Annotated in this window: 60 protein-coding genes and 2 tRNA genes (2 of these 62 cut by a window edge); 28 read left to right on the top strand and 34 right to left on the bottom strand. The window is 35.8% G+C overall.

Going from position 1 to position 57,671, the window contains the following annotated elements; genetic code table 11:
- Positions 1-65: the 3' portion of a hypothetical protein gene (locus ACMAYS_RS02350; RefSeq protein WP_392991764.1), read on the top strand. The gene continues 346 nt to the left of window position 1, outside the view; 65 of the gene's 411 nt are visible here — the last part of the coding sequence; the start codon falls outside the window, past its left edge; its stop codon occupies positions 63-65.
- A 37-nt stretch (positions 66-102) separates the two neighbouring features.
- Here the strand turns inward: ACMAYS_RS02350 and ACMAYS_RS02355 are convergent, their stop codons facing one another.
- The gene (locus tag ACMAYS_RS02355; protein WP_412462663.1) at positions 103-1,155 is read right to left on the bottom strand and encodes an NAD(P)-dependent alcohol dehydrogenase; all 1,053 of its coding nucleotides are present in this window, start codon (positions 1,153-1,155) and stop codon (positions 103-105) included.
- A 99-nt stretch (positions 1,156-1,254) separates the two neighbouring features.
- Here ACMAYS_RS02355 and ACMAYS_RS02360 point away from each other — a divergent pair, with 99 nt between their 5' ends.
- Positions 1,255-2,088, top strand: coding sequence for an ion channel (locus ACMAYS_RS02360; RefSeq protein ID WP_412462664.1), 834 nt, complete (start codon positions 1,255-1,257; stop codon positions 2,086-2,088).
- Here the strand turns inward: ACMAYS_RS02360 and ACMAYS_RS02365 are convergent.
- Positions 2,085-2,918 (bottom strand): hypothetical protein, encoded by an 834-nt coding sequence (locus tag ACMAYS_RS02365; RefSeq protein ID WP_392991758.1) that lies wholly within the window; start codon positions 2,916-2,918, stop codon positions 2,085-2,087. The two genes, ACMAYS_RS02360 and ACMAYS_RS02365, sit on opposite strands and share 4 nt — an antisense overlap.
- A 21-nt stretch (positions 2,919-2,939) precedes the next feature.
- Positions 2,940-3,848: a hypothetical protein gene (locus tag ACMAYS_RS02370; protein WP_412462665.1), complete on the bottom strand. Its 909-nt coding sequence runs from the start codon at positions 3,846-3,848 to the stop codon at positions 2,940-2,942.
- A gap of 174 nt (positions 3,849-4,022) precedes the next feature.
- Between ACMAYS_RS02370 and ACMAYS_RS02375 the strand changes: the two genes are divergently transcribed.
- The 3 genes from ACMAYS_RS02375 to ACMAYS_RS02385 are packed head-to-tail and all read left to right on the top strand — an operon-like array spanning position 4,023 to position 7,530.
- Positions 4,023-5,939, top strand: coding sequence for a hypothetical protein (locus tag ACMAYS_RS02375; protein WP_412462666.1), 1,917 nt, complete (start codon positions 4,023-4,025; stop codon positions 5,937-5,939).
- The gene (locus tag ACMAYS_RS02380) at positions 5,939-7,039 is read left to right on the top strand and encodes a hypothetical protein (RefSeq protein WP_412462667.1); all 1,101 of its coding nucleotides are present in this window, start codon (positions 5,939-5,941) and stop codon (positions 7,037-7,039) included. The genes ACMAYS_RS02375 and ACMAYS_RS02380 overlap by 1 nt, the downstream gene beginning before the upstream one ends.
- Positions 7,036-7,530: a hypothetical protein gene (locus ACMAYS_RS02385; RefSeq protein WP_392991751.1), complete on the top strand. Its 495-nt coding sequence runs from the start codon at positions 7,036-7,038 to the stop codon at positions 7,528-7,530. The genes ACMAYS_RS02380 and ACMAYS_RS02385 overlap by 4 nt, the downstream gene beginning before the upstream one ends.
- A 19-nt stretch (positions 7,531-7,549) precedes the next feature.
- On the opposite strand, the gene ACMAYS_RS02390 is transcribed toward ACMAYS_RS02385, so the two are convergent.
- The gene (locus ACMAYS_RS02390; RefSeq protein WP_412462668.1) at positions 7,550-8,914 is read right to left on the bottom strand and encodes a sensor histidine kinase; all 1,365 of its coding nucleotides are present in this window, start codon (positions 8,912-8,914) and stop codon (positions 7,550-7,552) included.
- A 227-nt stretch (positions 8,915-9,141) separates the two neighbouring features.
- Here ACMAYS_RS02390 and ACMAYS_RS02395 point away from each other — a divergent pair, with 227 nt between their 5' ends.
- On the top strand, positions 9,142-9,642 hold the full coding sequence (locus ACMAYS_RS02395) for a TlpA disulfide reductase family protein (RefSeq protein ID WP_103217390.1): 501 nt from the start codon (positions 9,142-9,144) through the stop codon (positions 9,640-9,642).
- Here the strand turns inward: ACMAYS_RS02395 and ACMAYS_RS02400 are convergent.
- Entirely contained in the window at positions 9,635-11,047 is a 1,413-nt protein-coding gene (locus ACMAYS_RS02400; protein ID WP_412463090.1) for a serine hydrolase domain-containing protein, read from the bottom strand. The genes ACMAYS_RS02395 and ACMAYS_RS02400 overlap by 8 nt on opposite strands.
- Before the next feature lie 119 nt (positions 11,048-11,166).
- On the opposite strand from ACMAYS_RS02400, the gene ACMAYS_RS02405 reads away from it, so the two are divergent.
- From ACMAYS_RS02405 to ACMAYS_RS02415, 3 genes are all read left to right on the top strand, one after another.
- Positions 11,167-11,730 (top strand): hypothetical protein, encoded by a 564-nt coding sequence (locus ACMAYS_RS02405; RefSeq protein WP_412462669.1) that lies wholly within the window; start codon positions 11,167-11,169, stop codon positions 11,728-11,730.
- An 8-nt stretch (positions 11,731-11,738) separates the two neighbouring features.
- Positions 11,739-12,845 carry a hypothetical protein gene (locus ACMAYS_RS02410; protein ID WP_412462670.1) on the top strand — a complete coding sequence of 369 codons (1,107 nt, stop codon included), beginning with the start codon at positions 11,739-11,741 and terminating at the stop codon, positions 12,843-12,845.
- 163 nt (positions 12,846-13,008) lie between these two features.
- Positions 13,009-13,803 (top strand): hypothetical protein, encoded by a 795-nt coding sequence (locus ACMAYS_RS02415; RefSeq protein WP_103217394.1) that lies wholly within the window; start codon positions 13,009-13,011, stop codon positions 13,801-13,803.
- Positions 13,804-13,844: 41 nt separating this feature from the next.
- Here ACMAYS_RS02415 and ACMAYS_RS02420 read toward each other — a convergent pair whose 3' ends face one another.
- The 9 genes from ACMAYS_RS02420 to ACMAYS_RS02460 all read right to left on the bottom strand — a co-directional run bounded on the left by ACMAYS_RS02420 (position 13,845) and on the right by ACMAYS_RS02460 (position 22,431).
- Positions 13,845-14,246, bottom strand: coding sequence for a cytochrome c (locus ACMAYS_RS02420; protein WP_412462671.1), 402 nt, complete (start codon positions 14,244-14,246; stop codon positions 13,845-13,847).
- Between the two features lie 9 nt (positions 14,247-14,255).
- The gene (locus ACMAYS_RS02425; protein ID WP_412462672.1) at positions 14,256-14,705 is read right to left on the bottom strand and encodes a universal stress protein; all 450 of its coding nucleotides are present in this window, start codon (positions 14,703-14,705) and stop codon (positions 14,256-14,258) included.
- A gap of 206 nt (positions 14,706-14,911) precedes the next feature.
- Positions 14,912-17,551: a hypothetical protein gene (locus tag ACMAYS_RS02430; protein WP_412462673.1), complete on the bottom strand. Its 2,640-nt coding sequence runs from the start codon at positions 17,549-17,551 to the stop codon at positions 14,912-14,914.
- Between the two features lie 11 nt (positions 17,552-17,562).
- Entirely contained in the window at positions 17,563-18,216 is a 654-nt protein-coding gene (locus tag ACMAYS_RS02435) for a hypothetical protein (RefSeq protein ID WP_392991738.1), read from the bottom strand.
- Between the two features lie 335 nt (positions 18,217-18,551).
- Positions 18,552-18,926 carry a hypothetical protein gene (locus ACMAYS_RS02440; protein WP_412462674.1) on the bottom strand — a complete coding sequence of 125 codons (375 nt, stop codon included), beginning with the start codon at positions 18,924-18,926 and terminating at the stop codon, positions 18,552-18,554.
- 86 nt (positions 18,927-19,012) lie between these two features.
- Positions 19,013-19,375: a hypothetical protein gene (locus ACMAYS_RS02445; RefSeq protein WP_392860957.1), complete on the bottom strand. Its 363-nt coding sequence runs from the start codon at positions 19,373-19,375 to the stop codon at positions 19,013-19,015.
- A gap of 680 nt (positions 19,376-20,055) precedes the next feature.
- Positions 20,056-21,249: a hypothetical protein gene (locus tag ACMAYS_RS02450; protein WP_412462675.1), complete on the bottom strand. Its 1,194-nt coding sequence runs from the start codon at positions 21,247-21,249 to the stop codon at positions 20,056-20,058.
- 669 nt (positions 21,250-21,918) lie between these two features.
- Positions 21,919-21,995, bottom strand: a tRNA-Cys gene (locus ACMAYS_RS02455).
- A 130-nt stretch (positions 21,996-22,125) separates the two neighbouring features.
- A complete protein-coding gene (locus ACMAYS_RS02460) occupies positions 22,126-22,431 on the bottom strand; it encodes an HU family DNA-binding protein (RefSeq protein ID WP_021266755.1) in 306 nt (101 codons plus the stop codon).
- A 283-nt stretch (positions 22,432-22,714) separates the two neighbouring features.
- Here ACMAYS_RS02460 and ACMAYS_RS02465 point away from each other — a divergent pair, with 283 nt between their 5' ends.
- Positions 22,715-24,424, top strand: coding sequence for a hypothetical protein (locus tag ACMAYS_RS02465; protein ID WP_412462676.1), 1,710 nt, complete (start codon positions 22,715-22,717; stop codon positions 24,422-24,424).
- Between the two features lie 3 nt (positions 24,425-24,427).
- On the opposite strand, the gene ACMAYS_RS02470 is transcribed toward ACMAYS_RS02465, so the two are convergent.
- The 7 genes from ACMAYS_RS02470 to queA all read right to left on the bottom strand — a co-directional run bounded on the left by ACMAYS_RS02470 (position 24,428) and on the right by queA (position 30,762).
- Positions 24,428-25,117, bottom strand: a complete 690-nt coding sequence (locus tag ACMAYS_RS02470) for a hypothetical protein (RefSeq protein WP_103217402.1) — start codon at positions 25,115-25,117, stop codon at positions 24,428-24,430.
- Entirely contained in the window at positions 25,104-26,030 is a 927-nt protein-coding gene (gene secF, locus ACMAYS_RS02475) for a protein translocase subunit SecF (RefSeq protein ID WP_103217403.1), read from the bottom strand. The genes ACMAYS_RS02470 and secF overlap by 14 nt, the downstream gene beginning before the upstream one ends.
- Before the next feature lie 15 nt (positions 26,031-26,045).
- The gene (gene secD, locus ACMAYS_RS02480) at positions 26,046-27,755 is read right to left on the bottom strand and encodes a protein translocase subunit SecD (RefSeq protein WP_103217404.1); all 1,710 of its coding nucleotides are present in this window, start codon (positions 27,753-27,755) and stop codon (positions 26,046-26,048) included.
- A 122-nt stretch (positions 27,756-27,877) separates the two neighbouring features.
- The gene (locus ACMAYS_RS02485) at positions 27,878-28,201 is read right to left on the bottom strand and encodes a twin-arginine translocase TatA/TatE family subunit (RefSeq protein WP_103217405.1); all 324 of its coding nucleotides are present in this window, start codon (positions 28,199-28,201) and stop codon (positions 27,878-27,880) included.
- Positions 28,202-28,203: 2 nt separating this feature from the next.
- Positions 28,204-28,545, bottom strand: coding sequence for a preprotein translocase subunit YajC (gene yajC, locus ACMAYS_RS02490; protein ID WP_103217406.1), 342 nt, complete (start codon positions 28,543-28,545; stop codon positions 28,204-28,206).
- Between the two features lie 27 nt (positions 28,546-28,572).
- Positions 28,573-29,691, bottom strand: a complete 1,119-nt coding sequence (gene tgt, locus ACMAYS_RS02495) for a tRNA guanosine(34) transglycosylase Tgt (RefSeq protein ID WP_103217407.1) — start codon at positions 29,689-29,691, stop codon at positions 28,573-28,575.
- A 6-nt stretch (positions 29,692-29,697) separates the two neighbouring features.
- The gene (queA, locus tag ACMAYS_RS02500) at positions 29,698-30,762 is read right to left on the bottom strand and encodes a tRNA preQ1(34) S-adenosylmethionine ribosyltransferase-isomerase QueA (RefSeq protein WP_392991726.1); all 1,065 of its coding nucleotides are present in this window, start codon (positions 30,760-30,762) and stop codon (positions 29,698-29,700) included.
- 123 nt (positions 30,763-30,885) lie between these two features.
- On the opposite strand from queA, the gene ACMAYS_RS02505 reads away from it, so the two are divergent.
- The 6 genes from ACMAYS_RS02505 (at position 30,886) to ACMAYS_RS02530 (ending at position 37,020) form a co-directional block, all read left to right on the top strand.
- On the top strand, positions 30,886-31,920 hold the full coding sequence (locus ACMAYS_RS02505) for a trypsin-like serine peptidase (protein ID WP_103217408.1): 1,035 nt from the start codon (positions 30,886-30,888) through the stop codon (positions 31,918-31,920).
- Complete coding sequence (locus ACMAYS_RS02510) at positions 31,892-32,506, top strand: 3'-5' exonuclease (protein WP_412462677.1); 615 nt, start codon at positions 31,892-31,894, stop codon at positions 32,504-32,506. The genes ACMAYS_RS02505 and ACMAYS_RS02510 overlap by 29 nt, the downstream gene beginning before the upstream one ends.
- 85 nt (positions 32,507-32,591) lie before the next feature.
- Positions 32,592-32,849, top strand: coding sequence for a hypothetical protein (locus ACMAYS_RS02515; RefSeq protein WP_412462678.1), 258 nt, complete (start codon positions 32,592-32,594; stop codon positions 32,847-32,849).
- 72 nt (positions 32,850-32,921) lie between these two features.
- Complete coding sequence (locus ACMAYS_RS02520) at positions 32,922-34,436, top strand: hypothetical protein (RefSeq protein WP_412462679.1); 1,515 nt, start codon at positions 32,922-32,924, stop codon at positions 34,434-34,436.
- 37 nt (positions 34,437-34,473) lie between these two features.
- A complete protein-coding gene (locus tag ACMAYS_RS02525) occupies positions 34,474-35,868 on the top strand; it encodes an L-serine ammonia-lyase (protein ID WP_392991718.1) in 1,395 nt (464 codons plus the stop codon).
- 111 nt (positions 35,869-35,979) lie between these two features.
- Positions 35,980-37,020, top strand: coding sequence for a hypothetical protein (locus ACMAYS_RS02530; protein WP_103217413.1), 1,041 nt, complete (start codon positions 35,980-35,982; stop codon positions 37,018-37,020).
- Positions 37,021-37,056: 36 nt separating this feature from the next.
- Here the strand turns inward: ACMAYS_RS02530 and ACMAYS_RS02535 are convergent, their stop codons facing one another.
- The 5 genes from ACMAYS_RS02535 to ACMAYS_RS02555 form a co-directional block, all read right to left on the bottom strand.
- Positions 37,057-38,424 (bottom strand): hypothetical protein, encoded by a 1,368-nt coding sequence (locus ACMAYS_RS02535; RefSeq protein WP_392991716.1) that lies wholly within the window; start codon positions 38,422-38,424, stop codon positions 37,057-37,059.
- A complete protein-coding gene (locus tag ACMAYS_RS02540; RefSeq protein ID WP_392991714.1) occupies positions 38,411-39,073 on the bottom strand; it encodes an ATP-binding cassette domain-containing protein in 663 nt (220 codons plus the stop codon). The genes ACMAYS_RS02535 and ACMAYS_RS02540 overlap by 14 nt, the downstream gene beginning before the upstream one ends.
- A gap of 101 nt (positions 39,074-39,174) precedes the next feature.
- Positions 39,175-39,597, bottom strand: a complete 423-nt coding sequence (locus ACMAYS_RS02545; protein ID WP_392991712.1) for a thioesterase family protein — start codon at positions 39,595-39,597, stop codon at positions 39,175-39,177.
- 49 nt (positions 39,598-39,646) lie between these two features.
- Positions 39,647-40,252, bottom strand: a complete 606-nt coding sequence (locus tag ACMAYS_RS02550) for a hypothetical protein (RefSeq protein WP_103217415.1) — start codon at positions 40,250-40,252, stop codon at positions 39,647-39,649.
- A gap of 153 nt (positions 40,253-40,405) precedes the next feature.
- Positions 40,406-41,323, bottom strand: coding sequence for an alpha/beta hydrolase fold domain-containing protein (locus tag ACMAYS_RS02555; protein WP_412462680.1), 918 nt, complete (start codon positions 41,321-41,323; stop codon positions 40,406-40,408).
- A 123-nt stretch (positions 41,324-41,446) separates the two neighbouring features.
- On the opposite strand from ACMAYS_RS02555, the gene ACMAYS_RS02560 reads away from it, so the two are divergent.
- The 6 genes from ACMAYS_RS02560 (at position 41,447) to ACMAYS_RS02585 (ending at position 44,033) form a co-directional block, all read left to right on the top strand.
- Positions 41,447-41,716, top strand: a complete 270-nt coding sequence (locus tag ACMAYS_RS02560) for a hypothetical protein (protein WP_146037814.1) — start codon at positions 41,447-41,449, stop codon at positions 41,714-41,716.
- 107 nt (positions 41,717-41,823) lie between these two features.
- Positions 41,824-42,054: a hypothetical protein gene (locus ACMAYS_RS02565; RefSeq protein ID WP_412462681.1), complete on the top strand. Its 231-nt coding sequence runs from the start codon at positions 41,824-41,826 to the stop codon at positions 42,052-42,054.
- Between the two features lie 36 nt (positions 42,055-42,090).
- A complete protein-coding gene (locus ACMAYS_RS02570; protein ID WP_103217419.1) occupies positions 42,091-42,384 on the top strand; it encodes a hypothetical protein in 294 nt (97 codons plus the stop codon).
- Between the two features lie 101 nt (positions 42,385-42,485).
- A complete protein-coding gene (locus tag ACMAYS_RS02575) occupies positions 42,486-42,962 on the top strand; it encodes a glutathione peroxidase (RefSeq protein WP_103217420.1) in 477 nt (158 codons plus the stop codon).
- The gene (locus ACMAYS_RS02580) at positions 42,962-43,402 is read left to right on the top strand and encodes a MarR family winged helix-turn-helix transcriptional regulator (protein ID WP_412462682.1); all 441 of its coding nucleotides are present in this window, start codon (positions 42,962-42,964) and stop codon (positions 43,400-43,402) included. The genes ACMAYS_RS02575 and ACMAYS_RS02580 overlap by 1 nt, the downstream gene beginning before the upstream one ends.
- Positions 43,392-44,033, top strand: coding sequence for an NAD(P)H-dependent oxidoreductase (locus tag ACMAYS_RS02585; protein ID WP_392991706.1), 642 nt, complete (start codon positions 43,392-43,394; stop codon positions 44,031-44,033). The genes ACMAYS_RS02580 and ACMAYS_RS02585 overlap by 11 nt, the downstream gene beginning before the upstream one ends.
- Here the strand turns inward: ACMAYS_RS02585 and ACMAYS_RS02590 are convergent, their stop codons facing one another.
- Positions 44,034-44,681 carry a hypothetical protein gene (locus ACMAYS_RS02590; protein ID WP_103217423.1) on the bottom strand — a complete coding sequence of 216 codons (648 nt, stop codon included), beginning with the start codon at positions 44,679-44,681 and terminating at the stop codon, positions 44,034-44,036. It lies immediately after the preceding gene.
- A 133-nt stretch (positions 44,682-44,814) separates the two neighbouring features.
- On the opposite strand from ACMAYS_RS02590, the gene ACMAYS_RS02595 reads away from it, so the two are divergent.
- Positions 44,815-44,899: transfer RNA gene (locus tag ACMAYS_RS02595), tRNA-Leu, on the top strand.
- Between the two features lie 245 nt (positions 44,900-45,144).
- Here the strand turns inward: ACMAYS_RS02595 and ACMAYS_RS02600 are convergent.
- Entirely contained in the window at positions 45,145-45,477 is a 333-nt protein-coding gene (locus ACMAYS_RS02600) for a hypothetical protein (protein ID WP_103217424.1), read from the bottom strand.
- A gap of 245 nt (positions 45,478-45,722) precedes the next feature.
- Between ACMAYS_RS02600 and ACMAYS_RS02605 the strand changes: the two genes are divergently transcribed.
- The 3 genes from ACMAYS_RS02605 to ACMAYS_RS02615 all read left to right on the top strand — a co-directional run bounded on the left by ACMAYS_RS02605 (position 45,723) and on the right by ACMAYS_RS02615 (position 47,277).
- Positions 45,723-45,941: a hypothetical protein gene (locus ACMAYS_RS02605; RefSeq protein ID WP_199177525.1), complete on the top strand. Its 219-nt coding sequence runs from the start codon at positions 45,723-45,725 to the stop codon at positions 45,939-45,941.
- A 104-nt stretch (positions 45,942-46,045) separates the two neighbouring features.
- The gene (locus ACMAYS_RS02610) at positions 46,046-46,585 is read left to right on the top strand and encodes a hypothetical protein (protein ID WP_103217426.1); all 540 of its coding nucleotides are present in this window, start codon (positions 46,046-46,048) and stop codon (positions 46,583-46,585) included.
- Between the two features lie 14 nt (positions 46,586-46,599).
- Positions 46,600-47,277 (top strand): Fic family protein, encoded by a 678-nt coding sequence (locus ACMAYS_RS02615; RefSeq protein WP_412462683.1) that lies wholly within the window; start codon positions 46,600-46,602, stop codon positions 47,275-47,277.
- Here ACMAYS_RS02615 and mnmA read toward each other — a convergent pair.
- Genes mnmA through ACMAYS_RS02630 form a run of 3 tightly spaced genes read right to left on the bottom strand, consistent with a single transcriptional unit; the run spans position 47,266 to position 50,959 of the window.
- Positions 47,266-48,411 carry a tRNA 2-thiouridine(34) synthase MnmA gene (gene mnmA / locus ACMAYS_RS02620; protein WP_103217428.1) on the bottom strand — a complete coding sequence of 382 codons (1,146 nt, stop codon included), beginning with the start codon at positions 48,409-48,411 and terminating at the stop codon, positions 47,266-47,268. The two genes, ACMAYS_RS02615 and mnmA, sit on opposite strands and share 12 nt — an antisense overlap.
- A 25-nt stretch (positions 48,412-48,436) precedes the next feature.
- Positions 48,437-49,585 carry a M28 family metallopeptidase gene (locus ACMAYS_RS02625; RefSeq protein WP_103217429.1) on the bottom strand — a complete coding sequence of 383 codons (1,149 nt, stop codon included), beginning with the start codon at positions 49,583-49,585 and terminating at the stop codon, positions 48,437-48,439.
- On the bottom strand, positions 49,586-50,959 hold the full coding sequence (locus ACMAYS_RS02630) for a hypothetical protein (protein ID WP_412462684.1): 1,374 nt from the start codon (positions 50,957-50,959) through the stop codon (positions 49,586-49,588).
- 161 nt (positions 50,960-51,120) lie between these two features.
- On the opposite strand from ACMAYS_RS02630, the gene ACMAYS_RS02635 reads away from it, so the two are divergent.
- Positions 51,121-52,296, top strand: coding sequence for a DNA cytosine methyltransferase (locus tag ACMAYS_RS02635; protein ID WP_103217431.1), 1,176 nt, complete (start codon positions 51,121-51,123; stop codon positions 52,294-52,296).
- On the top strand, positions 52,283-53,320 hold the full coding sequence (locus tag ACMAYS_RS02640; RefSeq protein WP_158246829.1) for a Ppx/GppA phosphatase family protein: 1,038 nt from the start codon (positions 52,283-52,285) through the stop codon (positions 53,318-53,320). Before ACMAYS_RS02635 ends, ACMAYS_RS02640 begins: the two co-directional genes overlap by 14 nt.
- Before the next feature lie 2 nt (positions 53,321-53,322).
- Here ACMAYS_RS02640 and ACMAYS_RS02645 read toward each other — a convergent pair whose 3' ends face one another.
- The 3 genes from ACMAYS_RS02645 to ACMAYS_RS02655 all read right to left on the bottom strand — a co-directional run.
- A complete protein-coding gene (locus tag ACMAYS_RS02645) occupies positions 53,323-54,381 on the bottom strand; it encodes a methyltransferase domain-containing protein (protein WP_392991700.1) in 1,059 nt (352 codons plus the stop codon).
- Between the two features lie 96 nt (positions 54,382-54,477).
- Entirely contained in the window at positions 54,478-56,283 is a 1,806-nt protein-coding gene (locus tag ACMAYS_RS02650; RefSeq protein ID WP_412462685.1) for an ABC transporter ATP-binding protein, read from the bottom strand.
- On the bottom strand, positions 56,283-57,671 hold the 3' portion of the coding sequence (locus tag ACMAYS_RS02655) for an ABC transporter ATP-binding protein (protein ID WP_392991696.1). The gene runs 288 nt beyond the window's last position; the window shows 1,389 of its 1,677 coding nt (coding positions 289-1,677); its start codon lies off the right edge, out of view — the gene reads right to left on this strand; the stop codon is at positions 56,283-56,285. The genes ACMAYS_RS02650 and ACMAYS_RS02655 overlap by 1 nt, the downstream gene beginning before the upstream one ends.

Consider the following 57,671-nt stretch of genomic DNA (forward strand, 5'->3'; position numbering starts at 1 on the left):
GTGAAGAAAAATCAAAGTTAGTATTTAAATCATATAAATGCCATTTAAGTGACTTAAGAAAATAGTTTAAATAAAGGGATCCTTAGGATCCCTTTTTTTTTACTAACCAAGCTTACTCATATCAATGACAAAGCGATAACGGACATCGCTTTTAAGTACCCTTTCATAAGCTTCATTAACTTGTTTAGGCTCAATCATTTCTATCTCAGGGGAAATATTATGCTTCCCACAGAAATCTAACATTTCCTGTGTCTCTTTGATTCCTCCAATAACAGAACCTGCATAACTTCTACGTTTCATAATAAGTGGAAATGGATGTATTGCTAAAGGTTCTTCAGGAACTCCAACAGAGACCAATGTTCCATCTAGTTTTAAGAGATTAAAATAATTTCCCATATCTATTTTATTACTAGAAACAGTATTAATAATAAGGTCAAACTTTTCGGCGTTCTCTTCAAAAACTTTCTCATCTCCCGTATAGAGGAATTTATGCGCTCCTAATTTTGAAGCATCCTCTTGCTTATTCTTTGTATGACTAAGAACTGTAACTTCAGCACCTTTTGCGGCCGCTATCTTAACTCCCATGTGCCCTAGTCCCCCAAGCCCCATAATAGCAACTTTTTTGCCAGGGCCAGCTTTCCAATGAGTTAAAGGAGAATACAGCGTTATACCTGCACACATAAGCGGGCCAGCTTTTTGTAAATTAATATTGTCAGGAATCTTTAAAACGAAGTCTTGGTCAACTACGATAACATCAGAATAGCCACCTTGAGTATGGCCAGTACCATCATCAACTTCCGAACCATATGTCTGTGTTGCCCCTTGCTCACAATATTGTTCAAGATGATTTTCACAAGGAGAACAACTACGACAAGAATCGACAAGACATCCAACTCCAACACGATCCCCTATTTTATATTTTTTTACATTTGCACCAACCTCTCGAACAACACCAGCAATCTCGTGCCCAGGAACAAGAGGAAAAGGTGTACCTAGTCCCCACTCATCTCTTACCATATGAATATCAGAGTGGCAGATACCACAATACTTAATATCGATCACAACATCATTAGGTCTAGCTTCTCTTCTTTCAAAATTATATGGTTCAAGTGGCGCTTTAGGACTCTTTGCCGCGATTCCTTTTGATCTAATCATTACAGTCTCCTTGTTTAAGATGATGGCATTTTACAAGGTAAGTGCTACCTAATAGATTAATAATTTTCTTAAATTTTATTCTTCGGATATAATTTAAACATGGCAAAGCTAAATGTATCAATTGAGGGTGTTAGGTATAATCTGTTTAATGATTTATACTATCGAATGATCAGAACATCCTGGTCTCGTTTTTTTCTAACTGCGAGTTTAATATACTTGATCATTAACTTTCTTTTTGCGTTACTTTACTTTTACTCTCCAGCAGAAATTTCAAATACTAATAGTAACTCGCTTTGGGATGCATTTGTCTTCAGTTTTCAAACAAGCTCAACTATCGGCTATGGTTACTATCTTCCTAAAAATGACCCTGCCCACTTCTTAGTGATAATCGATGCCATGACTGGTATCTTCTACGCTGCAATTATAACAGGTATGGCCTTTGCTAAATTTGCAAAACCTTCCGCTAAGATTATTTTTACAAATAATATTATCATCGCTACGTTTGATTCAGTACCGACTCTAATGTTTAGAATTGCCAATAGTAGGGATACACATATTATCGATGCATCAGTTAAGGTTGGGGCCTTAATTCCCTATGTTTCTAAGGAAGGCCACCATATAAGACGTACATGTAACTTAAAATTGATGAACACAGAAAACCCGACATTTCTTCTAACATGGACAGTTATGCATCCCATCGATACAGAAAGTCCACTCTATGGCCTAACGTTAGATGAAATAAAAGAGAAAAGAATATCATTTTCAACTTCATTTACTGGAATAGACAAAGTACTTACTCAAACTGTTCACTCTAACCACATCTACCTTGCAAAGGACTTACTTAAAGCAAAGAAGTTCAAGGACGTCCTCAAGCATGATCAAGAGGACTCCTATCAATTAAATTTAGATAATTTTCATTCGATAGAAGATTAGAATCTAATCCCAGCTCCAATGTAAAAATTGAATCCACTTTGATCAATTTGTTGTGAAACACCACTTTCATGTGCCATTGGTGCAAGCACGTAATCTCTTTGCTCTACTCCTACTTGTACAAAGAAATTATCCCAAAAAATGGCCTTCGCCTCAAGCGAGACACCGTAAGAATAGCCACCAATATCGTTAAAGTGATTTTCTTCATACTCTTTACCATTGTAGTAAGTTTTAGTATCAGATTGGACATGAACTAAACCTGCACTTATACCTGGACTTAACTCAAATCTAAAACGGGGAGTATCAACAAGTCTAATGGCATATTTCATACCAATTTGGATATCATTCAATATCGTAACATTTTTAGCTTCATAGACATCATATTGATCATCCTCTAGAAAGCCTCCTTCAGTTACACCAACATGTCGACCAGACATATTATAGCGACGATACGTATCGGCCAATTCAATACTAAAAGTTTGAGTAACAAGATACTCAATTGTTACTTTATGACCTTCTTTAAATTTTAAATTTTCATCTAATATTCGATCGAATTCTTCATCATATAAATCGTAAAGAGAATCTCCATCATTTGAAACATTATAAGAGGTATCCATATCTGAACGATTTATCTTAGAATATGTTATAACAAATCTTTTTCTAATTCCGTCAAGGAGCGATTCCTCCTCTACTTCGAGCTCCTTTATCGCAATAGGCTCAAAGACAGCTTCGTTATCACCAGTTAATTCATTTAAGTGAGCGTGATTGATATTTAAGTTCTCACCAAAAACCTGAGGAATAAATAATAGAAATGATAAAAATATTTTTTTCATCTAATGCCTTGTTTTAAAATATTAATAGAATTCTGGTAGATCTAACTCTTCCTCAACGTATTCGTCATATTCTTTATCACCTTTTTTTGTATCAACTTCATATGACTTACCAAAGAAGAACTCTTCCATATCAAAACGATATTGATAAGTGAGCATAAACTGTGTTTCATCGAAGCTCTTTTGACCACGACCGAAATTCTCATTGAATTCGTTACGCTTTACTTTTAGACCAAAAGTATGCTTCGACTTTTCACTTGGCCGATATTCAATACCTGCTCCATATTCGTTTCTCTGATAAGAGTAATTAAATTTTTTATCTTCAGTTTCAAAATTTCTTTCATCACCTTGTTTGTAGTAGGCATAAGCTCGGGCATTACCATCACCAATTTTGAAATGGATTTCACCAGTTGCTTCGATATCTAAATTGACCGAGTCTTGATTATAGATTCTCTTATAGGAGCGACCGAGATTACGACTATCTTCTTCATTAAACTGATGAACACTCCAAGTATCACTTGCTTTTGCAACACCTGATAGAATTAATGTCGCACCATCATCTAAGACAAATGCTTTTCTAATTACTAAGTGCGCATATTGAATACTACCGTGCTGCCCGATAGAGTCATGGATCTTTTCATATTTTGCGCCAAGGGCCCTTAGAGCGATCTCAACACCACCAAATTCTTCTCTTTGATACCTTTTTTCAAATTGCATCCAGTCCAACTCTGCAAGCTCCAAATTACCGTTACTATCGGCCCTAAAAGTGAGTGTAACTGGCCCTTCATCAAGGCTTGAGTCTTTATACCAATTGCCAAGATTAGTCTTAACACCGGCCTCGGCCCCATATAAATTATCGGCCGCAAAAGACGTTGAACTAGAACAAATTAAGAACGTACTTATAATAGATAAGCTTTTAAGTGATTTAATCATATGATTGATAAAGCAAGTAAAATGCCAATAAATCGCACAATAAATGTAGTATTATAGCTTAGAATTGATCAAAAAATAGACGGCCGTCTGTTAATCTAAACAAAATACGAGCAGATGATACGTAATTACTTCGAAAAAATGGCACCTTCTTTGCTGTGTATATGACATATGCATATGAAATATAAAATTCTATTTATCTATACTCTTGGCCTATCATTTTTTGTCAATGCAGATCCATATACAGATATATTGCTTGGTAAGAATGTCGATAGCTACAAGATAAACGAGTATTATAAGAAGCATTATATTGAAGATAAAGAATCTCTTGTCGTGATAGGTTCTCATTATAAAGAGAGTGAAATGCCGATTGCCGGAACAGGTTTCACCATAGAAAGTGATAATAGGAAGTTTATTATCACAAATTCACACCTGGTCGACGGTGATAATAAATTCTATGTCTATCGTGGAGAGCTTTTTCCTGTACAAGAAGATAATACACTCTCATGTGCAAACGATGATGTTGCGGTCGTTGAAGTTAATAATAATATAAAAGAGATATTTGGAAGATATGATCGACATAAGAATTCTCTTTATACTCATGGAAAAAATAATTCGCCAAGAGGTCAACAAAAGTCTGAGTTTCATTTTGGAGAAAATAGAGAAATAAATTACAATAATAGACCACTCTTTGAAAATTCACTATCAGGAGAAACTCTCTCTTACGTACAGATCGGTAATATGTATGATCTTTCATGTAACTTCTATCCAAGCTCGCCTGAACACTACAAGGGCAATGCACTCTTTGTTCCTATTTCAGAAGCAATCAAGTCGATAACGACTGAAGCGATCCCATATAAGCAAAATCATCACAATCAAATTGGAATGATGAATTCAATTATGGATCTGGTAACACATAATGAATGTCGAATAAATTTAGATTCAAAAGTAAAAGAGCATGAAAAAAGCCGTCAATCATTTTTAAGTAAAGCAATAATCACTCCCTCAAGCATTGTTCCAGGAATGAGTGGGTCACCACTATTACAAAATAACAACTTAACTCAAAGTAAGTATCAAATTGCAGGCATTGCCACTTCTTATGATCGAATCATGCAAAGATCGATCTTTACTTCGCATTCTAATATTAAAAGTTGTATCAAAAACTATTTAAATGGGAAAAGAGGACACTTAGATTCGGTAAGATTTAAGTATTCGACAAAGTATCAATCAACTTATCGTCAAAAGAATCAGGATAGACTAATTGAAGAAATCCCAAACACGCATGGTAAGGCCAATGGAGATCTAACTGATACAAAAATAAAAGAACTTTACGACCTATACCTAGAGAAAAAAAAGAAGGATTTAAATATTGATCAAGATAATAGGTCAAATATACAAACAATTGAAATGTTAAAAGAATTTAAAGGTAAATTCAAAGACAATACAATTATAAGAGGTGGTAATGGTTACGGAAATGGTGGCGGGCCACTTGTATACAATTCAATAGAGTTTAGAGAGAGAATAATTATTCCAACGGGATTATCAATTGCAGGAAATTTAGTAATTGGCTTCAGGTGCAAAAATTCACATGAAAAAAGTGATGACAATTATATCTTCGCAAATTGGGAAGGCCTTGCATACAGTGAAATAGCAAAGTGTAAGGAAATTTACAGTAATGATAAAGTCGACTTAATAAAAATATTGAGAAAAAAGATTAGGAACTTTAAAAGTAATAAGGATCAAAACACAGAAGAAACCTTCTCAATTAGATCAGTCATTAAGCTTAAGAATGATAAGATAATACTAACGATATCTGGAAAGAATCATAACAAGAACTTTAAAGAATCAGTTGTCATTGATAATGATATTGAAAAATTTGTCCCAAGAATTGAAATCATATTAGATGAAGACAATACAATTATAGCTGATATAAAAGAGCTCTTCTTTACGGATATGCTAAACGTCTCTAGGACAAGCAAGAATCAGAGCATTGAAGATGCTCTACTTAGGGATAACAAAGCTAGAGTTTTTTATAGCGTAAAAAAGAAAAACAGCAACAAAGGTAGTATACCTCTAATTAATAGCTGGAACTAATGAGTATAACTATTCACCCCTCACATTTAATCGATGCTGATATAGCACAATTAACGAAACTTTTTTTTGAACTAGAATATAAATCTGAGGATTCTTTATATACTCAAATCATGATGGCCTATTATCTAAACGATAAAACTAAGCTTCAGCGCTTACAAAACGAAGTAAAACCAAATTCTTTTTTACATGTTTTTTGCCTTTGCCGTATCGCTATTTTAGAAAATAAGTCTTATGAAATCGAGAATATTGAAATATATAAAAACTCTCCCTATATCGGTGATCTCTATTTTGCCATGGCCTTAATAGCAGCTCAACAAGACAATCATATTCAAGTAAAGAACAACTTTCTAAATGCCTATAACTGCTACACAAAAATCGGAGCAAATAAAAAAGCACTAACGGCCCAGATGAATACAATAACAGCAGAAGGTAATATTGATCTAAGAAAAAGATTACTAGCAAATTATATCGAATCAGTTGATAAACTAATTGAACATGAATCCATAACAAGTGCAGCAAATATTTGTGTTAATATCGCTGATGAGTTTCATAAGATTGGTGCCCAACGTTCGGCCTATCGCTACAATGAAAAAGCATTAATGATTTTAACTGATCAAAAGAACACTCTTCAATATGCACAAGCATTAACTCATCTTTGTGAATCGATGTTTTGTCTTGGGCAAAATATTAATGCGAACAAGGTTCTTGATGAGCTACAATGTTACGACTTTATTGAAATCAAAGAAGCAATAAAGGCCATTGAAAATGTATATCTCAACAAGAATAATACAATTAACAAAGCTCAACTCACAATGGCGTGGAGAATCAGACTAGAGAAAAAGACTTCTCCTTACCTACTTGGAGAAATAAGTGACCAGTTAATTCACCTTTTAGCTTACGGCCCATGTGACTTTAAAGAGATTATAGAGGAAATTTATCCGAATACAGATGAGATTGATGCAAGAAATCGCTTAACGACCTTAGTGTCTAGAATAAATAAAAAAATAGAAGGACTTATCATTTTCGATCAAAAGAATCAGCTGTTTTCTTTATCAAATAATGAGAAGATCATATTTGCTACACAGGAGTCTTTATCATGATCGATGCACTTCTTAGCAAAATTGATAAAGAAATATTAAATATTATCGATATAAAGTCTCTATCACATAAACAATTAGCTAATCTTCATTCGATAATTCGAAGCAAAGATAATAATTTATTAAACCGTACATTATTTTATCTTTTATCTGCTAAACTACATGGAGAAGATTTTTCAAAAGAAATTGAAGTCGATATAAACTCTTCATCAGATGATCCCAACCATGGACTAATCTCAAGTCTATTATTAAAAAACAAAGTCCCGCATGAAATTGAGATTAATGGAAAATTAAGTAAGAAAGAGAATGTTCTTTTAGACGCTTTAAAAGAAGCTAAGTCCAATAGACAGCAGCTAATAATAAAAATCTATGGACAAGATTGTGATTACCTTAAGGCCGAAACAAGCTTTAAATCATTATTATATCGTTTTAAAAAGAAACTCAATGGCGAGATCATCATATCAATAGATGGAACATACTCGATATCTATATAAGTACACTGAATATATAATATTAATGTATCATTGTACTTGTATTGTCTTGAGCAATGTATTCATTATTTGTCGTTGCCACCAAAGAAGTCGGAATAATTACCTTAAAAGTAGTACCTTGATCAGAAGAAGTAAAATCAATAGTTCCACTTAAGTAATCAACAGATTTTTTAACAATATACATTCCTATACCAGTACCTATTGACTTATCCTCATTGAAACGAACAAATTGCTCATAGACTTGAGACTTACTTTCACATGGTATTCCAACCCCATTGTCTGCGACAGTGATATAGAGATTATCAATATCATCATGAATTTCAACATTTACAAATGGAACATCTTTTTTAACATCATAATACTTAACTGCATTGATAATGATATTACTTAAAATTTGAAATACTCTAACTCTTTGGGAAGAGTGCCCACGAGATAGGTCGACATCAGTTGAAAAACGAATATTATTCTTCTCTATTAAGTATTCATTTGAAATTACGATATCAGAAATCATTGTCTCAAAATCAAGTTCTTCATTAGGATGTGTTGATACGTCTAGGCGTGCCAGTTCTAAAAGACTTGATATCAGCTCGGCCAAATGATTAACACGACTTCTAATCTTTTCAACCTTAAGTTTAACGTCTTTTTCGTTAAACCTGTTAGTTTCAATACTTCTTATAATCAAATCTGATAAAATACTTATTGTTGTCAAAGGTGATCTCAGGTCATGAGATGTACGGTAAGAGAACTGAAGAAGCTCTTCATTTGTTTGAGTAAGTTTCTTATTTGTTCGATCCAGTGCCAATAAATCGAAATAGTACATCGACGCCATTGCAAAAATAAGAAGTACAATCGCAATAACACTAAATCGAGAGATATCCTGTGAAATATTATTAAGCTGAACCTCTTTACTCTCCAATATGCGAATAACTTCCTTGGCCGCTAAATCGGCCTGTGTGTCATCAACACGTACCAGATAATCCCTTTCTTCGGCAGAAAGGTTCTTGTCACTATTTTTTAAAATTTCAAGATTGTTACGATATTCTTGTGCTGTTGAAAATAAATTTTCGAGAGACTCTCTTTCTGTATCGGATAGTTTATAATCTTTTGAACGAAGATAAGCTTCTTCGATTTCATTAAATTTTATGACAGCTTTTTTGTAATATGCTTCATTAGATCGATTTACATAGTTTTTAAAATTATGAATAAGGCCATTATATCCAAAATTGCCGACGACAGAAACGAAGAGGTCAATTCTCTGATTTAACTCAACTACGGCCTTACGGTTTTTACTAGAGAAGTAATAAGCACAGCTAATACCAAGAAGAATAAACATCAGAACTGACGCTAGAAACAACTTCTTTTTAAATATATTAGCGTTAACTAACAAATCCACTACCTTTATAAATTAATCATCTAAATGATAGATTAAGAATCAATCCATGTAAAATAATTCACTTAGATTTGAATCATCAAACAAATGGTTACTGCACAGAATTTTTGTTGCTAATAAAGGCATATTATTTATCGCTCTATCACTTACCTACTTGTGCAGTATTGTATGACTGAGCGCTTAAATGATACAATAGATGGAATCTAGAGTTAGGAATGATTTGAATGAAGAAGTACTTTTCCCTCCAAAATATCGCACTTGTCATTGCTTTGGGAGTGTTTATCGTAAAGCAGGCCCCGATAATTGCGAATAGTTTTAAAATTAAAGAAAGAAAGATCCAAACAAGAACTGTAAAGACAATTGAGCTTAATTCGAAGGCTTTAGAATTTCCTCCACAGAGTAAAGTAGTAGCGTTTTATTGGATGACAACATGTGCTCCATGTAAGCTTGAAATGCTACGATTAAAAAAATCTGTCGAAAATGGTAAAATTGCAAAGGATTCGATCTATGCTATCAACCCATTTGAAAGTACTGAAAAAATAAGAAAATACCTAAAGAAAAGTCCATATCCTTTCACTTTTATTGAAGATAATGATCTAGGTTATGATTTAGGAATACAGGTTACACCAACAACAGTTTTCTTAGATAAAGGAATAGTTAAGTCCTTCTCAACAGGTATAAGCTTTCTTGGAATCTATGAAGCAGAAAAATTTCTAACTAATTAAGCTTCTTTAAAGTGAATTCCTCTCCTTGTGTAAAGATAAGGATCTCTCCATTATCTTTGAATTCAAGTTTGATATGAGCACGCTGAAACTTAAATATCGTATTAGAAAATGCTTCAAAAGGGATCTCATTTTGAGCATCACTTGATGCTTCCCCTAGAAGAACTCCATCTTCATTTCTAAAAGTAAGCTTAATTGGAAAATCATTACTTCCGTATGTTCCATTATACAGATCAAGTATTTCTTTCTTAACTAAGATTGACTCTTGAATGACAGGAATATCAAAATCGTCGCCATAAAATCCGGCCAAAAGAGTAAGAGAAATATCGTTAAAGTTAAATGCCAGAGCGTTTGTAAGGCTTACCATAGCAATATCATCTTCAATATTATAGGCGGCGATAGATGCATAACCATCGACTCCACCTGTATGTCCAAAGAAGTATTTGTCAGCATATGGAAACTTCATTAAACCTAATCCATACTCTCCCTCGCCGATAAATTCTTTCATTTTCTTAAGAGAGCTTGAATTGATTATTTTTTCTCTAAATAATCCTCTAAGAAATGTTGCAACTTCTAGTGGTGTGGAAGCAATGGCACCAGCACCAAGAGGAACACTCTGATGAGTATTGGTTGCTTCTTCCCAGTTAGTTCTTTTGAAGTAACTAGTGACTTCATTAGATCGACAACTTTTAGCATCATAGACAAAGGTCTCCTGCAAAGAAAGAGGCTTAACAATATAACTAGTTAGTAAGTTTGCATAAGTATCATTTCCCGCCTTTTGAGCAATATAGCTTAAGATGACATAACCAGTATTTGAATACTCATACTTTTCACCAGGCATAAACTCCAACTGATAGCGATAGAAACGCTCCATCATCTGACTTTCAGATTGGGGAGTTTGAGAGTATTCCTTGTAATCAGCAAGATCTGTCATATTTGGAATACCGCTACGATGGCGAAGCAAGTCCTCAATAGTGATCTTATCTGCCTTATCTATCTTTGGATAATAGAGAGAAAGCTTATCTGAAAGCTTTAATTTCCCCTCTTCTTCTAACTTTAGAATAATTGCAGCAGTATATATTTTCGAAACAGAACCTATGCGATAAATAGGATTCTTATTATTTTTATCAAAATTATAATTTTTATTATAAATGGACTTACCATCTTTTACTAATATAGCACTTCCTGAAACTACTTTCTTATTTTCTAAAACAGCAAAAAACTTATCTAATTTTTCAGTATTAATATTAGACTCCTGACCAAATTGACATGATAGACAAAAAATAAAAGTGACAAAAAGAATTACTTTTATGATGACCTCTATTGAAATTAAAATTGAAATTGTAATGCAAACACTATATCGGTCTAAAATTATTGATCTATAAATATTAAATTCTAATCTAAATATTTATAATTATATAAAACGAAGATAATAAATAGTTTTCTTTCTCATTTTAAATTTGACAGACTGCTTAGAAATCCGTACTAAATAGTTCTCCAAGCAAAACTTTTTTCTTGGAGAACCTAATGAAGAATTCCCTACTTCTACTTATTTCACTTGTATTTACTTCTAACACTTCATTCGCATCTTATGACGGATACGATGATTACTATGGCGAAGACATTAACACAGTTGTCGAAACGATAACTTCTTGTCACGACAGAAATTTCAACAAAAAACTTATCGTTAAAAAAGTGTACTCAGATGTATCTGGAGAAGCTCTATTTAACGAAATTACAATTGATGGTAAAGCACTTGAAAAAATTGACTACAAATTCGAAAGTAAGAACTTTGTCGATCCATTAACTAATCTAACAAAAACAGGATATCTTCTAGAACTAAGACATCAGTCGGTCGACAATTCTTCGACACTGAGTCTAATTGCTTCAAGCTTAGATGCTCACCTCTACAACCCAACTTGGGAAAACTATGACCTAAGAGGAACGCTAAAAATTGCTTCAGTATACAATAACGAAACAAGCTACGATGTTCGTTGTAGTATTAAATCTGAAGTTCGTTACGGGACACCAGAAGAAATTGACGTACTTTTTGAAAACTTTGATTACGATTCTTACAATGACAGAAGATAGTAGTCACAATGCTTAAATATATCATTCTAACGATATTTATCACATCAATGTCGAGGGCCACGGTCCTCGACAAAGATGCTTTTCTCAACTGGGTCAAAGCAAATGACTTCCAAACACTTACACAAGTTATTGAAAGTATCCCGGAGGAAGACTATCAAAATATGACATTGGCCTATAAGTCAGGGGCGCTTCTACCAGCAGCACCAAATAAGCTAAGGCCTGTGATTTGGAATGAGAAAAATTCATTTGTTATTACCTTTTCAACATTTGAAGCAGATCAACACGAAGAAGATTCAATTGAGGCCATCGCTTGGAATCAAGAAGAGCTTCGCTATGAGCTTCTCGTCCTTGATCTAGAGAATAAGAAATGGCTTATCAATCAAGCGAAGTGTCTAGAGTGTCACGGACAGCGCCCAAAGCCACTATGGGGAGAATATCCAACATGGAACGGTTTTGTTGGCCAACGAAATGACTTAATGAATATCAGAGATCGTAAATATCTGAGTAACTTTTTAAAGAGCTCAGAGCCTCGCGGCGAGGCAGTAAGAAGAAAGATAAAGCGTGAAGGTGCACCATTTCCATATAGAGTTGCCACAAAAGAATACTTTGACCACAGAGAACACTCGCAGGCCGATCACAGGCCAAATATGCGCCTTGGACAATTATTTGCCAGACATCATGCCTTTTCTCTTTTTAATGATCTAAAAAAGGCCCTAACACAAGAAGAGCTTAAGAAGCTCTTTTCAATAATCCAATCCAAGAAATACTGGCTCAAAGACAAAAAGCTAGAGTTCTACTTTAATAAAGCAGGCCTTACTCTATCTGACCTGGACATTGCTCAAGTTGCCAATCAAGAAATAAAGACGACATGGGAGCATATCTATTTTGATGGAGATGCAGAGATTCTAGAGTACCTTACATGGCAATATTTAAATGATTCAAAAATGACCCTAGGAAATGAAGTTTCATTAGAGAAAAAATATCCTTTTCACTTCCCAAATAATCTGGATGTAAAAGAGACAATCAGCCTATTCGATACAATTACTAAATGGATACAGCTTGATTTTGAAATGACAGACAGAAACAAGAAGAGAAAGCGCCATCGTGTTGAATGAGTTTATTGTAACAAATGTATTTCTAATAACTTAGCTCTTACCACCACCATTAAGTAAGAAATAAATTCATGATTTTTAAAAACGTCACCTCATGTAAATGAGATAAATTCTGATATCCATTACCTTGCCTCCATAACAAAAAAAATAAAAATGGAGACGAGAAATGAAAAAATTAGCACTTACTTTATCACTACTACTGGCAACTCAAACTTTTGCCTTTAACTGTAAAAATGAACTCGCAAGAGATATTCAAATTAGAACAAAGTCTACAAGTTATCTCCCATCAAAAATACCTGGAGAGATGATTAAAGAGTGCTTCTCAAAGCAGAAGAACTTAAAAGAGAATCTTATTTATTGTGGATTTGCTGCCTATATCCCGGGTTCAATTATTGGTGTAGCAATAGGTGCAGGATTACCAATTCTTGCTCCAATATTTGCGGGAATTGTACTCGTGATGGAAAATGGAAATAAAGATAAGAATGGGATTTCAGGTATTGATCACAAGCGCCAACTTAAATTAAGTAGTCGTCTCTACAGTGTACTTTCAGGTAACACAAGAGATCTATGGTTAATTAAGAATTATCTTCCGGCCTATAAGCATGTTTCAAATGAAGACTTAATGTCTATTCTAACTAAGATGGATGAAGATGGAAGTCTTTGTAATGAGCAAGGCTTTAGAGATAGAGTTCACAAAATATCAGAAGCAGGACTTAGAGAGCTTGAAAGAAAAAGTGTCGAAGTAGGAGTTAAGCTTAATTGGATGGATCTTCTAACAATTGATGGTGTTGATTCAGTTTTAACACAAGAATACAAAGAATGGTTTTTATACCGTTACACTTACTTTGATTATACGACTTTTGGACAAGTAATCGATAAGAAGAAACTAAAAAAAGCATTAAAAGAAGAATTTAAGGACCTAGGTTATCGTCCTAGACACCAAGGTCACTCAAATAGATAATTAAACTAATATATTGGCCCCTGTTTAAACTGGGGCCTTTCTTATTTCTTAGCAAGCGAATAGATATAATTCTCAAGATCTTTAATTTCTTTTTCAGTTAAGACATTCTTCCAACCAGGCATCTTCTGTTTATAACTAGAAACCAATAAGTAGAAATTAAAGTTAGGGATTTCTTTAGATAATTCTTGAAGATCAACCTTATCAACACCCCTTCCATTTTCACCATGACACTGAGAACACTTATTCATATAAATACGCCTGCCCCTAAGAACTGATTCGGCACTATAAATACGAGTCACAGGTGTTTTATTTTCACTCTCTGCCACTGGAACAACTCCATGCCTCATGCTCTTATCTTCATAATACTGACGTGATTCAGTGTTAACGCTTGAGCATGATGAGTAAGCTAAAAATAGAATAAAAAGTAATATAAAATTCCTCACAATCACCTCTTATTTAACTTCACGTAAAATCATGAGACGACAAGGGGCATGGCCTACCATGTATTCCGCAAACGAGCTGGAAAATAGTGCTGAGATTCCGTGCTTCCCTCTAGTTTCAATGATCATTTCATCAATTTTATTATCTTCAGCATATTCCTTTAGTGCAACCTTTGCAGAACTAGCAAAGAGACATTTACCAAAGACCTTTCCCTTATAATCTTCAGTAACAATTTGATTAGAAAGACCCAGTAAGAGATCTGAAACAGACTTTTCAATATCACCCATCTGTCCTTCAAGCGGATAAGAAGCAAAATAGAAAGTATCTGCATAGACTAGTGTTTCAAAACCGTGCACTAGATGAACTTCATCCCAGCGATTCCAGTCGAAATCCTTTAATTGATTCTTATAGGCATTGATAGACTCATCAGTTATATCAACACAAATCATTAGCTTACTCATGGAACCTCCCTTTGTTCTGATATCGATATTATCTCTTTATACAATAGTACTCGAATATGACATACGTCACATTATAGATAAGAAGATCTTAATCTTTATTAATAAAACATAAACCTGAGTATTTAACTGATATTAATGCCCAAGTATCTTCTCTTCATTAGTAAATGAAGAAAAAATACCTAGACAATTAGATATCTAACATTTGTCTATCGAGATAGTGTATTTAGCACTTCTTTATAGACATAAGGATTAGACTTGAGCTCAGAAATAACTTTCTGTCTAAGATTTAATAGTTCACGACTCTGATTTGACCAGAAGAATTTATTATTAGAGACTTCATCAATTTCTGCAAGAGGTAGACGAATTTCTTGTTTATCTACACTCATGAATACAATTTCTCTTCCATCAATAATAAATGGGAAATCAAAATTTTTGATAAACTTAGACTTACAACTTGTTGGATATTTTTTCTCTTTGAAATCGTAAAGACAACTTTGAAATTCTTCTGAAATATATTCATTATAAACTTGGAGGTTCTCATTCAAAGTTTCACTATAACCAATTTCCTGTGAATCACCTCGCTTATACTTAAGTATTTCATGAAGGATATACACTGAAAGATTCTTAGAGGCATGTCCATTACTTGAAATGAACTTATCTATTGCAAGCCATGTTTCATCATTAGACACGTTATTACCATAAAGATAGTTCTTGATATAAGGGAGTAACTGAGTACCAGATAACAATGCCTGCTGTCTTAAGGCCGTATCAATAACCTCTAAAACATTTAGAAATATTGACTTCACATAATTATTTTCACGCTTCTTACTGCTCGTTAGAAATTCCATAACCTTTTGCTTAGGATATGGTTTTTCATTGATTTGATCATAAATGTAGTAGTAATAATAAGTCTCTAAAAAGTAAGAGATATACTGATTGAGAGCTTTAGTATGATAGAGATTTAAAAGTTTTTCATTTAAAAAATTTCGACTCTTTGAAAAATCAAACTTTTTGTTTGTATCAAAAATGTTAATTTGTTTTGTTGGTAATGCGTTCTTAGCACCCACATCAGTTACATCTAATGAGTAGTATAGAGAACTAAATGCTCTATCCTCATCTTTTCCGTTCGTTGATGCCGAGCTAAAGAACTTATTATACAGTTGTAACAAAGGAATATACTCACTATTAATTACGGAATCATAAGCAGTTTTAAAGTCATCATTTCTATCAACATTTGTTTTAGAAAGAATGTATTTATTATTTGGAACGAGGATACTTCTTAGCCCAGCTAGACAAGGTGCTAGTTCTTCCTTTGCTCCACCATAGTAGAGGTTTTCAACAATCCCCTCATAACTGTCATAACTACCACCAATTACAACATCAAAGCTACCTACATCATTTGGCTTAAATGCTTCTTCATTTCTTCTAATATCATCAACACAGTTTTGAAGATTACTATGACGGTAGCGAAAATCATCAGCAAGACAAGAGCTTAGCCTTGAATTTAGAAAGTTTTGACATGAGATCATTTTTTGAACTTGAGGATTATTATCCCTAAGAATATCTAACGCTACGGCCTGATTTCCTAAAACCTTATCAAGCTTTGTATCAAAATTTTGATACCAACTCTCATGTTTCTTATAATACTTTGCCAAGTCATCTCGTATAGCAATAACTTGTTTGAATATTTTCTCTTGGTTTTCAATCATTAGTTTTTGGTTTTGAAATACTTTTCCAAATGCTTCCATCATCTCGGCATGTCTTTGAGCATCAGGATCCATTCCTCCCCCACCAAGTAGTCCAGTGATTGCAGCAGTAGCATTCATAATAGACATTGGATCACCTGAGAAGGCAGCAATAACACTGACTGTCGCTTGAGAATATTTTAAAACATTATTTGCTCTTTCGAGATCTTTTCCCTTAAGACCAAGGTTTGTAGCAATTGTTAATGATACCTCAGCATATTGATAAGCCTCTACTGCAATATTTTTCCATTTCTCAACTGACGCCTGATATGAAGATTGAGAAACAACGACAACAGCGCCACTATTATCACCATTAGATGATGACTTAAGATCCTCTTCAACGGAGGCGATTGATCTCGATTTTGTTTTACTTGCTAAATCAGATAGAGACTCAACTAATTCATCAATTTTCTTGTCTCTTTTATGTAGGGCCTTTGCAAAGCTTTTAAGATTACTTTCAATTTTTCCTACACGACCTTCCAAATTATTGTATTTGTCTTTAAGATCGCCAATATCTGCTGCATTATTATTAATTTCAGAAGCAAGCTCAACTGTATAATCATGTAGCTTAACAATAGCTGGCTGTGCAATTTTTATGAATACTTCAGGCTCTAGATCCTGTTTTAAGGAGCTAAAAAGGTCATCATTTTTAATTAAATTCCAAAGCTCCTTTGTTCTCTTTTCATCATTTTCAATTAGAAAAACTTTACTTAAGCGCTCTTCATTAACAACAGCAAGTTTAGATAAAGACAACTCAATTGCTTCAAACATCGTTTCAGAGTCGAGCCCCTTAATATGGTTATTTAATTTTCTAAGTTGGTTTGCACCATCGACAGCAAAACTCAAACCCGTCGCCGCTAAAGACAACGGTACAACTTGAACGAGGCCAAAGAAAGCACCTGCCTTAGATAAACCGCCACTAACTGTCTTAAAACCATTTTCAGCTTTACTATTTACTGAAATCTGATGATTAAATTTACCAATTAGATCTTTGAAAGATACAGTATCTTCACTTGCAACAACCTGCATAAGCTTTTGAGAAGCATGGATCTGTTGAAAGAATAATGCATAAGAAATGATAAATATAAGAGACTTCTTCATTTAGACTCCTCTTATTTGCAATTTTCTACATTATCGAAAGCATTACAACCAATAACTTTTACATAGAAATTAACTGCAATATTCTTAGGTCTAGTTTCAGTAGAAGTTCTTGCCACCAATGATGCATCAAACTTATAGTTTTGTGCTCTACCACCACCTTGTGCATTTCCTCGGTTTCCTTGACCAATATGTTGAAATACACCTGAACCAGAACTACCTACATCTCTACCGTGCGCAATCTGTATTAGAGTACCTGTAATATTTTGAAAAGCATCTTCTTGATATGAGCCAAGAACACGCCCCTCTTGAGCATCAAAAGAGCAAGCTTCATTTTCTTCAGTACACTTTGCTCCGTTATTATGCATTCTTAAAAATTTTCCTCTAGCATCAGGGATTCCATGTCCCAATAATTGATTTAGAGATAATTCCGGAAATGATTCTCTTAATCTTTGAAAGTCTTTTCCGCCGTCCATAAGTACCCATGCTGGCCCATGTATCGATCGGAATTCTTCTGGAGAAAAAATACTTGTTTTAATATCGCCGACAGAAAAAACTTCGACATTATTAGAAACTGAACTTAGAGAACGTCCATTAATAGAACTTCCGTTACATGAGATAAGTAAAGCACACAGACTTGTAATAGTTAACAGCGAATTAAACTTCATTAAGACCTCCTTAGTTTATAGCCACTTATCGACAAGTAACCAATAAACTTTATTAACAATTAAATTAATAGATGAGATAAAATTGATGAGCCTGTTACAATTTCATAGAAAAATAAAATGATCTTAATAAAATACTGAGACTTGATTGATATGCCTCTGAAATCACACTAGAAAGAAAATGGCACATAACTAATAATCTTTACAAAAGTTTTATAGCAGAGTGTTTGAACGAAAAAAATACAACGTTGGACAAGAAGGAAGTTTATTGAATATTTATATAGAATCAACGCGGTAAAATACTCTTCTTTATAAAATTCCTACTCCATCATTTCCTCTCACACATATTGATATAAAGAATCTAGCAATTTCTTTTCATCACAACTATCAATATGGCCCAATGGAAAATCATATTTTCGATTTGTATAAGTTTGAAATACTAAGACTTTATTACCATAAATACTTTTGATAAAAAAAGAGTCTAGATCCTCTAGTAAGAAAGTGTGTTTTTTTAAAAATGTTCCATTAAAAAATGTAATACGAAGATCATCCACTTCGATATAAATTTCTTTTTTTCCATATAAAAAGATATGAAAAGCTATTCCTAGCATTGTAGTTAAAGAAAGAAGCGCTAAGGCAATGACAGCAGTTTGTTGAATTCTACTTAAGCTCTCATCATCTACAATTAGAAAACAAAAGAGTAGCAATGTCATGCACATCGGTAACACAAAGACGAAGTATATGAGCCACTTTAACATTATAGATTTTTTATAATTAATTCTCATATAAAAACCTTCATCTATAGTTTTAAAGTGTCATCCGCACTACCTGTCCTTGCGAAACGAACCTTATCTCCTTCCTTTGAATCAATAAACCGATAACCAACATGTTTTTTCACATAAAAAATATCAGAATCGAACTTTAAACGATAACCACTATCAAGGAGCTTTCTAATCCTGATATTGTTGCCATTCTTTATCAAATAATAAGCATATCCTCCTAAAGTAAGGATAGTGAATAACACAAAAAGAAATCGCTCCGTGTTGCTTTTAAAATAATTTGCAAACGGACCTTTTTGTAAAATTTGACGATTATGGCCAGTTGGACACTCTATTTCCCTTTCAAATCTTGGAGAGATTAGAATAATCAACTTTTTATTCATATATTCATCTCATATATACTAAAAAATTCACTCACGACTGATATTATAGGTATTATTACAAACCATAAAAGCCCCCAGTTATTGATGTTCACAAAAAGACGTTTTATCGTTTTATAAAAAAAGTAAGTTTCAATAATTCCAAAAACTATAAACAACCAGAAAAGTAGATTCAAGCTTTCTAAAGCACTTTTTGGTTCACTATAGATGAATACATAAAATGGAATAGTAATAATTATTGGTATAGTAAAATATGTACTGAACAAAATTAGAATGTATCTAATCTTATCTGAGCGAGCTTCCTTGACCCCAGACCAATGAAGATTCTTTTTGAACCACCAAGTTACGGGGTACCACAGAAGAAAGTATGAAATAAAACTGAAAAGTAGCGTGTATGTAAATAAATCAGTCCAACTTGGATTATGGTAATACGTATAAAAAAAGCTCTCTTTATTAAAAGCAAATGGTATTTCAAGCGTTTTAAAGTCAAGCATTCTATTATAATAAAGAATTGCAAAACAATTCATAAAATTGAAGAAATATAATATGAAGCGATTTGGGCCATTGCTATTTTCTTCAAAATAAGAAACTGGGTTAAAATATAGTTTCAGTATTGAATTCGAGTTATTTAACACTTACTTACTCCTACTCACTAAGATGAAAAATAAGAAAATAATCAATTACTAATTTTTAAAATACCAATAAGAAATAAACACATCACTACCTTTTTCAACGATAGTATTTACTTCGAGTCCAGTATCAGAAGCATCTGCATATATCTTACTTAAGTCATATGGATGGACCTTCACTTCTTTATTTGATTTCACAACAACGAAGAGCAACGTTTTCTCTATCGTCTGATTAAGCTCTAACGGTATTGATATACCACGAGAGTCACCAGAGTTTATTTTTTCATAGATGACCTTAGTACCCGACTTATAAGTAAAAGAACCTCCTTGGATAGCAGGAGCCGAATCCAAGGTGTAATACTTCAACGTTTCGCTGTAATCGTTATTCTTAAATGTTAGCTTATGCAAATCAACAGCTTTGCCATTTTTGATCTGTACAAACTTCCCTTGCTGATCCTCACCATCGATAAATATAAAATAGGTTCCATCAAATAAGTTTCGAAGCTCACCATCACTAATTTTCTGAGAAACAGTTTTCCATCGTTCAATTTCTTCTTCAACAAAGCTAATGTAGGCATTCTTTCCTTCAAACTTTTTTGGCAGTTTGACTACTCCATCTCCCCTTATATAAGTCATATAAAGCTCAGACTTATAATCTCCTTCGCGGTAAACAAGCTTCACATTAGCTTTATCATAAAGATGATTTAGCTTTAAATTAATCTGATTACTTTGAATGCTAAAACCAGCATCACCTAGTATTTTTTCTTCTAGGTATACTTCTATCTTAGCTTTTGAGGTATCAAGCGGATATTTTAGCTCTATGCTTTCTTGAAATGACTGGTTATTAAAGTAAACTATATTTGGAATTTCTTTAAAACCATTTTTAAGATTTAAACCAACATGTTTTTTATAGAAAACATAAGTTTTGCTTAAAATTACTTTATCACCTGTTTGCTTGAATAGCTCTACAACATTTTTCTCTTTTAAGGTGCTGACATCAAAGCTAGGCCTCTCGACTCTTTTTTTGTTTATCTTCCAAATGGCAGTTGCACCATCAAAAAAGCCGTCACCAATATACTCACATGTAACAACATCAACCGTGTCTTCTTCATTACACACGATATTAACAAGTTGGAAGTCACTTAGTTTAACGGCATCAATATCTTTATGATTTGACTTAAGGTCACTTGCTCTAAGCGAAGCACACAAGAATATAAGAAATAGATATAGTTTCATACGTGTACTCATCGTCATATTATGACATAGAAATGAATATATTCAGGAACTTATGAATAAATCAAGTTATGAAGTACAACTAACTGAAATGAATACTAAGCTTCTAACTACTGCAAAATTACGACAAGATGATTTATTCTTTCCAAGCAGCATTCTGAATAACAACGTGATAACCATCTGGGTCGACAAATGTTTTCCCTAGTACCTTCAGTTTCAGGTGTCTTTACGCATGACCATGCGTAAAGAAAAAGCATCTGGAAAGATTACTCATATGGTACGTCGATACTTTTCGACAAATTAGCATCTTACACTAAGAAACGTATGTAACGAGGTCATATTCGCGGAGTAAGATGACTTTCTGGCCTCTATTGTTAGCTTACTTTATATGCATCGACTCTATCTATTAATAGTACTAATGATTCTAAAGCCAACATACATTAATCATACAAAATAGCTTCTTAACTAACTGAAACTACCAAAAGTATCCACGTACTAATTTACTGCTGGTATGCGATGAATTTGCCCGACTCCTCCCATCCTGGTCGTCGCTGGATAGTTCGGCATTAAATACCATCGTGGTATTTAACGCCTCCCAAACCGGGAGAATACATGTTTAAATCGAGCTTATCTTCAGGTTAAAAAAGAAAACCCAGGACAAGCCTGGGTTTTTCTTTTTGAATTTGGAGGACGAGACCGGATTTGAACCGGTGAAAAACAGTTTTGCAAACTGCCCTATTAGACCACTCTAGCACCCGTCCGCAGAATGATTTTAGATTTCCTATAATATGGATATTTTTTAATAAGTCAATTTAAATGCTTAAAAATATTGACCTGCCGCTGATGCGGCAGGCCTATACTTAAGTATAAAAAAAACAGGATGCGTGGCCGTTAAGCTTCGCGGATAACGTACTTGTCTTTACCCTCATCAACCATTTCTCTTAGCTCTTTACCAACTTTGAAAAATGGAACCTTTTTTGGTGGTACTTTTACTACCTTACCAGTCTTTGGGTTACGACCTTCGTACGCTTTATAATTACGATTGGCGAAAGATCCAAAACCTCTGATTTCGATTCTTTCATCATTGAATAAAGCATTGATCATGTCATCAAAACAAATATTAACAACAGTCTCGGCCTGCTTATGCGTTACATTTGCTTGCTTTTCGATTGCTGCAATTAAATCTGCTTTTGTCATTCTAATCTCCTCTCGATATGAGAACTCTTTCGAGCACAAACTCAATCCTATGATTTTTAGTTACCTCACTTATCGTCCAAGTCGCTAAAAACATTAGGAATATTTATTGTGCCACAAAAACTTTACTATCATTATACACTAGATTTTATTTCCTAACAGTATAACTACTTAAAATTACGTTTATTTTTACAGAATTTCAATGAAATGTAAGAAATTAACCTAAAATTAAAGAAGTCAACGAAAACTGGCGATTAAGTAAGTAGAAAATTAAGGAAATAGGCCAATGAAGGTAATATATTTAATTGTATTCTTATTTATCACATCTTCCTGTGTTCCACAGGTTGCGCGTCCAGATGGATTCTTTGACGACATCAATAATATCGATACTTGTGAAGATCTATTCTTTCTTTTGAACGAAGGAAATGTATGTGCAAGTTCATGTGGTGAAGGAGAAGTCGTTGCAGACGAAGCGCAATTAGAAGAAATTCTGGCCGATGAAACCCTTGATGACTTTACTCGAGAAAATATTGAGGCCTCTGCAGGTGTTTGTATTACAGCACCAGAAGTGATTGCTCGTCCAAGTGACTCTGTATTCATTGATGACGACTTTTGTATTTGTAAGAATCAAAAAGTTGCCTCGGTAACAAGTGGTGCTTCATGTGCAGCTACTTGCCAGGAAAAGACGGCCACAGTTGCTACCCTATACGGAACAGTGACAGTTGGGCCAAAAATCAAAGACGACTCTAAGCTACAAAACCTCTTTGGTTTTTGTAACAACTCAATTGAAAATGGTGCTCAAAATCCACCTTCATGTAAATTAGTTGCAACAGATATTGATGGACGCCGTTACACGGCCGATCTTAAGACTTATCAAGGAACAAATATTTTTGAAGCAAATCTTGAGGCCACAACAGTAAACTTTGGTGAAGCTTATACTTTCCATATTGAAGAAACTGGAAGTGGTGTTGAGAATGCAAAAAGTGATTACGAGCAGTTCAAATTATTTGAGCCAGGTGATGATGACGAATATGAAGGTAATCTTAAGATAAAACTTATCTCACAATACACTTGTATGATTCGTGCGACGGCCACAAGCTCTAACTACGATCCAAGAGATCAGATCTACTTAGATACTGTTAGAAAACACTTCTACATGCCTGTTGACTACCCGACTCCATATCTTCCACCAGGTGTTTCAGATACAATCTTTTGTCACGACTATATTAAGACAGGGCAAAACGATGATGCTCCACAATTTCCACGTTTAGAGCTAGTGCCTGATCACTTTTCTCTGTGGGATATAAATGATGTGCGCTTTATTGCAGATGGTGAAAACCGCAAGGTTGATTTCCTAATTAAAGATCGCATGATTGAAATGGGCGCCAACGTTAGCGGGACTAAATCATACTTTGCACCTCTTGAGACATGTGTGGCACCAAATGTTAGCGTTGAAGACGGAGGCTTCCCTGAAGCCTGTTCAGGAGCTGAGTCAGGGCTAATTCAATCTGGGCTTGCTATGATTCCATTCTTTACTGACAATAGTGGACGCGCAATTTGTCCAGGATATACTGAATACAATTCAACAAATATTGAATTTAAGGCCCTTGGTGAAATTATTGGAACGCCAACAGAAGGCCTCTACTTTGCCAAAGGTCCTCGTGAAGTAATAGACCTTGGTGATGGTAATAAGCAAGAGATTAAGCCAGCTGACGTAATGTTTATTAGAGAAGGACAACTGAAAAAAATCTGGTTTCATTTAACTAATGATGGAATTCACTATAAGCCTACAAGTGATACTCAGTCGCAACCAACTTACTTCTACTGGCCAGCGGATGAAGATGCACCATACGTTCAAAAACGTGGGTACCAGAAGCTTTATCAGGTAATGCACTCAAGTGAGTTAGCAAGTAGTGGTTACACGACATCAATTCCTACGACGATCAAACCACTTGATCGTAAGATGGGCTGTATTCCAGTAACAAGTAGTAATTAGAAACTAGAGAACTCTTTTAATGAATACATCAACACTTGGATCTAAGTAATCTTTATAAATAAAGTAAAGAACACCTGCTTTGAATCCAGTCGAAAAAACAAAGAAGATGAGCGACTTTACATAGCGAAAGACAAAGAATTCATCTTTTTTGATAAAGGCTCTCTTAAGAAAGAAGCTTAGAATGAAAAGAAAGATCACAGCGCCTAAAGCAAGCTTTAGCACATCCTTATCTTGAGTTAACTCAAATAAGTAAAGCAGTGCCTTATCATCTTTTACAAGACCAACAGCAAAGTTTACAAACCTATCGCTATTAGTAAAAAATTGCATCATTTGGTTTTGAGAGGCACTGTCACGAATCATTTGTGCCACTTGTGCATCAGGAACATTCTTAAATTGTGCATTAATCATCTTAATTGCACGTCTCATCATTTCGGGATCGGCCTTTCCATTTTTAAGAGTAAGGCCTTGTGTTGGCATCGAGACAATATTAACCCCTTGCCCACCATTTTTTTCAATTTCTTGATTAAGAGTCTCAATTGACTCTTGAAGATTTTCGACGTCTTGAGATGAAGATGTTTTATCACGACTATCGTAATCTTCATCTCCATATGCAAAAACCCCATGTGTACTAAGAAGTACACACAGGGCAATTAAGTATTTAATAAAACTAAACTTTGAATTAAGCGTTTGCATCTGCAGTTTTCGCCTGCTCCCCTCTAAATTTATCAAATAGAAGTACAACTGGTGCTGCAACGAAGTTAGATGAGTAAGTACCAACAACAACACCAAGAGTGATTGCCATAAAGAAATCACGAATTGCAAGACCACCTACAAAGAACATCGTTGCCGATACGAAAAGTGTCGTACCAGAAGTAAGGATTGTTCTTGATAGTGTTTCGTTAATTGCATTATTGATGTGTTCTTTAATATCACGTCCAACAAACTTCTGCTCATGCTCACGTACACGGTCATAAACGATAACTGTATCGTTCACCGAGTAACCGATAACCGCAAGGATTGCAGCAACTGTCTGAAGAGTAAACTCTGTTCCAGTTAGAGCAAATACACCTAGAATGATAGTTACGTCGTGGAAAAGAGCAACAATTGCACCTGGTGAGTATTTGAAGTCAAAGCGTAGACCAACGTAGATCATGATTGCAAGAAGTGCCCAAAGCATTGCTAGGAAACCAGATTTTCTAAGTTCAGCACCGGCCTTTGGACCAACGATATCAACTTTTCTGATTTCAACACCATCTTTTTCGTACTTAGTTGTTAGAGTTTGAGAAACTTTTTCAGTAACTTCATTAAGGTTACCTTCGTTTGCACTAACTTTAAGTAGATATTCATTCATTTGAGGCTCACCAATCGTTTGGATTGTAACCCCGTTGAAACCAGCGGCTTTCATTTCACGACGAAGCTCGTCTAGGTTTTCAGTTTTTTGGAACTTAACTTGGATCTCAGCACCACCACGGAAGTCTACCCCGTATTTCATTTTAGTACCGATTAAAACAAGAGAACCAATAACTAGAAGTGCAGAAATAACCCCTGCAACTCCGAATTTATTAACAAAATTGAATTTTGTATTACTTTTTATAATTTCAAACATCTTAAACTCCAATCCTTAAATGCTTAAGTCCTGACCTTCAACTTTATTCATATAGAATTCAAAGAAAAGCTTTGAAACAAAGTAAGAAGTGTAAACAGTTGCAAAAATACCAATTAATAATGTAACAGCGAAACCTCTAATTGGACCTGTACCAAAGTTTAGTAGACAGATACCAGCAAGAGCTGTCGTGATGTTTGCATCAATAATTGTCCAGAAAGCAGAGTTAAATCCGTTTTCAACAGCTTTATAGAAACCAACGTTATTTCGAATTTCTTCTCGAATACGCTCGTAAATAATGATATTGGCATCAATGGCCATACCAACAGTAAGAGCGATCCCTGCAATACCTGGAAGAGTCAGAGTTGCCCCAAGACCAACAAGCATAGCTAGAATAATAAGAACGTTTAGCGCAAGTGTTGTAACAGCGAAAACACCAGAGATTCTGTAGTAAACAAGAATGAAACCAAATACTAAAACACAACCAATGATTGCAGCAAATCTTGCTTTATCAATTGAGTCAGCACCAAGTGATGGACCAACAGTTCTTTGCTCAAGGAAGTCAAGCTGAACAGGAAGAGCACCAGCACGAAGAACAAGAGCTAAGTCTTTTGCTTCTTTAAGTTGCTCATTGTAACTCTTACCACCAAGAGAGATCGTTGCACGGCCACCAGCAATTTTACCATTGATACGTGGAGCAGAATAAACGTTACCATCTAGAGTAATCGCCATTAAACGTCCAACGTTTTCACCAGTAACATCTGCAAAGATTTTTGCACCACGAGACTTAAAGTTAAGTCCTACTTCTGGGTTGTTGTTATTTTGTGGGTTAAATTGAACTCTCGCATCTTCAAGGTCTTCACCTGTAAGACGAGCAACAGATTCGATTAAGTATGGAACAAGCTGAAGGATATCACCTTTAGCGTTTGTAACTCTTTCAAATGCTAGAACGTGACCTTTTGGAAGATCAGAAGCAACGATTTCGTTAACTTTAGAAACGTAGTCAGAGAACCTGTCACCTTTCTTATAATCAACACCTTGCTCTTTAGCTTTTGATACCCAACCTTGAATTGTAATAGGAGCAACTTCAGAGTTTACCATTTTAAATTCAAGCTTAGCTGTTTTACCGATTAGCTCTTTTGCTCTTTCGATATCTTTAACACCTGGAAGCTGAACAACGATACGGTCTTTACCTTGAGAGATAATCTCTGGCTCAGTAACACCGAATTCATCAATACGGTTACGAATAACTTCGATTGATCTTTTTACTGATTGATCTTCGATATCAGTCTTAACTTTTTTCGTTAAGGCAACAGAGATTGAATTTCCAGTATCCTTAGTTACTCTTAAGAATCCATTGTATTGCTCATGAATAATATCCTTTAGTGTCTCAACATCAGTAGCTGATCCTAGGATAATCTCTTGGCGTGGATCCAGTTCATCAGATGAATCTAGGTCACCAATCTCAAAACCGTTACCAGTTTTGTCTTTGAAGCTAAATTCTAAACGGCGCGCGTATCCTTTAACCTCGTCTTTGTAGACCTTTTTGAAGTCAATTCCTAAGATCATGTATAGACCACCTTGAAGGTCTAGTCCTAAGTTGATCTTAGACTTAACTGGAAAATTGTCCGTTTCTTTAAAATTGAATGCAGTAGGTACAATCGAAATACCTGAAATGATCGCTACGATAAGTAGAAATACGAAGCGATACCACCAGCCTCTTCTCATTAGATTCTCCTAATCCTTGGGTTTCTTTTGGTTTTCTCGAATAATTGAGTTAAATAAACTACAAAAATTATATGAGATTAACTACTTAAAAACAATATTAAGAGAATATTAATTTCAAAAACTTACGATTGCTTTGATTTTTCCGACTCAATTACTTGGTCTTTTTCTTCTTCAGAATTATTAGAATTCTTAATTTCGGCATCACCTTGCGCTGCAACGCTAGCTTCTGGTGACTCTGTGATTTGTGATGCCACAGATTCCTCTTTGTGAGAATTGGTCTCTGCAGCATCGTTGACGTGATCCATTAAATCATCTTTGGCCTTTTGAAATTCGCGTAGTCCCTTACCTAAACCTTTTGCAAGTTCAGGAAGTTTTTTAGGCCCGATAAAAATCAGGGCAAAAACTAAAATAATAAGTAACTCACCAGCTCCAAAGCCACCAAACATAATTACGCCTCTTTTTTATTAGAAAGGATACTTTCTTCAAGTCCACCAAGTTGTGAACGTAGGATTTTAATACGTGTACCTTCAGCAACTTCAAGGTCCACAACTTTTTCAGTCATCCCTACGATTGTACCAAAGATTCCTGATTTTGTGTAAACACGATTACCTTTTTCAAGTGTATCAAGCATTTTCTTTTCTTCTTCCATTTGTTTCTTTTGTGGTCTGAAAACAAGGAAATAAAAAATAGCAACAACAGCAATAATTGGAACAAAGTTCATCGCTGAGTTAGCTGGAGCAGCAGCTGCGCCACCTTGAGCATAAGCATTTGATATAAAAAGTTGTAACATTTGTTTCTCCTAACTTTTATTTTTTCTTTATTGGCCTGAGGCCCATTTTCGTGAAGTGTATCTGTTATAAAATTCTTTATAATAATCGTCAAACCTATCCGCTAGAATTGCTTCTCGTGCATCTTGAGTCATCTTAATCATGAAATAAAGATTGTGATAAGTGATCAGGTTACCAGAAAGAAACTCTCCAGTTGTGTATAGGTGTCTAATGTATGAACGTGAATACGTTTTACAAACTTTGCAATCACAACTTGGATCAGGCGGAAGTGTATCCTCTCTAAAACGAAGATTCTTAATATTAAGAGGTCCATCGTGTGTTAGAAATTGTCCGTTACGTGCATTCCTTGTTGGAAGAACACAGTCAAACATATCAATACCGGCGCGAATCCCATTAAGAATATCAAGAGGCTTTCCAACACCCATTAAGTATCTTGGTTTTTGATCAGGCATAGTGTGAACAAATCCATTTAGGAAATCAACCATCTCTTCGTTCTTTTCACCAACCGAAAGTCCACCTAGAGCAAGACCAGGAAAGTCCATTTCTTCAAGGCGCTGCATACACTCAGTACGAAGATCATGATGTAGGCCACCTTGAACAATACCAAAAAGTTTTTGGTAGTCGCGAAGCTTATAATCAATACAACGCTTGGCCCATCTAAGAGTTAACTCCATACTCTCGCGAAGAGTTTCTTTCGTTGCAGGAAGTTTAGGGCACTCATCAAATGCCATGACGATATCTGAGCCAAGGCCCTTTTGAATCTCCATACTTTTTTCTGGAGAGATTAGATGTTTTGACCCATCAATATGTGAAGAAAAAGTTACTCCTTCTTCTGTGATCTTATTAATGTCTGAAAGGGAAAATACTTGAAACCCACCTGAGTCTGTAAGAATTGGACGATCCCAATTCATAAAACCATGAAGGCCGCCACCTACTTTTTCAATTAGCTCATGCCCAGGTCTTAGGTATAAGTGATAAGTGTTACCAAGAATGATTTGAGCATTCATCTCGTAAAGATCTTCTTGCCACATACACTTAACAGATGCACGAGTTCCAACAGGCATAAAAATTGGTGTTTTAATCTCACCGTGCTCTGTTGTTATTGTTGTTGCGCGGGCCTTACCGCTATAACCTTCAACTTTAATCATATTCACTTACCTTAAAATTAACATCGCATCACCATATGAAAAGAAACGATATCCCTCTTTAACTGCAATATTATAAATCTCTAATGTTTTCTCTCGGCCAATTAGCGCACTCACAAGCATAAGTAGCGTTGATTTAGGAAGGTGAAAGTTAGTTACCAAACCATCAATACTCTTCACATCAACTCCAGGGTGTAAAAAGATTGAAGTATCCTTCATCTCTCCCGGAGTATAATTATCGACTCCATTTTGCCAAATTGTTTCAAGAGTTCTTAAACTCGTCGTCCCAACGGCAATGCGCTTATTAGCATTTTTTATTTTTTCAAAATTAACTTTATCAACAAAGTAATTTTCAGAGTGCATTTTGTGATCTTCTAAATTATCAACTTTAACTGGAGCAAAAGTACCAAGACCAACATGTAAAGTAACTTTGGCAATGTCATGGCCTTGACTTTTAATCTGCTCTAAAAGCTCATCAGAAAAATGCAGTCCGGCCGTTGGAGCAGCAACACTTCCTAATTCATTGGCAAAGACCGTTTGATAATCTTTCTTATCTTGTTCGTCTGACTCTCCCCCACGAATATAAGGAGGAATTGGAACAAGTGCATTTGCATTTAAGTAGTCAATAAGATCATTGCCAACAATTGAAGGAGCGATCAAGAACTCACCTTCAATATTATCGACAATTGAAATCGTCAGACCGTTAGCGAAAATATACTTGTCATCGGCCTTCTTCTTGCCACGCGCTTTCACAAGTGCACGGTAGTGGCCATTATCATCGGCCTCAACAGTTAGAAAGAAAACTTCAGCGTTACCACCACTTTCCTTGTGACCTTTTAGACGACAAGGGAAGACCTTGCTTTGATTTAAAACCAAAGTTGTTTCTTTCGGTAGAAAGTTAATTAATTCATTGAACTTATGATGAGAAATTGTATCTGTTTTACAATTGTAAACTAATAATCTTGAGTGATGACGTCCCTCAATTGGGCGCTCAGCAATCTGTTCTTTAGGCAGATCGTAGTCGTAAGATGACAGCTGCAAATCGTCTCTATTTACTTTATTTACTTGATTCATAGGTCCCGATAGTAACGTGAAATTAGGTAATCGTCATCATGTAAGTTTTTCAAATCACAACTTTCTTATATTCAAATGTAAAGAAAACTGCAAAAACTTACAAAAAGCAAAAGAGAGGGAAATTTGAAGTTAAATCTTACGCAAATCGCATTATTTTCAGCGCTACTTTCAACAAATTCGATGGCCATTAATAAAGTTATTTATGGAAACGATAACAGAGTTGATGTTCACGAATCAAATAAAGAATTCCTAGTTGATAGTGTTGCAGCAATGGTTCCAAGCTATGCTTTTTTGAAAGATGAAAAAGGAAAGGTTGCAGATACAAAACTTCTTAGATTTCCTACATTAAAATACCATAGAGGTTACCCTACTTGTGGTGACATGAGATTTAGAGATCAGCCTACGATTGCAAGTTGTAGTGGATTCTTAATAGGAAAGAATCTTCTTATGACGGCCGGACACTGTATGATCTCAGGTGGAACAGAAGTTTCTGACCAAGTTACATCAAAGTGTAGAGATAATAAATGGGTATTCAATTATAACTCAACATCAGTAAATAAAGATGGGCAATTAGAAATTAAAAAGAATGACGTTTATGGTTGTAAGCGCGTTGTAGCGGCATCTTACACAGGTACACTAGATTATGCAGTTGTTGAACTTGAACGAGAAGCGACAGATAAGAAGCCACTAACTCTAAACATGTCAACGAATGCAACAGCAAAAGGTACAGATATTTATGTGGCCGGCTACCCTACGGGACTCCCTCTTAAAGTTGCAGACGGAGCCAAGGTTATCTCAAACCCAATTTACAGCAAAGAGATCATCACAGACCTCGATACTTTTGCAGGTAACTCAGGATCTCCTGTTTTAAATAAGAAAGATGAGGTTATTGGTATATTAGTAGCTGGTGAAATCGATTATGCCTTTGATTTTGACAAAGGTTGCTATAAAGTAAACGTATGTAAGAAGCAAGGTGGAAAGTGTGAACGTCAATCATCTCCACTTGGAGGCAGTGGCGAAACTGTTACAAAAGTTGTCTCTGCTTACACTGATTACAAATTAAAAGAAGCTTTAGGGCCTTATATCTTTGAAGAAGGCGCTAAGAGCGAAGAAGAAGTGGAAGAAGTCATTGAAGAATACGAAGAAGAATACGAATAATATTAAAGCTAGAATTACTAAAGAAGAAATCAACTCTTTCGAGATGATTGATTACACGGGCCAGATTCATTTAATTGATACTGAACAAAAGGCCCAAGATATTTCTAAAAGATTTCAAGAATTAAATCAAAAATACAATTGCACGGGCCTTGATACTGAATCAAGGCCTTCTTTTAAAAAGACCGACAATTTTCGCATAAGTCTTATTCAAGTTTCATTTGAAGATGAATGCTTCCTTTTTCGTTTAAATAAGATTCAATGCCCTGACTATCTAGTCGAATATTTAGAAGACGAGAATCTAATTAAAACAGGGGTTGCGGTTAAAGACGATTGTCGTGATCTTAAGAAGCAATACCATATCAACGCAAAAGGCGTTGTCGATGTTCAAGACCTTGCAAAAGCGCAAGGCTATATTACTCTTGGTCTACAGTCCTTAACGGGAATTCTCTTAGAGAAGAAAATCTCTAAGAAGGCAAAGCTAACAAATTGGGAAAATAACAAATTAACAGATGCCCAAATTCGCTACGCTGCAACTGATGCTTGGATTTCATTAAAGCTCTATCAGGCCCTTGATACGAAAGACTAAAATAAATAAGAATTTCTATTCACAGTCTTTCATTAAAGATTCATCTTCTTTGGTAATGATAGACTGTATGAAACTTCTAAGGATATTGACTATATCACTATTATTCTCTGGTGCTTATGCACAAGAAGACTCAGACAATCAAAGCGGCCCATACCGTATGGATAGCTTTGGAACAACAAACCCTTATGAAGAAGCGGCCAATCAAGATGAACGAAAAATTCGAAGGCCATCATCTGAAGAGATCTATAAATATAAGTACGAATTAGAGCAAAATCCCAAATGGCAGGACATCGAAGAACATTGTGGAGACCGTTGCATCTATCCGGACTCTCGTGGTAAGTAATTTCAACAACTTAAACTAGGTAAATTATTTCCTAAATTAATTAAAGATCATTCATTCTATAATTTATTTAGAATGAAACTTGTTAAGTCCGCAATAATATTAACATCTCTTGGCCTCATCCTAACTTCTTGCTCAGGTGGAGCAGAAGGTGCAGATGGTATCCAGGCAGCTCCTGTTGGTCAGGCGGCTCCCAGCACAATTTCAACGGCCCAGGCCGTGATTACGGGCGCCTTACCGCAAAATGCTCCAGCAGTCTCATGGACTAATCCAGCAAGTTTCGATCATATCGACTACACTCTAGGAACAACATCGGCTGGTTCCGAGCATACGGCCTGGACAAATATTGGCACAGTAACAAATTACACGCACACAGGTCTTGTTGGACTAACAGAGTGCCAAGCTTACTACCCTTCGGTGCGTGCAGTAAGTGCAACAGCACAAACCTCGACGACTCTAGCAAGCACTAGCTTCTATTGGGACAACACGGCACCAAGTGCTGTTGGTACACCAGACGTTTCAGCAGATGACGCCACGGCCGCATCGTCTACGACAACAACTTGGGTAGCAGCAACAGATAACTGCCAAATCGATCATTATGAAATTGCAATCGGAACCAATCCGGGCTTCACAAATATTCAGAGCTGGATCAACATCGGCAATGTTACAAGTTATAAGCTAGTTAGTGGTGTTGATGGCGCTAGCTTCTCACTTAATGAAGCAACTAATTACTATATCTCATTGAGGGCAGTTGATGGTGCAGGTCTAAGTATCACACAAAACTCAGTGGCCTTTCAGGTTTTCAATCCAGCAACATCCCTCCCTAATATGGTTGCAAGACTAGATGCTAGCGACTTAAGCTCCATCCTAGACAACACGGGAAAAATTGCGAGCAATGGTGCATTCAATGGAGTTGTCGAAGATTGGCTTGATATTTCCGGTAGTGCCAATACACATAATTTTTATCAAAATGGAGGCGCTCCAACTTTTGATGGCGTCGATAATCATGTTGTTTTTAATGGAACTAATCAGTATCTAACTGTTGCAAACCATGCAGAGCTAAATACGGCCACGACTAATCAAAGAAATATCACAGCGTCTATTGAGACCTCTGCCGATATCACAAGTCTGCAAATTATCTACGAGGAAGGCGGGGCCAGTCGTGGAATGAATATCTATATTCAAGGCGGAAATCTGTACTGTGGATTCTGGAATATAAACGATGACGGAGACGGTAGCCAGCCATTCATTTCTGTCAGCGCGCCGATAGCAATAAATACCATTTATCATATTACTTGGGTTTTTGATTACACAAATTATACGGGAGCGGCCGGGCCTAATGGTGATCTCACTTGTTATATAAATGGAAGCTCAATCGGCTCTACAACTTCAACTTCACTCCTATATGCTCACTCGGGGGCAATCTCTTTAGGTTCATACCTTAGTGATAGCTACACCCATACAGGATCTCTTAGTGGAAATGGTGGCTATTTTAACGGTGATGTTATGGAATTTATGCTCTTTAATGATCCACCTGATGCAGCAACAGTGAACACAATTCATACATATCTTGAAGATAAGTGGAACTAGGCTAGCTCAAATCATAATCATCTGATATAAATTCCTCATGAATTTAAGTGTTTTTGATATCTACTCAATCGGAATTGGGCCTAGTAGCTCGCATACAGTAGGGCCTATGAGGGCCGCTAAAGAATTTATGGATAAACTCGTTTCAATGGGTTTATTTGATGAGACGCAAGTCGTTTCGACAGCACTCTATGGATCTCTTGCCTTAACAGGTAAAGGACATGGCACAGACAAGGCCGTCATTCTAGGACTTAGTGGTTACACTCCTGAAGATATCTGCCCAGATCAAATTGATCGCATCTTAAATCTAGCTCACGACCAAGAAAAGCTTACTTTCTTTGAAGGTAGAGATAACGCAAAAGTGATCTCTTATATTCCACGTGAACATATCTTATTCCATCGCAAACAAACTCTCGACTTCCACTCGAATGGAATGTGCTTCCAGGCCATCGATAAAGATGGACGTGAGTTATATAAGAAAGTCTACTTCTCAATTGGTGGTGGCTTCATCGTAGCTGAAGGCGAAAATAACGAAGGCGATATTTTCTCTCAACACACAAGCAAGGTTAAATATCCATTCACATGTGGAGATGAACTTCTAGCAATCGCTAATGAAAATGATATTTCAATTTGTGATTTAATTAAGACAAACGAAACATCATGGCGAAGTGAAGAAGAGATTAATAAAGGCCTTTTAGAAATTTGGCAGGCAATGGATAATTGCATAAGTAGGGGCCTTAAAGCAGAAGGACAACTTCCAGGTGGCCTTAAAGTAAATAAACGAGCAAAGAAGTTATACGAAGCTCTTTCGAAAAAAGACTGTGAGAAGAACCTTGATCCCCTAACGATTATGGATTGGGTAAATCTCTTTGCTATTTCTGTTAACGAAGAAAATGCTTCTGGTGGAAAAGTTGTGACAGCACCAACAAATGGAGCGGCCGGAATTATTCCAGCAGTTATTAAATACTATCTTAAATTTGTTAAGGACGCTTCAATTGATAAAGTTGTGGACTTCCTTTTAGTCGCCGGTTGTGTCGGGATTCTCTATAAAAAGAATGCTTCGATTTCAGGTGCAGAAGTTGGTTGTCAGGGCGAAGTTGGTGTTGCTTGCTCAATGGCGGCAGCAGGGCTTGCACAAGTACTTGGTGGAACAAACGAACAAATTGAAAACGCCGCAGAAATTGCAATGGAACATAACCTAGGACTAACTTGCGATCCAATCGGTGGCCTTGTGCAAATTCCATGTATTGAGCGAAATGCGATGGGTGCAGTAAAAGCAATTAATGCGGCCAGAATGGCCATGCGTGGGGACGGAAGTCATTTTGTGAGTCTTGATAAAGTTATCAAAACCATGAAAGAAACTGGTGCTGATATGCAAACGAAGTATAAAGAAACAAGCCGTGGAGGCCTTGCTGTTAACGTCACTGAGTGTTAATTCAGCTAGTTAGACAGGTTACTTCTTTCACACGTCAAGATAAACACTTTCATTTTAGTGACCCTCATCATACAAAGACCTACTTTTATATAGAAAATTAGGGAGAGAGTCATGAAAAAATTCTTAATTCCTCTTATGCTACTTACACTGTTTACAGGTTGTAAGGAAGTTAAAGAGGCCATCAAAATGCCAGAAAAAATGGATAAGCTTGGTGAGACGACTGACGGTATGAGTGATACAACATCACAACTATACTCACAGCTTCGTTCGGCACAGTCTTCAGTTGAAAGACGTGATGCTTTCGCACTTATCTTAAATGACAATATTGAAATGGGTCAAAAGCTTACAAATGCTGCAAAATTCTTTATGGCATTTGAATATAACCTTTATACAGGAATTAAGCCTTACGATAATTTAGAAATTCGTGACATGCTTTTCTATGATGCAGTAGAAGAGTTTTACAAGAATATGGCCTCTGTTTATGAAACAGATATTAAAGGCGAATTCAACGTTAAAAAAGCAATGAAGAAAGGTAAGATGACTCCTATCCATACAGGAAAGTGGTCACTTAAAAAACGTAACTACGAGCAATCTTTCTATGCTGTAGCTGCGGCCCTTCACAAGGTTCACCACCGTCAAACTTTCAATGCAAAAAATAATGGTTTTGCTGAAATGTCGATGTACACACTTATGAAAGATGCACTTATTAAAGACTCTCAAGGTGCAACACTAAGTAAGTCAGAAGAATATATCGTAGCAGGTCACAACCGTGAAATTTCAATCGCGCTTTTAAAAGCACGTATTGATATCATTCTTGCTCTTGCAATCAATGACTCTATGGATGCTGACGAAGCATCTTTTTGGCCAGGACTTCTTCACGTTATCTCAGGTGGAAAACTTGGTAAGTTAGAACTTCCTTCAACTTTTGAAACTTCAAATGCAGCAACGATGCATGAAGCGAATAAGAAGATCGAAGAAGCACTTAAGTGTTATGACTTCCTTCTATCAATTGGTGTTAAGCACGAGATCGATAAGAAAGTTAAAAATATCTTCGATAACGTTGAACTTCCAGAGCTAGATAATATTCAAGCTCAAAATGATAATATTCAAGAGTACAGAGAATATATTCAACAAATTCAAAAAATCGATTAATTCAAATAAAAGAGAAGGCCTCGTTTGAGGCCTTTTTTATTTTTTAAGATATGCTCTACTTAATATATCTTTCATCACTTTCTTACACTCAGGCTCACTTGACTCTCCTAAGGTATTAAAAAGCTCACTCTTATCCTTATCATTTTTTATTAAGTCTGAATCTAGAATAGATGCAATAGACCTTCCCTTACAATCCTTTGCGGCCATTAAAAGATTATGACTAAGAGTGTGATCTTCAATTTTATACTCATTATTCTTTAAGAGATAAGTTAGAAACTTCTGGCTATTCATAACCACCATAAAGTTTAATAAACTTCCTGGGTGACATTTTTTGTCTTCATTTAATTTACAGATATAACTATCATATTCAGAAATCTTACTAGGAAGAAGATGAAGGATAATATCCTTTCGATCAAACCTTGTCGCAAAATCAAAAACGACCTTTTCATTCAGCCATGCGTACTGCTTATCATCAGGCATTCCACTATCGTAATATTTAATAAACTTACTCGAATCTTTATCTCTTAAAAGTGTTATGAATTTTGCTTCTTTAATAAATCCAAATCCAGAATAAACGATATATGAATTATAATTTATGTGATTAAAGCTTGAGATAAAATAGAAAAGTAAAACAGTACCTATCCCAAGACTTGATGAGAGCTTTAAGTTAAGGATCAGCTGCTTCTTTAAACTTGTTTGTAATAAGCGAAACTTCTTATGCTCGTTATATGGCCTATCATCTTTATAAACTCTTACAAATGTATGAATGATAAAAAAGCTTAGAAATAGTGGTAAAATCCAAACTGCACTATCTTCAGAAATAAAAACACCTAGGAGAAGCATTGAAGTACCAATAAATATAATATTTAGAAATAAAAAAGGAATATTAGTTAAAGAAATAAGAGGATTTCTAAAAAGTCGATTAAATTGATGACGCTCTTGAAAGGCAAAAGTTCTTACAATAAATGAATTAGCAAAAAATATAAATAATAGGATAGTAGATAATATAACCTTTTCATCCTTCATATCGTTTTGAGAAGAATTTAATAAAAGGTAATTGGCCATATAAAGACCTGCTATGATGCTATAAAAATAAGAGAAGATAAATCCAAAAGCTTGAAGCAACATTTTGTGAAACAGACTGATTGGTAGAGTTAAATTGTATAGACTCCCAGTCAACTTATGCGGCGACCTAATGGTCTGAGAACGACTCTTATTTAAAACAATCGAAATAAAAATAACTGAAAATGCAGCAATTGGTAGAATATTTAGTTCAAATTTTAAATAAACAATCCAAGATGAAAATAGACAAAGAAGAAAGAATAGAGTTTTAAGAAAAAAGACATTCTTATTCTCTTTGATATTATTAATAACAAGATTTCCAAGAACACTATGCTGCTTCATAATCGACAATCCCATGAGACCTAATTGTAAGAACTCTATTACTGTTTAATGTCGTATCTTCAGGTATATTTGTTGCCATCACAACACTTCGCCCAGATGCACACTCTTTTGATAAAAGCTCCCCTAACATCTTACGTGCCTTTCGATCAAGAACGGCAGTAATCTCATCAATTAGGATAAGAGGTGTTCCAGATGCGATGGCCGCAATGATTTGAACACGAACCTTCATTCCAGTAGAAAGCTCATGAATGCACTTATCTCGATCTAACTCAAAATCAGCTAATAGTCTTTTTTCTTTATCGATATCATAATCAGGATAAAGAATTCGATAATTATCTAAGATGAAACCAACACGAGAGTTTTCATCAAAATCAAAATCATGTGAGTTAAAGAACATTTTCTTGAAGATCTTTGAACGATTGTGTGTTGGGGCCATATTAAAAACATTCACATGACCATTTAGTGGATTGTAGGCACCTAGAACAAGATTGATAAATGTACTTTTACCGGAACCATTCTTTCCCAGTAAAATAACAAACTCACCGGCACCAACTTTTAAGGAAACATTCTTAAAGATAACTTCGCCATCAGGGAAAGTATAATCTAAGTTCTTAATCTCAACTAATGGACTATTTAAATAAGCGTCCATATGCCCTCCATTCAATTATAAATAATAATTGTACTGGTGGTTCAAGTAGATACAAAAATCAACTAATTAGCGTGGTATGACTTCCTCAAATTATAGGCAGCCTATTTCTTAAAGTGGTCAAGAAAACCCTGTGGGGCCTTGGCAAGCTTGCGCTCTTCATAGTCAAAGAAGACTAGGCCATTTTTAGCATAAGCGATAAGACGATCACCGCATGTGAATTTATAAAGAAGGTCAAAGCCGTACTCACTAATATCTTCGACAAACATTTCAACCTCTAAAACGTCCCCATGGAAAGCCTCTCCACGGTACATATAAGCAGCATCAGCTTGAATGAGTGACTTACCAAAGCAATTTAGTTCATCATGACCAAGGGATTTAAGAAAGCGCAGACGCCCTTCATGACAAAGTGTTGCCACAGCATCATTTCCCATATGATTTCCATAATTGACGAAGTTAATTGTTAGCTCAATTTTAGTTTTAAAATCAGCTTCTCTTTGAGGTGTCGATAATTTTATACGTGCCATGGATAAATTTTAACTAATTAAACTTACTCACACAAGATATAAGAATTCACTATTGGGCCGAAGAAATATTATATCCTTCTTTCTTAGAGAGAAATTTTGCCAAAAGCTCATGCCTATTATTAACGACCATTGCCTTAATAAGCACTTGGTCATTAAGCCAACGGAAGTCTCTATCCAGAGGCATTCCTTTATCATAATAAGCTAAAAAATCATTTGGACGATGCTTGATAAAAACAAAAGCATAGACAGGTTTTGCCATATGAAAATACGAAAGGAGCTGCTGTGTATTCATTGATGAATAACGAAAGTACCTGAGCATAGAAAGACAGAAGAAGGAAATAATGAGTGAAAGACAGCAGATCATAAAGCTTCTTTCAAACCACTTTTTTAGTGCTTTAGTAGGAAATAGAAAATCACCAAAGAGCTCTCGCGAATCGCCAGTAAATCGAAGCTGATATACTAATAGTGAAACAACAAGCACAATGCTTACATTTGGTGAGTAAGGAATATAATCAAGTAAGACGATAGTAATTAGAAGCGCAAGACTAATAAAAAAGAAAAGAGAAATTAACGTAACCAACATAAGCAGGCCCTCGAAAGAAACCAACTCTCCTAATGCTAAGTGACGTCTGTAGAAACCCAATTGAGCTTTCATAAAATCCTCTCTAATAAGAGTTTATCGCTACTCAACAAATGTTCTAAATACACCTATTTATCGTGCTTTTGAATCCTTATAAGTCAAAATTATGGCCATTAAAGTGGCCATCTCGATAAAGCTTATTTGAGAAAGATTAGATAAATCAGGAATCTACGAATCTTCGATTTCAGTGAAGATTTTTGCTTTTGCATAATTTAGAAGTTCTTCATTCTCAAGGATATGATTCGACCAAGCATGAAATCCATGTGAGAACTCCTTGAAAGTTACATCAACTCCTTCTCTCAATAACTTCTCATAAAACATTAAACTGTCATCGTAGAGAACATCATACTTAGCGGCATAGATAATTGTTTTAGGAAGGGCCTCAAGCTCATCACTATAAAGAGGAAAAATCGCAGGGTCTTTCATATGCACTTCACGATTTGAGATTGCATAATCCAATAGCTTTAAAAGCATTGATTTAGATAAACCACTTTCTTCGCCACTCTCGTATCGATTTGCCGACGTCGTTTCAAAATCACTTTGATAATGACCTGTTAAGAGATGTAAATCAGAGATTTTAAATGCTTTACTACCTAAATGATTATTGGCCAATGTAACTAATGTCGCAAGATTTGCACCAGCAGAAGTACCAGTTAACGTAAAACTCTTTATACCTTTAAGATGAAGATCATTTAAAAGAGCGAGGCACCAATTTGTGATTTCAGGAATACTTGATTCTGGAGATAAAGGGTAATCAGGACAAACGATATAGGAAGTGTGTTCGTGGAAATCGAAAAGGGCCTGACAAAATTGAGCACTAGTATATTCATGGCCAGTAACATAGCCTCCTGAGTGTAGATGAATAATACAATGAGTTTTAGGCTCGCCCCAAACTAAGCAAGTATGGTCATTGAGCTTTTGAATAGAGCAATTGACAAGATTCTTATACTCGCCTTCAATAAGATCCATGGCCCGACGAAGCTCATCCAGCGTAATGCGAGAGAAGCGTTTAATTCCCACATCAAAGAATGATTGCATTGATGAGAGTCGTTTTTGATGAATGAATTCAGCTATTGATTTGGACAAGGTCTAACCCATTACATTTACAAGGAAAAGTATTTATTAAATAAAGTATATAAATAAAATTCCGATAGTTAAAATTAGTAAAACTATAATCAGCATTTTAATCAAAGAAAGGTAACAAGGCCAATGAAAGCAATATCCTTACTCGTTTTGTTCTCTATATTAATGGCCGTAAAAGTAAGTGCCTACGACACCTTAGCTATAGAGGGACAGTCGCCTAATAAGACTCAGACACAGGATTTGAAGGCAAAAATCTTTGAAATTGATGATGACGGAATGGGCCCAATAATCCCAAAAGAATATGAACGTAGTCGCTATCCAGCAAGCATTCCAAGCGATGATGAAAATGGTCATACTCATGATAGTGATGGAAAATATAAGCGTCCATTCAAGTAAAAAAAATATCAAACAATCTCCACAATAATTACATAAAAAAACCAAAGTACAGTTTCATAATCAACCAAAGAGCTTAGAAAAGCCTAAACACAAACAAGAGGTATGATATGAAATTGATTCCTATGACTTTAATCGTTCTACTGCTTAGCACGTCTACATTTGCAATGAGAGATAAGGGCGAGAGAAAGTCAAAAAAGACAGAAAGTCATCAAATGAGTAAAGAAATGAAAAAGGATAAGAAATCCAAAATGAAGCATCGTATGGAGCGTACACCTGCCTCAAGCGATGCAAAAGCAGATGCTTCTCTAAACAACATGCACTACTTAATCTACGAGTAAGAGCAAGGTTAAAAGAGAGGCAAAAAGAGTTATAAGATGAAGACACTCACATACATTATAATCACACTTGCAATTCTTGCTTTCGGCTTTGAAGTTTATGGAGAGCGCTATACTGCCATTGTTGATGAAAATGATCCTTCAGTTCAGCGATTGATTCACGGAGAGGAGCAAAATGCAACTCAGGACCGAAAACAATCTCGTGAAGAGAAGAAACAGAGAAATCCAGCGTCTGAGCAAGAAATACAAGAAATGAATGATGATGATTACAGAGGAAATGAATACATGGAGCGCCATGCCAGACCTCCTCTATATGATCGTCAATATAAATAAGATATTGAAATCTTTTCAATATCTTATTTTTTACAATTAGATTGTGCACAATATAGTTTTGTGATACATATTACTTATCAAATAAATCAAAGGAGATTGAAATGAGTATTTATGATTACAAAGCTATTGATATTAGAGGTAATGAAAGATCACTATCTGAATTTAAGGGAAAAAGCTTATTGATCGTAAATACAGCAAGTAAGTGTGGCTTTACTCCTCAGTATGAAGGACTTCAAAAGCTATACGATAAGTATCAAGGAAAACTGGAGATCTTGGCCTTCCCATGTAATCAATTTGGCAAACAAGAGCCAGGAAACTCAGAGGATATTCAATCATTTTGTGACTTAACTTTCAAAACTTCATTTCCGCTTTTTGAAAAAATTGATGTTAATGGAGATAACACACACCCACTATATCAATATCTTAAAGATGAATTACCAGGACTACTTGGTAGCAAGAAAATAAAATGGAATTTCACAAAATTCTTAGTAGATAGTGAAGGCCATCCTGTTAAGAGATATGCACCAATTGATAAACCAGAAAGTTTAGAAAAAGATATCGAAAAGAGCTTTAAATAATGAATGATGAAGTTCTATTAATCGACAATCAGATTTGTTTCAGCCTCTATCGACTTAGTAAACTCATTACTAATCAATATAGGCCATATCTTGATGAGATCAATCTTACATATCCACAGTACCTTGTCATGCTTGCCTTATGGGAAACTGACAAAGTGAATATGTCTCAGCTTGGAGAAAAGCTTTCTCTTGATAACGGGACTCTAACTCCCCTGATTAAGCGCCTCATTGAAAAGGGCCTAGTTGAGAAAAAGAGATGTATTGAAGATGAAAGGATTGTCTATATCACAACAACGACAAGTGGAAAGAAACTAAAGAAAAAAGCAAAATCAATTCCGCAAAAGCTTCTTTGTTCAAATAATGTTGATCTAAAAGAAATACAGAAGCTAAAGGCTGAAGCAGATAAAATATATAACCAGTGGAGTACACATGAAAAATGAAGAAATTATAAAAGCACTTAATTGGCGTTATGCCACAAAAGTTTTTGATAAAACAAAAAAAATTTCAGATGAGGACTTACACGTTTTAAATGAATCTTTAAGACTTGCGGCCAGTTCATTTGGACTACAACCTTGGAAGTTCATTTTAGTAAATGATGAGGCTACACGCCAAAAGCTTAGAGAGCACTCTTGGGGCCAATCTCAAGTAACTGATGCCTCTCACTACGTTGTTCTTGCTTACCTTACAGAGTTAGATGAAGAATATGTTGAAAAGTTTGTGCAATCAATTGCTGAGCAAAGAAATGTAGAACGTGAAAGTCTACAAGGATATTTTGATGTTATGAAGGCGGCATTAATTGATGGGCCACGTTCAAAAACGATTCCAGAGTGGTCACAACGCCAAACATATATTGCTATGGGACAGCTTCTAATGACTGCGGCCATTCAAGGTATTGATACATGTGCAATCGAAGGGATCGTTCCAGAAGAATACGATAAGATCTTAGGGCTTGAAGGGACAAAGTATAAAACTCTTGGAACAGTAGCGCTTGGTTATAGATCAGATGAAGACAAGTACAAGGATCTTGAAAAAGTACGTTTCTCTTTTGATGAAGTATTCAAAGTAATCTAATTAATAAAAATCAGCATCATTTGAGCTATACGGGTGGATTCTCTTATAGTTTTCACCCTGCTCAATATGCGCCTTAATATTTTCAAGATTCCATTTAAAAGTATTCGTTACACTTCGCTTAGTGATGAAGTGAAAGATTTGTTCCCATAAAAAGAACTCAAATTTTGACGGAGCACTTGCAAGTTCATGGCGACGAATATAGCCAGAGCGAAAAGTTAATGACGTCTTATTGTCACCAAGCTTCTTGTAAAATTGTTCAACAAGAAACTCTCCCTTCTCGTTGTAATTCATAAAATCCATAAATTCGTTGAAGTTATAGGCCCTGATCTGCTTGTAGTATTCGTTTTCACTTTTTGAAACCATTGTTGTCGTTTCGTCCCAAAAAGTCCCCTGCTCACTCTCTCTTCGATAACAGCGTCGAGTGAAACCAATATCACTTTGCTTTAACTTCTCATTCCACGGACACTGCGAATTTGGGCAAGAGACAATCTTATAGAAGTAGGTCGACCACTGACGTGCGTGTTCATTTTTTGAGTTATAGTCCCACACAGCTTCAATTGGAGCGTTAATCTCAACTGTATACTCAGCGTAATCAATAGGCCTCGTATACTCTTTAGCATTCAGGGTAAATGATAGTGCAAAGAGCACAAATATTAGAATAATCCTCACTGAACTAGTTTACTGGACGATGCCACAGCGGGTCAATATCGAGCAAGATTTTTCATTGCCAATCAAATTCTAAGTGATTAATATATCTAAAGAATTCAAGTGATTTCAATGTGCCTAGGTGGTGAAATTGGTAAACACGCACGGTTGAGGGCCGTGTGCTTTCGAGCTTGCTGGTTCAAGTCCAGTTCTAGGCACCATTCATTCAAACTCCCATACATTTTTCGAAGTATATTACTGCTTAATTAAAAGCAAGCGTAGCTTGATGGTTTTGGAGGCGTCAATTGCCACGATGGCAAATTGATGCCGAACAAATTCGAGGGGTCAGGAGACCCCGAAGAACAAGGCCAGAGCATACCACAAAGAGAGCTACAGAAGCAGGAGCCGAGAGTCGGCCAAGTCCAGCGCGTATTTGCCAACTAACCGAAAGCCGCGCCTTCTCTATTTAAACTTTTCTTTTAGCAGTCCCAATATCTTCAAGATAGAACTTTAGTCTTTGCTCAATTTCCTCAAGGGCAGCAAGGCGAATTTCAATGGCCGTATTACATGAGCGGCGAGTTTTGATAGATTCAATCCCCTCCTTAGATGGGATATTCATAACTGGTCTTTTTTCTTGTTCTTTTTGTAAAGCGACCTGTTCTTCGAATTCTTCGATAAGCTTATTTAGAGGCGTTGGTGCTTTAGCTGTGCGCTCCTCTTCTACTGGAAAATTTTTAGCAGCAGGGAACATCACTAGAACATCGTTTTCTGATTGTGGATTTGTATCAATTAGTTTCATTAAATTTAATTCCTCATAATAAGCATTTATAGCGTTCAATTGCCGTCGCTATTTATAAAGCATAACCTAGGCCAAGAATAATTGGGATAAGCTATGTAAATTTGGAAGGTTACAAAAAATGAACGTCAATTATTTGGTCAGGCAAGGTGTTCATTAGACAAATTTCTCTCGCAATATCAAACACTTAGTCATATTTTATTTAGTCCCCAACTTGCGAGATATCATGAGCGTGGTACAATATTGGAGTGAAAAGAATCAACTGTATGCAATGCAAATATTATTTTAGTACTTGGGACAAGGACGCTCCTCGTGGATGTCGTAAATTTAATATGAAATCCACAAATATGCCTTACATCCTCGTTCGCCAATCAAGTGGCTCGGATTGCAGCTTCTTTGAACAAAAAGAACACTTGAAGAAGAAAAAGAGTAAATTAGACGATCTTAATGACCCAAGCCTGTGGTAATCGACATATATCAAATTAGTATAACAACTATTCCATAATATTATTTCTAATATAAATAAAAACATCATATATAAGCCTCATCAATCAAGTATGTGAGGTGCAAAATGAAAAAAGAGATCCTATTAACGTCATTAATTATGATGAACCCTGTAGCAAACCTACAAGCAAAAGAGATTACTGAAGTCAGAACACAAATGCTTTCAAATTATGAAACTTTGGCCAATTTATCATTTGAATCTAATAAGTCTTTCGACGGTCATTATTGGACATATAACGATGAACTAAACGATGCCACTAAACACTATCGTAAATTTAAATGGGCAATCGAAATTAGAGACAATAGCGATGAGACGATGACTCATACTGAAGATGAATTAAAAATGGAGTATTTTTTAGTTCTCCATCAAGTATTTGAAGATGGATATATCCTGAGCTCTGAAAATGACTACCGTGTTGATCGTTTAACAAGTAAAAGGTTCAAGCTATATAACTGTGACTCATCACTTAATTGCCAAAGTGATTACGCCAATACAGAAATGATTCTTGAGAATATCGGAGGTGAGAAAGTTCTTCTCATTAAGAATCTTAAGAATGTATTTTCACAAAATAATTATGAAGACGTTTTCTTCGTTCAAACTAAGTAAGTAGAAATAAATTTGTGAATTCAAAAGAAGTTCTAGAATATTTGCTAACTCCCCTTGATCAATCTCAAGGGGATGTTTTTAAAGAAGTTATTCGTGAGATCGAGCAATTAGAGATTCGTTTAATTGCATCGATGAATCCTAATTGGGCCAAGCTTGCTAAATCTCGTCTGCTCTCTTCAAACACTGCTTCAAGAGCAATTGATAATAGCTTAGCAAGATGGGATGAGGCCAATCGTTACATCAGCGAATGTATACAAGATGAAAAGACGCTAAGCTTTGAGATCATCACGAAAATTAACTCCATCTACAATGCTAAGAATTCACAAATCAGAGAAACTCCTATCTACGGGGGTGGTATCGAGTTTATAAGGCCACAGTATCTAAAGGAAGCAAAAGTGCTCCTTATTGATAACCTGTTGAATGATGTCGATATGTGCTTTTATGAGAAGGCCTTTCACCTGTATCAATGGGTCGTAAGTCTTCATTTCTTTGATAACGGAAATGGCCGAACTTCAAGGCTATGCGCTGATTACATACTCATGCAAAACGGAAAGCTTCCTATATGCTTCCAGTCGAGTGTACGCTCTCATGTGGCCCAAATGCTTGAGGATAGGAAGGTGAACAAAGAAGATAAATTTCTTAGTTTCTTAAAAGCAATAAAGCGAAGCTATGAAATTGTCTTAGAGATTTGAGTCTGGCAGCTCAATACCTTGCTCATAATAAGTTGGCCCGGCCTCTTGAATCATTCCACCGCCAAGACACACTTCCTCACCTTCTAAATTCGTATAAAAGACAATTGATTGGCGTTTGGCAATAGCACGCTGAGGAGTATCAAAGTCAACTCTAACAAAGTCTTCAGAAACTTCAGTGATCGTACACTCTTGATCTTTTTGACGATAGCGAATCTTGGCCTTAAGCTTCATTCCAACTTCAGGCATAAATTCCTCATCAACCCAAGATAGATCTGTGGCAGTAAGATAGTCAGCATAAAGTGCACCGTGTTTTTCGCCGCGTTCAACGATAACGACATTGCGCTCAGTATCTTTACCAACAACAAACCAAGGCTCACCTGGCCCACCAAGGCCTAGGCCCTTTCTCTGGCCAATTGTATAAAAGGCGCTACCACTGTGGCGGCCAACTTTAGTTCCATCAAGAAGTTCGAAGTCGCCTTCTTTGATATGGATATAATTTGAAAGGAAGTTTTTAAAATTTCTCTCACCGATAAAACAGATTCCTGTTGAATCTTTCTTATCATGAGTAATAAGGTCATACTTCTTTGCAATCTCTCTTACCTGTGGCTTTTCAATGGCACCAACTGGGAAAAGAACCTTATCTAGAACTTTTGATTTGATTGTGTAGAGAAAGTAAGTTTGATCTTTGTTATTATCAAGGCCTTTAATAAGTTTAGACTTACCGTCAATCTTCTTTGTCTGGCAGTAGTGCCCAGTTGCAAGAAAATCTGCACCAAGCTCCATGGCCTTATTGAAGAAAACTTTGAATTTAATCTCACGGTTACAAAGAATATCAGGATTAGGTGTAAAGCCCTGTTCATATTCCTCAAGAAAGTTTGCAAATACGTTGTCACGATACTCTTTTACAAAGTCCACAGAGTAGTATGGAATATCAAGCTTTTCACAAACGGCAACAACATCTTCAAACTCTAGAGATGCTTTACAATTTCCGTTTTCATCCTGCTCTTCCCAATTTTTCATGAACATGCCAATGACGTTATAGCCTTGCTCTTTTAACAAAGCTGCACATACAGAAGAATCGACTCCTCCGCTCATTCCGACAATGACTGTTTTACCGTTACCTACATTTTCCATGTGCCTTATTTAGCACATTTAGGGGTTATAGGTCTAGTGCCCATGAAGCAATGGCCATAGCAATATTGTTAGTGGCGTGATGTAAAGTCTTAATATTGAGTGCGTTCACATGATCTGCCGGAGTATGGATGCGAGAAGCATTTGAATCACTCTCCCAATTTTGGGTAAAGACCACACTTGGGATATTAAACTTTTGAAATGACGTATTATCACCGTAGACGAAATCATATGGCGTGATGCTAAAATCCACACGAAATGTCCCCTCGGAAGACTTCGTATAGAATCTTTGAGCAATAGACTTTTCGGCCTTATGAAGACCAGAGCTAGCAGGAGAATAATAGAGTCTCATATTCCCAAGCTTCTGCTCTTTATCTTGAGTGAGAGTATCGTAACCAAGCATAACCAATTCTACATAAGAATAGACCCTGATGCCCTTTTCAAGATTTAGGTTTTTTACATAGTCATATGAACCTAAGAATCCATTTTCACCATAATCGAAGAAAACCACTCGAACTGTTTTTTCAAGATCGAGCTCGGCAAGAATATTGATTAAACTCAAGGCCGCAACAACTCCAGAAGCATTATTATCAGCACCTGGTTGACGTCCTTTATTTACAACTGCAAAGTTTTTTAGATCATAAGCGGCCGTATCGTAATGGGCCCCGATGACAATAACATCTTGAGGATTTTTTAGCCCCTTCTTTTCCCAAACAATATTGTATCCATTAACAGACTTAAGGCCATCCACCTGCTGAACTCTTTCATTCGTAAGCTTTTGCCACTTTCGTAAATCTTTTGGACTAAGCTTATCTTTTGTGGCCTCTAAATCCTTTTTAAATAGGGATTTTGCATATTCAACATCTGGAACAAATTTAATTGTCTTAAGAGATGTATTTGTTTTTCGAACATTGGTTTCAATATAGCTAATAATATAATCCTGTGCCGTTTTATGACCACTAGTTCCCACAAAACGATTAGGTCTTGTCTCTTTAACAAAGCTATTAATTAGGGTATCGATATCTTTTTCTGAATTTTTAGATACGGCGTAATAAAGAGAGCGTAATTTCTTAGGAGACCTTTTACTTTTAGAAAGTTTATACGTGTCTTTAAAATTTTTAAATTCTTTTGCTGTCACAGAAAGTGACATCGATAATGCAATAATAAAATACTTCATTTAAAACCCTAGTTCTCTTTTTTTCGGACGAGATTGCGCTTCTTCAAGCTCTTCTTTTTGCTTCTTATTTAGCGGTAGACGGTAGAATTCACCATCGATGAATTGTCCAGTTTGAAAAATTTTTGCGTGACCAATTACCTTAGCACTTGGTCCATTTTTTGTTAAAAAGATAAAATGATCTCCTCTAAACAATATGCCTTCTGACTTGTCATCGAGATCAAAATATATATTTCCATTATTTAAAATATAGAGATTTCCTTTATATCCTTTACCTGTCGAGCTAATTCGACAATAACATTCCACAGGCCTAGATGTGTCAACGACTTCATAATTAACAAAGTGATTGCCAACGATACGCTCAAACGTTAATTCCTTTGCCTTTGCAACGTAAATAAAACCACGAGACATATTGATAGAAACAATTTTACTATCTGGAAGCTTTGGTTTGTTATCAAAAGTTTTATACTGTGTTTGTCCAAGATAATATTGATGCTGGCCTTTATGCTCACCAACAACACTATCGTCATCGTGAAGATAGATAGTGTTCTCTTTGATAAAACTTCGAGCAATATAACGATCAGTTAACTCGATAATTTCTTCATTTGAATAAACTTGTGAGCGAAGTACTGCTCTTTTTTCAAGTTCAACTCGTGAAATTGTTTTTGAATCCACAAGTTGGCCAATCTTATCAACCTCTGCAGTCTTTAGATCTGCCAAAGGAAGTTTCAAATGAGACATTACCTCATTACTAACCTGAGTTAAGAGATGACAGTCATTTTTGACAGTATCGTTTGGTGCACTTAGCACAAATCGATTTTGAACGGGGATTACCTTACTAAAATGTCCTGTCGCAATCTTTGTGGCCTTAAGAACAGATAATTTTGAATAGAGAGTCTCAAGAACGAGAGTTGCTTTATCAATTGTTGGATTACACCAAATACCTGCAACACGACTCTCTAACAATTTAGAAATAACGCGCTCTTCAAAGGCTCCAGAAGCACTCGTAACATAAAAAGGAATTCCTATTAGTCGACAGATATCCCTGATTTTCTCTTCTGATTCACTTGCCCAAGGACTAAAAATACTATTGATCTTCTTATTCCACGAAATTTTCTCATATTGTCTAAAGGCCTCTAACTGTTCCTCATCGCCCCTTAGCTCTTCTAGCAATTGCCCTTCAGGAGTAAGCTTTGTTTTAAACTGCTCCAGTAAAGCTTCATCTTCACTAGTGATTTTTTCAAAAAAAGAAATATTGACTCCAATACACTCATGCCCCTGCTTTTTTAAAAGCAGCGCAGTAACGGCCGAGTCAATACCGCCATCCATCCCGACGATAATCCTCTCTTTTTTCATATCTTTCTTAGCAAATTGCATAATTAAATTATAAGTGATTTTAGAAATTTAAACAGGGTAAATTTAAATTTATCAAAAACTTTATCCCACCAAAAGGCTCATATATTCATTGACATAACTCAACGCAAAATCAGATAATATTCATTCACGACGCAATAACACACAAGGACACAACACAAATTATGAAAACGAGTAAGGGTAATAGTAAAAGAAGCAAGAAGCTAAAATTTATTGATATCTTTTCAGGCGCAGGAGGATTTTCTTGTGGACTTGAAATGGCAGGTTTTGAGTGTGTCATGGGAATTGACTTCAACAAACACGCCATGGATACATTTGCGCATAATCACAAAAAGGCCTATCCATATTGCGGCGACATTTCAAAACTAAGTAACAAAAAAATTAAAGAAGTTCTTGGTGACACTGAAGTTAATCTTGTTGTTGGTGGACCTCCATGCCAAGGTTTTTCAACTGTTGGCCCGGGAAACCCAGACGATATTAGAAATAAACTTTTTCTTGAATTCGTAAGAGTTGTGAAACTAACTAATCCAGAATTCGTTGTAATTGAAAATGTGACAGGACTACTTGCTAAGAAGAATGAATCAACATTAAAGGCAATCTTTAAGAAATTCAATTCCCTTGGATACAACCTAGACGTTAAGGTTATGAGTTCTCAAAACTATGGTGTACCTGAAAAAAGACGCCGTACAATCTTTATTGGAAGTCGAGTTAACGAGAAAGTAGAATTTCCAAAAATTACTCACGATACAATTGTAGCAAAAACATATCGCCCACCAGTTACTGTTGGTGAGGCCCTAAGTGATATTGAAACGAAAGCTGGCCATGTTTTAAATCATGACCTAGATAGTGCTAAGATCAAATCTAAACTAGATTTAAAGCGCATCAAACGTATTCCAGAAGGTAAAGGAATTCGTTACGAAAAAGACGAAAAAATGTATCTTACTCCATCGCTAAAACTTGGTGTTGATTGGAAAACAATGCGCGAGGGGCGATTTAGACAAACAAAGTACCAGAGACTTGATTCGAGAAGTGTATCTCCAACAATCATGACTCATCGTCATAGTTATTACCACCCTACAGAGCATCGCTACCTAACTCAAAGAGAAGCGGCAAAAATTCAAAGTTTTCCAAATGACTTTGAATTTTGTGGGCCAATCTCTGCTCAGTGGAGACAGATTGGAAATGCTGTTCCTCCGTTAATGGGTAAAGCAATTGGTACGGCAATCAAGAAGATGCACAATGCTCACCTTAAATCGACAGAAGATGGAAAAGTAAAAAAGAAAACAAAAGTAAAATCAATTATTGAAGATGTTCGAGGAGGAGCATTTGTCTATCGCTAGAATCTCGACACTACTTTTAATTCTACTAACCATATCATGTGCGACAAGCAATGATTCAACAAAAGTAGGCCAATCTAATTGCCACGTCAAAAGGGCCGCAATTGATCTTGGCTCAGGTTCGACAAAACTAGTTGTAGGACTCGTGGATACTTGTCGAGCGATGGTAGAAGGGATTCTCTTTGAAGCACAAAGAGCAGTACCTCTTAAGGATCAACTACAATCTTCAAAAGACAATAAGTTTAATGAAGAGATGCAAAATCGTCTAAGAGATGTTTTTGATGAGTTTAAATATCTAGCAAAAAATGAAGGCGCCGAAGATATTAGAGCTGTTGCGACTTCAGCATTTCGAACATCAGCAAACGGTGATGATGTTGCAGATCAATTAAAAGAACAAACAGGTGTAGACTTAGAGATTATCTCTCAAGAAGATGAAGCCAAGTTTGCTTACTCTGCAGCTCTTTCAAAACTTAAGTCAATGAATGTTTCACAAAATCCTCCGATTGCCATCTGGGACATTGGTGGTGGAAGCATGCAAATCACAAAGCCAATTGATAAAAAAGGTGAACAAACACAGGTGGCCCTTTTAAAAGTTGCATCTGTTACTTTTAAAAATCTTGTTTTAAAAGAGTTTTATCCAAAAGGGACTAAGACGCCAAACCCACTAAAAGAAGAGCGCGCTCTTAAAGCGATGGATCTGGCCAGAGTAACAGCAAAAGAACAATTATCTGACTTTGGAAACCTAAAAGACTATCAGGTTTATGGAGTTGGTGGTGTTCACTACTTCAGCATTGGTGGCCAATTTAAGAAAGCGAATCGCGTCTATAACCAGTCAACTCTCCTGGCCAAACTTCTGGAAAGAGCAAAGCTTACTGATAAAGAGATAGACAGCAAGTATGCATCGACAGACGTGACAAATATGGCGCTAGTTCTAGGTTTTATGCAGACTCTAAAAGTTGATGAAGTAAAGCCTATCAAAGTAAACATGGCCCATGGACTTCTAATCAACCCTACTTTCTGGGAATAACTCTAATAACGATTTGTAAAAATACATAGATTGCCTTCATCGATAATAATCGGCGAAGGCCATTGCTGCTCCTTAGCAATATCCATCAACCATTTATTTGCATTACCTTTTGTGACAATTGTAATTTTTTTCTCGTAACTAATTTCTAAGATTTGATTTAATACATAGTCATAAGTTTCTTTAGAGAAAGGATCGTACAGATAGTAAATATCTGCTTTCGGTATAGAAAAAGACTTTAAAGACAAATCTTGAACTTTAAAGGTTAAGCTCTCATCTAAACCTAAATTTTGGCAGGCATTATTTGAAACCTCTACTCTGTGATCTACATACTCATAGCCAACAAATTCAAGATCAGGTCTAAGAAGAGAACAAACAAGCCCTACTCGTCCATAGCCTGAACCAAGATCAACAACAGTATCTCCAGCACTAGCATCAATTCCCTCGAGTGCTAAGAGTATTGTAGAATAGCCCGATTGAACTCCTACTCCGGCCCTTTGATATAGACGTTCTTTCGTGGTTGAATCATAGGTCATTTCTTGATCCAATTGATAATTAAGTTCAAAAATGTCATCGAGATTATCAAAAGTACGGTATAAATTAGGACCTTGATGGCCCATCTGCTGTATTCGGCCTTCCTGATCTTTTTCTTCTTTAATAAAGTGTGTACTCATTGTATTCAAAGATTGAATCAGGAATTCTTTTTGTTCATGGCCTCTTTTATCAATGATTGATTCGATTACGTGTGCTTCAATCGACTTAGAGCGCTTCTTAATTTCTTTTATTTTCTCAGCTCCACTCTCAACAAGAAATTCTCTTAAAAAAGAAACTGCCTCCAGTTCATCTTCAAATAATGGAGAGATAAAATCTTTATAAGAAGTCTTTTGTCCATTTCGCTTATCTTCTTGTTTCTTGAGCCAGAGCTCATCTTTAAGAAAGTCCATAATGGTGACTAAGAGTGCCGAATTAGTGTAGAGGCCAGCTAATTGAGTTGGCGTAAAATCACTCGTATCACCTTTCTTGCCTTTTAATAAATGTAAGAACATTAACTGAGAAACTCTCATGTTGCCTCCAATGTGTTTAACTGAAACGATCATGGTTGCAAAGCATGAGCTAATTAAATTAGTTTAATGATAACTTTATAATGGCCCTAAGTAAAATTAGTGGCCATTACTAGAGTTTGTCGCTTGTGTGAGATTGTAGAATATACCCCTTTGAAGTATTAAATTTTCAGGAGTATCAAATTCAGCAAGTTTAGCATCTTTGAAAACAAGAATTCTATCACACTCTTTAATTGTATCGAGCCTGTGAGCGATAAAGAAAGACGTTTTACCTTCCATTACATTGTGAATTCCATCGTGTAGAATCTTTTCAAAGTAAGGATCAACATGGGCCGTGGCCTCATCAAGAATAAGAATATTTGGATTCTGTAGGCATACACGAGTTAACGAAATAACCTGTTTCTCACCCGCTGATAAATTCGATCCACCATCTTTTAAGACACTATCAAGAGAAAGCTTCGAGTAATCCATAACCTTACTCATTCCTGTTTTATCACAAATTGAAAGAATGTCTTTATCTGTCAAATCAGGGTTTACCGAAAGATTTTCTCTAAGAGTCCCATCGAAGATAATGACATCTTGAGAAACAATTCCAATCTGATCACGGTAGTGATCGATATCTAAATCTTTAAGATTTTGACCATCAATTAAAACATCACCTTTTTGATAGTCATAAAGGCGAGAAAGGACTGCAACCGCCGTCGTTTTCCCTGAGCCAGTTGGCCCAACAATTCCAATTTTTTCACCTTTATTGATCTTGAATGAAACATCATTTAGGGCCGTACTAATATCATTATAGCCCATCGTCACGTTCTTAAATTCTACTTCACCGTTTATTGTATGATGTCTATCGTTTCGTTGATCAAAGACCTCTCTCTCTGTTTCAACATCAATAAAGTTTGCCACACGATTAACACTTGTAAACGCTGTAATAATATTTGCCATTTCTCTAAAAAGAGAAAGAACAGGCCAAAAGAAGCGCTCACAATAACGTAAAAGAGCAATAAACAGGGCAAGAGAAAGCGTTCCATCTAAGTAAGCGCTTCCACCAAACCAAACAAGAATAAGAAGTGGTAGTCCACATAAGAATGATAGCATCGGCATTGTAAGAGCATAGTATGTATTGGCACTTAGCTGAACTACTTGCTGTTCATTTACAGCTGACTTGAAATTGTCATAAGACCAGTCCTCGACACCAAACGATCGAATCACGTGAATACCATCAATATACTCAGAAAGCTTTGAGTTAATATTTGAAGAGTACTTACTGATGGCCCTATTTAGAGAGCCAATTTTATCTCGCGTAACAATTAGAAAAATAACTGCAGGAATCATTCCTGAAATAACCATTAAACCGATTTTGAAGTCAGTGATAAGCATCGCTGTTGCCGATGAAATAATCATTAAGATCGAGATGGCCAGGCGCCCTAGAGAGCTTGTAAAAAACTTCTCAATCCCTTCCACATCATGAGTCATTCTCGTTACAATTCTTCCCTGAGGCCAAGAATCAAAAAATTTAAGTGGTAAGTGAGAAAGCTTTTGAAATAGTCGATCTCTAATCTTTAAAATAACATAACTTGTTTGCACGATTAGATAACGACGGCCAATATAGTGAATAAGGACACCACCTAGCTCAAGTGCTAAAACATAAAGGGCCCACTTTTTTGCAAGTTCCCACTTTGATTTTGCTAGACCTTCACCAACAAGCACCCCTAGTGCATGACCAGAGAGCATTGATATAACAGTAAACGTAATTAGCATCAGTATTGAGACAAAGATCTTAAGACGATAACCTTTTGCAAATCTGAAAAGAAATGCTGTCGTCTTTAAGGCCGAATGTCCTTGTTCCTTATGCTTAGCTTCATCTTGATCATCTTGTGCTAAAAATTGTTTTGCATCACTCATTATTTAGTCCCTGCTTCTGCACGATCTAAGTTAATCACCTTCTCGCAATATTTGAGAGTCGATTCTCTATGGGCAACCCATACGAGAGTTGATTCAGGCAGGTATTTATTAATATTTGATAGAATAGTTTCTTCGGTAACAGTATCAACCGCAGAAAGACAATCATCCAAAAGAAGTATCTCAGGCTTTCTAACAAGTGCTCGAGCAAGAGTTAGTCTTTGCTTTTGACCACCTGAAAGATTTACACCCCACTCTCCAAGTTGTGTATCTAGTCCATCATCGAAGTTTTCAATATCACTTTTTAAACCTGCAATTTCTAAAACTTGCCATAAAATTTCGTCATCAAAATTTTGATCCATTAAAATATTATTACGAATAGAGTCCGCAAAAAGGAATGACTTCTGATGAACCATTGTAATATGTGATCTTAGAAATTTATGGCCATACTCAGTAAAAGGACGTCCAAAAAAGGCGACATCTCCCCTTACATCTCTCTCTAGTCCACTAAGTATATTGAGCAGAGTTGTCTTTCCTGTCCCAATCTGGCCAATAATTCCAATACGCATTCCACGCTTAACTTCAAGATTAATATTAGAAAGGATGTCATTTCCTTCTTCATATCTAAAGCTTAGATTCTTTAAACTAAATACCGTATCACCAGTAAGTTCAGGCTCAACTTTCTTATCAAGTAAATACTCTTCCTTAAAGTGAGTATAAATCTCTGCAAGACGTCTTAGAGAAGTAAAAGACTTTCTCCAATCAGATATAATGTAGCCAAGCTCCATCAATGGCTCTTGTAAAAGATGAACAAGTCCTTGGATTGCAACGAACTCTCCTACTGTGATTTCGCCTTTCATAAGAATAGTGAAACCATAAGTAAAAAGAATAACGTATGTTGCCAACGAGGCCATTCCCGAAGAAGGAATATAGAGCATTGAAGTGTTATTGGCATCGAGTCTCATTTTTCGATACTTTTGTGCACCAGCAAATAATCTCTTATACCAAAAGAAGGCCGTATTCCCTAGCTTCTGTAGTCTTACAGTAGAGATGGCCTTTGATGTTTCATCATTAAAATATGAAAGATAATCTTGTGCAACATCGTAGCGCTCCATTTCGATAGTCGAAATATAGCGAACAAGAATTGGAACGATTAATAGTGCTAAGAAAGAGATAATCGTGATTTGTACATTAATTAAAAATAACGAGATAATTGTAAATACACCTAAAAAGAGCACATCTGCAGCTCCTACAAGTGTAAACCCAAAAACAAAGCGCGCTTGACCAACATCACTATTGGCGGCACTCATTAGAATTCCTTTTGGATATTTATTAACAAGAGTATCCATTGAAAAATATTGAGCATTTTGCCAAATATCGTCTTTTAGAAA

It is taken from the genome of Halobacteriovorax sp. RT-2-6 (assembly GCF_047085025.1).
GTDB lineage: Bacteria > Bdellovibrionota > Bacteriovoracia > Bacteriovoracales > Bacteriovoracaceae > Halobacteriovorax_A.

Excerpts from the sequence above, each read along its gene's own strand:
- ACMAYS_RS02355 (WP_412462663.1), bottom strand. The coding sequence starts at position 1,155 with ATGATTAGATCAAAAGGAATCGCGGCAAAGAGTCCTAAAGCGCCACTT.
- ACMAYS_RS02360 (WP_412462664.1), top strand. The coding sequence starts at position 1,255 with ATGGCAAAGCTAAATGTATCAATTGAGGGTGTTAGGTATAATCTGTTT.
- ACMAYS_RS02365 (WP_392991758.1), bottom strand. The coding sequence starts at position 2,918 with ATGAAAAAAATATTTTTATCATTTCTATTATTTATTCCTCAGGTTTTT.
- ACMAYS_RS02370 (WP_412462665.1), bottom strand. The coding sequence starts at position 3,848 with ATGATTAAATCACTTAAAAGCTTATCTATTATAAGTACGTTCTTAATT.
- ACMAYS_RS02375 (WP_412462666.1), top strand. The coding sequence starts at position 4,023 with ATGAAATATAAAATTCTATTTATCTATACTCTTGGCCTATCATTTTTT.
- ACMAYS_RS02380 (WP_412462667.1), top strand. The coding sequence starts at position 5,939 with ATGAGTATAACTATTCACCCCTCACATTTAATCGATGCTGATATAGCA.
- ACMAYS_RS02385 (WP_392991751.1), top strand. The coding sequence starts at position 7,036 with ATGATCGATGCACTTCTTAGCAAAATTGATAAAGAAATATTAAATATT.
- ACMAYS_RS02395 (WP_103217390.1), top strand. The coding sequence starts at position 9,142 with ATGAAGAAGTACTTTTCCCTCCAAAATATCGCACTTGTCATTGCTTTG.
- ACMAYS_RS02405 (WP_412462669.1), top strand. The coding sequence starts at position 11,167 with ATGAAGAATTCCCTACTTCTACTTATTTCACTTGTATTTACTTCTAAC.
- ACMAYS_RS02410 (WP_412462670.1), top strand. The coding sequence starts at position 11,739 with ATGCTTAAATATATCATTCTAACGATATTTATCACATCAATGTCGAGG.
- ACMAYS_RS02415 (WP_103217394.1), top strand. The coding sequence starts at position 13,009 with ATGAAAAAATTAGCACTTACTTTATCACTACTACTGGCAACTCAAACT.
- ACMAYS_RS02425 (WP_412462672.1), bottom strand. The coding sequence starts at position 14,705 with ATGAGTAAGCTAATGATTTGTGTTGATATAACTGATGAGTCTATCAAT.
- ACMAYS_RS02430 (WP_412462673.1), bottom strand. The coding sequence starts at position 17,551 with ATGAAGAAGTCTCTTATATTTATCATTTCTTATGCATTATTCTTTCAA.
- ACMAYS_RS02435 (WP_392991738.1), bottom strand. The coding sequence starts at position 18,216 with ATGAAGTTTAATTCGCTGTTAACTATTACAAGTCTGTGTGCTTTACTT.
- ACMAYS_RS02440 (WP_412462674.1), bottom strand. The coding sequence starts at position 18,926 with ATGACATTGCTACTCTTTTGTTTTCTAATTGTAGATGATGAGAGCTTA.
- ACMAYS_RS02445 (WP_392860957.1), bottom strand. The coding sequence starts at position 19,375 with ATGAATAAAAAGTTGATTATTCTAATCTCTCCAAGATTTGAAAGGGAA.
- ACMAYS_RS02450 (WP_412462675.1), bottom strand. The coding sequence starts at position 21,249 with ATGAGTACACGTATGAAACTATATCTATTTCTTATATTCTTGTGTGCT.
- ACMAYS_RS02460 (WP_021266755.1), bottom strand. The coding sequence starts at position 22,431 with ATGACAAAAGCAGATTTAATTGCAGCAATCGAAAAGCAAGCAAATGTA.
- ACMAYS_RS02465 (WP_412462676.1), top strand. The coding sequence starts at position 22,715 with ATGAAGGTAATATATTTAATTGTATTCTTATTTATCACATCTTCCTGT.
- ACMAYS_RS02470 (WP_103217402.1), bottom strand. The coding sequence starts at position 25,117 with ATGCAAACGCTTAATTCAAAGTTTAGTTTTATTAAATACTTAATTGCC.
- secF (WP_103217403.1), bottom strand. The coding sequence starts at position 26,030 with ATGTTTGAAATTATAAAAAGTAATACAAAATTCAATTTTGTTAATAAA.
- secD (WP_103217404.1), bottom strand. The coding sequence starts at position 27,755 with ATGAGAAGAGGCTGGTGGTATCGCTTCGTATTTCTACTTATCGTAGCG.
- ACMAYS_RS02485 (WP_103217405.1), bottom strand. The coding sequence starts at position 28,201 with ATGTTTGGTGGCTTTGGAGCTGGTGAGTTACTTATTATTTTAGTTTTT.
- yajC (WP_103217406.1), bottom strand. The coding sequence starts at position 28,545 with ATGTTACAACTTTTTATATCAAATGCTTATGCTCAAGGTGGCGCAGCT.
- tgt (WP_103217407.1), bottom strand. The coding sequence starts at position 29,691 with ATGATTAAAGTTGAAGGTTATAGCGGTAAGGCCCGCGCAACAACAATA.
- queA (WP_392991726.1), bottom strand. The coding sequence starts at position 30,762 with ATGAATCAAGTAAATAAAGTAAATAGAGACGATTTGCAGCTGTCATCT.
- ACMAYS_RS02520 (WP_412462679.1), top strand. The coding sequence starts at position 32,922 with ATGAAACTTGTTAAGTCCGCAATAATATTAACATCTCTTGGCCTCATC.
- ACMAYS_RS02525 (WP_392991718.1), top strand. The coding sequence starts at position 34,474 with ATGAATTTAAGTGTTTTTGATATCTACTCAATCGGAATTGGGCCTAGT.
- ACMAYS_RS02530 (WP_103217413.1), top strand. The coding sequence starts at position 35,980 with ATGAAAAAATTCTTAATTCCTCTTATGCTACTTACACTGTTTACAGGT.
- ACMAYS_RS02535 (WP_392991716.1), bottom strand. The coding sequence starts at position 38,424 with ATGAAGCAGCATAGTGTTCTTGGAAATCTTGTTATTAATAATATCAAA.
- ACMAYS_RS02540 (WP_392991714.1), bottom strand. The coding sequence starts at position 39,073 with ATGGACGCTTATTTAAATAGTCCATTAGTTGAGATTAAGAACTTAGAT.
- ACMAYS_RS02545 (WP_392991712.1), bottom strand. The coding sequence starts at position 39,597 with ATGGCACGTATAAAATTATCGACACCTCAAAGAGAAGCTGATTTTAAA.
- ACMAYS_RS02550 (WP_103217415.1), bottom strand. The coding sequence starts at position 40,252 with ATGAAAGCTCAATTGGGTTTCTACAGACGTCACTTAGCATTAGGAGAG.
- ACMAYS_RS02560 (WP_146037814.1), top strand. The coding sequence starts at position 41,447 with ATGAAAGCAATATCCTTACTCGTTTTGTTCTCTATATTAATGGCCGTA.
- ACMAYS_RS02565 (WP_412462681.1), top strand. The coding sequence starts at position 41,824 with ATGAAATTGATTCCTATGACTTTAATCGTTCTACTGCTTAGCACGTCT.
- ACMAYS_RS02570 (WP_103217419.1), top strand. The coding sequence starts at position 42,091 with ATGAAGACACTCACATACATTATAATCACACTTGCAATTCTTGCTTTC.
- ACMAYS_RS02575 (WP_103217420.1), top strand. The coding sequence starts at position 42,486 with ATGAGTATTTATGATTACAAAGCTATTGATATTAGAGGTAATGAAAGA.
- ACMAYS_RS02580 (WP_412462682.1), top strand. The coding sequence starts at position 42,962 with ATGAATGATGAAGTTCTATTAATCGACAATCAGATTTGTTTCAGCCTC.
- ACMAYS_RS02585 (WP_392991706.1), top strand. The coding sequence starts at position 43,392 with ATGAAAAATGAAGAAATTATAAAAGCACTTAATTGGCGTTATGCCACA.
- ACMAYS_RS02600 (WP_103217424.1), bottom strand. The coding sequence starts at position 45,477 with ATGAAACTAATTGATACAAATCCACAATCAGAAAACGATGTTCTAGTG.
- ACMAYS_RS02610 (WP_103217426.1), top strand. The coding sequence starts at position 46,046 with ATGAAAAAAGAGATCCTATTAACGTCATTAATTATGATGAACCCTGTA.
- mnmA (WP_103217428.1), bottom strand. The coding sequence starts at position 48,411 with ATGGAAAATGTAGGTAACGGTAAAACAGTCATTGTCGGAATGAGCGGA.
- ACMAYS_RS02625 (WP_103217429.1), bottom strand. The coding sequence starts at position 49,585 with ATGAAGTATTTTATTATTGCATTATCGATGTCACTTTCTGTGACAGCA.
- ACMAYS_RS02630 (WP_412462684.1), bottom strand. The coding sequence starts at position 50,959 with ATGCAATTTGCTAAGAAAGATATGAAAAAAGAGAGGATTATCGTCGGG.
- ACMAYS_RS02635 (WP_103217431.1), top strand. The coding sequence starts at position 51,121 with ATGAAAACGAGTAAGGGTAATAGTAAAAGAAGCAAGAAGCTAAAATTT.
- ACMAYS_RS02645 (WP_392991700.1), bottom strand. The coding sequence starts at position 54,381 with ATGAGAGTTTCTCAGTTAATGTTCTTACATTTATTAAAAGGCAAGAAA.
- ACMAYS_RS02650 (WP_412462685.1), bottom strand. The coding sequence starts at position 56,283 with ATGAGTGATGCAAAACAATTTTTAGCACAAGATGATCAAGATGAAGCT.